This is a genomic window from Bradyrhizobium tropiciagri (assembly GCF_001189845.1).
In the GTDB taxonomy this organism is placed as follows: Bacteria; Pseudomonadota; Alphaproteobacteria; order Rhizobiales; family Xanthobacteraceae; genus Bradyrhizobium; species Bradyrhizobium tropiciagri.
Genome location: NZ_LFLZ01000062.1, coordinates 1 through 55,346, shown reverse-complemented (window position 1 = coordinate 55,346; position 55,346 = coordinate 1). Strand labels below are relative to the sequence as shown.

Annotated in this window: 46 protein-coding genes and 2 pseudogenes; 17 read left to right on the top strand and 31 right to left on the bottom strand. The window is 65.4% G+C overall.

The window, feature by feature from the left end:
* Nucleotides 1–146: 146 nt before the first annotated feature.
* The 15 genes from AKN84_RS34105 to AKN84_RS34035 all read right to left on the bottom strand — a co-directional run bounded on the left by AKN84_RS34105 (nt 147) and on the right by AKN84_RS34035 (nt 17,921).
* Nucleotides 147–1,259, bottom strand: a complete 1,113-nt coding sequence (locus AKN84_RS34105) for a branched-chain amino acid ABC transporter permease (protein ID WP_244485659.1) — start codon at nt 1,257–1,259, stop codon at nt 147–149.
* Nucleotides 1,256–2,122 carry a branched-chain amino acid ABC transporter permease gene (locus tag AKN84_RS34100; protein ID WP_050424852.1) on the bottom strand — a complete coding sequence of 289 codons (867 nt, stop codon included), beginning with the start codon at nt 2,120–2,122 and terminating at the stop codon, nt 1,256–1,258. Before AKN84_RS34100 ends, AKN84_RS34105 begins: the two co-directional genes overlap by 4 nt.
* A gap of 7 nt (nt 2,123–2,129) precedes the next feature.
* Complete coding sequence (locus AKN84_RS34095) at nt 2,130–2,834, bottom strand: ABC transporter ATP-binding protein (protein WP_050424851.1); 705 nt, start codon at nt 2,832–2,834, stop codon at nt 2,130–2,132.
* Nucleotides 2,831–3,544, bottom strand: a complete 714-nt coding sequence (locus tag AKN84_RS34090; protein WP_050424850.1) for an ABC transporter ATP-binding protein — start codon at nt 3,542–3,544, stop codon at nt 2,831–2,833. Before AKN84_RS34090 ends, AKN84_RS34095 begins: the two co-directional genes overlap by 4 nt.
* 86 nt (nt 3,545–3,630) lie before the next feature.
* Nucleotides 3,631–4,956: an ABC transporter substrate-binding protein gene (locus AKN84_RS34085; RefSeq protein ID WP_430649952.1), complete on the bottom strand. Its 1,326-nt coding sequence runs from the start codon at nt 4,954–4,956 to the stop codon at nt 3,631–3,633.
* 82 nt (nt 4,957–5,038) lie between these two features.
* A complete protein-coding gene (locus AKN84_RS34080; protein WP_050424853.1) occupies nt 5,039–6,823 on the bottom strand; it encodes an FAD-dependent oxidoreductase in 1,785 nt (594 codons plus the stop codon).
* A 35-nt stretch (nt 6,824–6,858) separates the two neighbouring features.
* Complete coding sequence (locus AKN84_RS34075) at nt 6,859–7,761, bottom strand: intradiol ring-cleavage dioxygenase (RefSeq protein ID WP_050424849.1); 903 nt, start codon at nt 7,759–7,761, stop codon at nt 6,859–6,861.
* Between the two features lie 25 nt (nt 7,762–7,786).
* Complete coding sequence (locus AKN84_RS34070) at nt 7,787–8,911, bottom strand: maleylacetate reductase (protein ID WP_128971410.1); 1,125 nt, start codon at nt 8,909–8,911, stop codon at nt 7,787–7,789.
* 170 nt (nt 8,912–9,081) lie between these two features.
* Complete coding sequence (locus AKN84_RS34065) at nt 9,082–9,969, bottom strand: helix-turn-helix domain-containing protein (protein ID WP_050424847.1); 888 nt, start codon at nt 9,967–9,969, stop codon at nt 9,082–9,084.
* A 124-nt stretch (nt 9,970–10,093) separates the two neighbouring features.
* The gene (locus AKN84_RS34060) at nt 10,094–10,768 is read right to left on the bottom strand and encodes a spermidine synthase (RefSeq protein ID WP_050424846.1); all 675 of its coding nucleotides are present in this window, start codon (nt 10,766–10,768) and stop codon (nt 10,094–10,096) included.
* A 130-nt stretch (nt 10,769–10,898) separates the two neighbouring features.
* Entirely contained in the window at nt 10,899–14,132 is a 3,234-nt protein-coding gene (locus AKN84_RS34055) for a bifunctional cytochrome P450/NADPH--P450 reductase (protein WP_050424845.1), read from the bottom strand.
* A 129-nt stretch (nt 14,133–14,261) separates the two neighbouring features.
* On the bottom strand, nt 14,262–15,257 hold the full coding sequence (locus tag AKN84_RS34050) for an alpha/beta fold hydrolase (RefSeq protein WP_050424844.1): 996 nt from the start codon (nt 15,255–15,257) through the stop codon (nt 14,262–14,264).
* 11 nt (nt 15,258–15,268) lie between these two features.
* Nucleotides 15,269–16,819, bottom strand: coding sequence for a WS/DGAT/MGAT family O-acyltransferase (locus AKN84_RS34045; RefSeq protein ID WP_050424843.1), 1,551 nt, complete (start codon nt 16,817–16,819; stop codon nt 15,269–15,271).
* Between the two features lie 53 nt (nt 16,820–16,872).
* Nucleotides 16,873–17,664, bottom strand: coding sequence for an alpha/beta hydrolase (locus AKN84_RS34040; RefSeq protein ID WP_050424842.1), 792 nt, complete (start codon nt 17,662–17,664; stop codon nt 16,873–16,875).
* Nucleotides 17,665–17,672: 8 nt separating this feature from the next.
* Nucleotides 17,673–17,921, bottom strand: coding sequence for a DUF6489 family protein (locus tag AKN84_RS34035; protein ID WP_050424841.1), 249 nt, complete (start codon nt 17,919–17,921; stop codon nt 17,673–17,675).
* Between the two features lie 390 nt (nt 17,922–18,311).
* Between AKN84_RS34035 and AKN84_RS34030 the strand changes: the two genes are divergently transcribed.
* From AKN84_RS34030 to AKN84_RS33975, 12 genes and pseudogenes are all read left to right on the top strand, one after another.
* Nucleotides 18,312–19,910: an ABC transporter substrate-binding protein gene (locus AKN84_RS34030; RefSeq protein WP_050424840.1), complete on the top strand. Its 1,599-nt coding sequence runs from the start codon at nt 18,312–18,314 to the stop codon at nt 19,908–19,910.
* 103 nt (nt 19,911–20,013) lie between these two features.
* A complete protein-coding gene (locus tag AKN84_RS34025) occupies nt 20,014–20,994 on the top strand; it encodes an ABC transporter permease (RefSeq protein WP_050424839.1) in 981 nt (326 codons plus the stop codon).
* An 11-nt stretch (nt 20,995–21,005) separates the two neighbouring features.
* Nucleotides 21,006–21,968: an ABC transporter permease gene (locus AKN84_RS34020; RefSeq protein WP_050424838.1), complete on the top strand. Its 963-nt coding sequence runs from the start codon at nt 21,006–21,008 to the stop codon at nt 21,966–21,968.
* Nucleotides 21,965–22,948, top strand: coding sequence for an ABC transporter ATP-binding protein (locus tag AKN84_RS34015; protein ID WP_050424837.1), 984 nt, complete (start codon nt 21,965–21,967; stop codon nt 22,946–22,948). Before AKN84_RS34020 ends, AKN84_RS34015 begins: the two co-directional genes overlap by 4 nt.
* A pseudogene (locus tag AKN84_RS34010) lies at nt 22,945–23,939 on the top strand (ABC transporter ATP-binding protein). The gene AKN84_RS34015 and the pseudogene AKN84_RS34010 overlap by 4 nt, the downstream one beginning before the upstream one ends.
* 107 nt (nt 23,940–24,046) lie before the next feature.
* The gene (locus AKN84_RS34005) at nt 24,047–25,852 is read left to right on the top strand and encodes a gamma-glutamyltransferase family protein (RefSeq protein ID WP_050424836.1); all 1,806 of its coding nucleotides are present in this window, start codon (nt 24,047–24,049) and stop codon (nt 25,850–25,852) included.
* A 223-nt stretch (nt 25,853–26,075) separates the two neighbouring features.
* Entirely contained in the window at nt 26,076–26,786 is a 711-nt protein-coding gene (locus AKN84_RS34000; protein ID WP_050424835.1) for a DUF1028 domain-containing protein, read from the top strand.
* Nucleotides 26,783–27,772: an ABC transporter ATP-binding protein gene (locus AKN84_RS33995; RefSeq protein ID WP_050424834.1), complete on the top strand. Its 990-nt coding sequence runs from the start codon at nt 26,783–26,785 to the stop codon at nt 27,770–27,772. The genes AKN84_RS34000 and AKN84_RS33995 overlap by 4 nt, the downstream gene beginning before the upstream one ends.
* The gene (locus AKN84_RS33990) at nt 27,769–28,875 is read left to right on the top strand and encodes an ABC transporter ATP-binding protein (protein WP_050424833.1); all 1,107 of its coding nucleotides are present in this window, start codon (nt 27,769–27,771) and stop codon (nt 28,873–28,875) included. The genes AKN84_RS33995 and AKN84_RS33990 overlap by 4 nt, the downstream gene beginning before the upstream one ends.
* Nucleotides 28,876–28,892: 17 nt before the next feature.
* Nucleotides 28,893–30,404: an ABC transporter substrate-binding protein gene (locus AKN84_RS33985; RefSeq protein WP_050424832.1), complete on the top strand. Its 1,512-nt coding sequence runs from the start codon at nt 28,893–28,895 to the stop codon at nt 30,402–30,404.
* 31 nt (nt 30,405–30,435) lie between these two features.
* Nucleotides 30,436–31,377, top strand: coding sequence for an ABC transporter permease (locus AKN84_RS33980; protein ID WP_050424831.1), 942 nt, complete (start codon nt 30,436–30,438; stop codon nt 31,375–31,377).
* Nucleotides 31,378–31,381: 4 nt separating this feature from the next.
* On the top strand, nt 31,382–32,272 hold the full coding sequence (locus AKN84_RS33975; protein ID WP_050424830.1) for an ABC transporter permease: 891 nt from the start codon (nt 31,382–31,384) through the stop codon (nt 32,270–32,272).
* Between the two features lie 279 nt (nt 32,273–32,551).
* On the opposite strand, the gene cnbZ is transcribed toward AKN84_RS33975, so the two are convergent.
* The 6 genes and pseudogenes from cnbZ to AKN84_RS33945 form a co-directional block, all read right to left on the bottom strand.
* Nucleotides 32,552–33,295: a 2-amino-5-chloromuconate deaminase CnbZ gene (cnbZ, locus tag AKN84_RS33970; RefSeq protein ID WP_050424829.1), complete on the bottom strand. Its 744-nt coding sequence runs from the start codon at nt 33,293–33,295 to the stop codon at nt 32,552–32,554.
* Between the two features lie 135 nt (nt 33,296–33,430).
* On the bottom strand, nt 33,431–36,532 hold the full coding sequence (locus AKN84_RS33965) for a multidrug efflux RND transporter permease subunit (protein ID WP_050424828.1): 3,102 nt from the start codon (nt 36,530–36,532) through the stop codon (nt 33,431–33,433).
* A gap of 83 nt (nt 36,533–36,615) precedes the next feature.
* A complete protein-coding gene (locus AKN84_RS33960) occupies nt 36,616–37,809 on the bottom strand; it encodes an efflux RND transporter periplasmic adaptor subunit (RefSeq protein WP_050424827.1) in 1,194 nt (397 codons plus the stop codon).
* Nucleotide 37,810: 1 nt separating this feature from the next.
* Nucleotides 37,811–38,512 (bottom strand): TetR/AcrR family transcriptional regulator, encoded by a 702-nt coding sequence (locus AKN84_RS33955; RefSeq protein WP_050424826.1) that lies wholly within the window; start codon nt 38,510–38,512, stop codon nt 37,811–37,813.
* 64 nt (nt 38,513–38,576) lie between these two features.
* Nucleotides 38,577–39,166: pseudogene (locus AKN84_RS33950) on the bottom strand (thiamine pyrophosphate-dependent enzyme).
* Nucleotides 39,163–39,696, bottom strand: a complete 534-nt coding sequence (locus AKN84_RS33945; protein ID WP_050424825.1) for a thiamine pyrophosphate-binding protein — start codon at nt 39,694–39,696, stop codon at nt 39,163–39,165. The pseudogene AKN84_RS33950 and the gene AKN84_RS33945 overlap by 4 nt, the downstream one beginning before the upstream one ends.
* A 206-nt stretch (nt 39,697–39,902) precedes the next feature.
* Here AKN84_RS33945 and AKN84_RS33940 point away from each other — a divergent pair, with 206 nt between their 5' ends.
* Entirely contained in the window at nt 39,903–41,138 is a 1,236-nt protein-coding gene (locus tag AKN84_RS33940; protein ID WP_050424824.1) for a cytochrome P450, read from the top strand.
* 122 nt (nt 41,139–41,260) lie between these two features.
* On the top strand, nt 41,261–42,475 hold the full coding sequence (gene rocD / locus AKN84_RS33935; RefSeq protein WP_050424823.1) for an ornithine--oxo-acid transaminase: 1,215 nt from the start codon (nt 41,261–41,263) through the stop codon (nt 42,473–42,475).
* Nucleotides 42,476–42,984: 509 nt separating this feature from the next.
* On the opposite strand, the gene AKN84_RS49470 is transcribed toward rocD, so the two are convergent.
* On the bottom strand, nt 42,985–43,269 hold the full coding sequence (locus AKN84_RS49470) for a hypothetical protein (protein WP_244485658.1): 285 nt from the start codon (nt 43,267–43,269) through the stop codon (nt 42,985–42,987).
* A 36-nt stretch (nt 43,270–43,305) separates the two neighbouring features.
* On the opposite strand from AKN84_RS49470, the gene AKN84_RS33930 reads away from it, so the two are divergent.
* Both AKN84_RS33930 and AKN84_RS33925 read left to right on the top strand, forming a co-directional pair.
* Nucleotides 43,306–44,430 carry a Spy/CpxP family protein refolding chaperone gene (locus tag AKN84_RS33930; RefSeq protein WP_244485657.1) on the top strand — a complete coding sequence of 375 codons (1,125 nt, stop codon included), beginning with the start codon at nt 43,306–43,308 and terminating at the stop codon, nt 44,428–44,430.
* Nucleotides 44,431–44,556: 126 nt separating this feature from the next.
* Nucleotides 44,557–45,249: a potassium channel family protein gene (locus AKN84_RS33925; protein WP_050424821.1), complete on the top strand. Its 693-nt coding sequence runs from the start codon at nt 44,557–44,559 to the stop codon at nt 45,247–45,249.
* A 25-nt stretch (nt 45,250–45,274) separates the two neighbouring features.
* Here AKN84_RS33925 and AKN84_RS33920 read toward each other — a convergent pair whose 3' ends face one another.
* The 9 genes from AKN84_RS33920 to AKN84_RS33880 all read right to left on the bottom strand — a co-directional run bounded on the left by AKN84_RS33920 (nt 45,275) and on the right by AKN84_RS33880 (nt 55,067).
* Complete coding sequence (locus AKN84_RS33920) at nt 45,275–46,420, bottom strand: alpha-hydroxy acid oxidase (RefSeq protein WP_050424820.1); 1,146 nt, start codon at nt 46,418–46,420, stop codon at nt 45,275–45,277.
* 116 nt (nt 46,421–46,536) lie between these two features.
* Entirely contained in the window at nt 46,537–47,400 is an 864-nt protein-coding gene (locus tag AKN84_RS33915; RefSeq protein ID WP_050424819.1) for a sugar phosphate isomerase/epimerase family protein, read from the bottom strand.
* Entirely contained in the window at nt 47,400–48,593 is a 1,194-nt protein-coding gene (locus AKN84_RS33910; protein ID WP_050424818.1) for a dihydrodipicolinate synthase family protein, read from the bottom strand. The genes AKN84_RS33915 and AKN84_RS33910 overlap by 1 nt, the downstream gene beginning before the upstream one ends.
* A 13-nt stretch (nt 48,594–48,606) precedes the next feature.
* Nucleotides 48,607–49,758 carry a Gfo/Idh/MocA family protein gene (locus AKN84_RS33905; RefSeq protein ID WP_050424817.1) on the bottom strand — a complete coding sequence of 384 codons (1,152 nt, stop codon included), beginning with the start codon at nt 49,756–49,758 and terminating at the stop codon, nt 48,607–48,609.
* Complete coding sequence (locus AKN84_RS33900) at nt 49,755–51,158, bottom strand: enolase-like domain-containing protein (RefSeq protein WP_050424816.1); 1,404 nt, start codon at nt 51,156–51,158, stop codon at nt 49,755–49,757. The genes AKN84_RS33905 and AKN84_RS33900 overlap by 4 nt, the downstream gene beginning before the upstream one ends.
* 14 nt (nt 51,159–51,172) lie before the next feature.
* Complete coding sequence (locus AKN84_RS33895; RefSeq protein ID WP_430649951.1) at nt 51,173–52,006, bottom strand: ABC transporter ATP-binding protein; 834 nt, start codon at nt 52,004–52,006, stop codon at nt 51,173–51,175.
* A 141-nt stretch (nt 52,007–52,147) separates the two neighbouring features.
* On the bottom strand, nt 52,148–53,146 hold the full coding sequence (locus tag AKN84_RS33890; RefSeq protein WP_050424814.1) for an ABC transporter substrate-binding protein: 999 nt from the start codon (nt 53,144–53,146) through the stop codon (nt 52,148–52,150).
* A 132-nt stretch (nt 53,147–53,278) separates the two neighbouring features.
* Nucleotides 53,279–54,088, bottom strand: coding sequence for an ABC transporter permease (locus AKN84_RS33885; protein WP_050424813.1), 810 nt, complete (start codon nt 54,086–54,088; stop codon nt 53,279–53,281).
* A gap of 274 nt (nt 54,089–54,362) precedes the next feature.
* Nucleotides 54,363–55,067: a TetR/AcrR family transcriptional regulator gene (locus AKN84_RS33880; RefSeq protein ID WP_193399703.1), complete on the bottom strand. Its 705-nt coding sequence runs from the start codon at nt 55,065–55,067 to the stop codon at nt 54,363–54,365.
* Nucleotides 55,068–55,136: 69 nt separating this feature from the next.
* Between AKN84_RS33880 and AKN84_RS48650 the strand changes: the two genes are divergently transcribed.
* On the top strand, nt 55,137–55,346 hold a 210-nt coding region (locus AKN84_RS48650; RefSeq protein ID WP_210168522.1), incomplete at its 3' end, for a hypothetical protein.

Genomic DNA, 55,346 nt, shown 5'->3' with positions numbered 1-55,346 from the left:
GGTCGGGAAGTTTGGCGTAAGGAGATCCGAGGTCGGTGACTCTTGCTCTCTCGATACACCGGGACCCCTCACCCGATTTGCTACGCAAATCGACCTCTCCCAAAGGGAGAGGTCAACTTTCGACGCCGTTCCGGCTCAGCCTAATCTCATCGGGCTTTCGCTCGCGCCAGAAGTTCGGCCGAGCCAGCGCTGGGTCGGGAACAGCTGCCATTGCCAGCGGCGGGCCGCGCGCCCCACACCCCTCGCGGCATGAACAGCATGATCAGGATGGCGAGCGTGCCGAGCACGACGAGATAGAGGCTGCCATACTGGGCGAGATATGTGACAAGCCCCCAGAGCAGGAGCACGCCGACCATCGGGCCTTCGATGGTGCGCACGCCGCCGATCACGACGATGAAGATCACATAGGCGGTCCAGTCGGTGACGCTGAAGGCGGCATCGGGCGAGATGCGCGCCTTCTGCAGATAGACCACCGCGCCGACCATGCCGGTGGCGAAGGCGACCGCGATCCACAGCAGATGGCGGATCCGCGCGGTGCGGACGCCGACGCTGCGCGCCGCCGCCGCATTGTCACGGCTGGCCGCCAGCGCAAGACCGTGGCGCGAGCGGATGAAAGCGTAAATGCCGAGCGTGACCAGCACGGCGAGCAGCAGCGCCAGCCAGTAGACCAGCACGTCGCGCGCCGCCGCCGGGCGCAGACCGAGCAACGCCTGCACCGCCTTCAGCCCGAACATCTGCGACAGTTCGCCGGGCGAGATCGACATCCCGGTGCCGCCGCCGAGCGACTTGAACTGCGCGCAGATCAGCCGCAGCGCTTCGGCGGCGACCCAGCTGCCGATCGCGAAATACGGCCCCTCGAGCCGGAACAGCAGCGGCCCGAGCAGCGCCGCGATCAGCGCCGCGAACAGCCCGGCCAGCGGGATCGCCGCAACGGGATCGAGCCCGGCCATCACGATGCCCGCGAACAGCGCATAGGCGCCGAGCCCGACAAACGCCTGCTGCCCGACCGACACCAGCCCGCCCCACCCGGCCAGCACGTTCCAGAGCTGCGCCAGCGTCAGCATGGTGAAGACGAAGATCAGATCCTGGATCAGGTTGCGCGACGCAATCGCGGGCAGCGCGGCAAGCACCACCACCAGCGCGATGCCGGCCACGGCCGCGATGCGCGACAGGCGCGTGCCGACCCGGATTTGCCACACCGGCACATCTGCCGGGCACTGCTCCCGGCCAGCCGGCATATCGATGCTCTCGACGCTCATGCCCGCCTCGCCGGAAAGAGACCGCGCGGCCGTACCATCAGCACGGCAAGAAAGGTGAGATGACCGGCGAGGATCTGCCACTCCGGATTGATCCGCCCGCCGATCGCCTGCGCGAGCCCGAGCACGATGCCGCCGGCCAGCGTGCCCCACAGGCTGCCGAGGCCGCCGATGATCACGGCCTCGAACGCATAGAGCAGCCGCGCCGGACCGATCGACGGATCGAAGCTGGCGCGGATGCCGAACACGATTGCGGCGATCACCGAGACCGCGAGCGAGAGCCCGACCGCGATCGCATAGACATTGCGCTCGTTGACCCCCATCAATTGCGCGATCGCGGGATTGTCGGCAGTGGCGCGGAAGGCGCGGCCGAGCGAGGTGCGATAGAAGATCAGCTGGAGCAGAGCGACGGCGACGATCGCCGTCACCAGCGCCGCCAGCGGCGCGAGGCCAACGCTGAGGCCAGGCGCCAGCGTCACCGACGAGGATTCGAACGCGCCGGCCTGCAGCCGGCGGCTGTCCGCGCCATAGCCGAGCAGCAGCCCGTTCTGGATCACGATCGACAGGCCGAAGGTGACGAGCAGCGGCGGCAGGATGTCGTCGCCGAGCACGCGCTCCAGCACCAGCCGCTGCAGCACGAAGCCGAGCGCGAACATGACAGCGACGATCAGCAGGGATGCGGCCGCGAGCGGCAGGCCGAGCGCGGTGGTGGCGCTGAGCACCAGATTGGCGGCGAGCAGGATCAGATCGCCATGCGCCAGATTGACCAGGCGCATGATGCCGAAGATCAGCGACAGGCCGAGCGCGAACAGCGCATAGACGCCGCCGAGCAGCACGCCTTCGATGATGGTGTCGAATCCGCTCATCGCTCCCTCATGCTCCGAAATAGGCCGCGCGGATCGTGTCCTGATCCACGTCCTTCGGCCGTCCACTCAGCGTCACCCGACCTTCCTGCAGGCAATAGAAGCGGTCGGCCGCCCGCAGCGCGCGGGCGATGTCCTGCTCGACCAGCACGACCGCGGTGCCGCCGGCCCGGATCTGCGGCAGCATGCGGTAGATGTCCTCCACCACGATCGGCGCGAGGCCGAGGCTGATCTCGTCGCACAGCAGCACCTGTGGGTTCGACATCAGCGCGCGGCCGATCGCCACCATCTGCTGCTGGCCGCCCGACAGCGCTGTGACGGCGCCGCGCCGGCGTTCTTTCAGCACCGGAAACATCCGGTAGACCGCGGCGAGATCCCAGGGAGCGCTGCGTTCGCCGCCATAGGCGCCGATCAGGAGGTTCTCCTCGACACTGAGCGAGGGAAACAGCTGGCGGCCCTCGGGGACCAGTGCAAGCCCGAGCCGCACAATGCTGGCAGCGGACGCATCGCCGATCGCCCGCCCGCCGAGGCGGATGGCATCGGAGCGGTTCTTCACGAGACCCGCGAGCGACTTCAGCATGGTCGACTTGCCGGCGCCATTGGCGCCGATCACCGCGACCGCCTCGCCCTTCGCCAATTCGAAATCGATGCCGAACAGCGCCTGGAAGTCGCCATAGAACGCATCGAGCGCTGTGACATTGAGCAGCGCAGTCATGCCGGCACTCCCATGTAGATGGTCTCGACCTCGCGCGAGCGCATCACCTCGGCGGGCACGCCCTGCGCGACGACCTTGCCGAAGTTCAGCACGACCAGCCGCTGCACCACGGCCAGCAGCGCATGCACCACATGCTCGATCCAGATGATGCCGACACCTTCGGCGTGGATGGTGCGGATGGTTTCGACCAATTCATGGCACTCGGCGTCGGTGAGGCCGCCTGCGATCTCGTCGAGCAGCAGCGTACGCGGCCTGGTGGCGAGCGCCCGCGCCAACTCGAGCCGCTTGCGATCGAGCAACGGCAGGCTGCCTGCAAGCCGGTTGGCCTTGGCCTCGAGGCCGGTCAGATCAAGCATGCGGCCAGAATGCTGGACCGCATCCGCCTCCGACAGTCCGCCGCCGAACATGGCGGCGACGGCTAGATTCTCGAACACCGACAGGTGATCGAACGGCTGCGGAATCTGGAATGAACGGCCGATCCCGGCACGGCAGCGTGCCTCGGGCGAGAGACCCGTGATGTCGACGCCATCGAGGACGATGCGGCCAGCGTCCGGACGCAGCAGCCCGGTGATCAGGTTGAACAGCGTCGACTTGCCGGCGCCGTTCGGACCGATCACGCCGAGCGCCTCGCCGGACGAAAGGGTCAGGTCGATGGCATCGGCAACGACAATGGCACCGAACCTTTTCGAGACGGAATGGAGTTCGAGCATGTTTCGCTCACCGGATGGATCCGCTGGGAGAAGATGCGCGGACGTTCCGCGCATCCTCGATCGACCATTTGCCTGCGACGCGCTCGCTAGCTCAACGCCTGCATGTCGCCGCCGAGCGGGATCTGCGGCGCCAGTCTGTTGTCCGTGATCACCATGTCGTATCTGTCGCCATTGAGCCGCCATTGGCCGCCGACCAGCGGCGTCTTGGCGATGTTCTTGGCGGCGAACGGCGGCACGGCGCTGGAGCCGAACGCGACCTGGCCCACGATGGTATCGAGCTTGGTGGCGCCGATCGCCTTCGCCAGCGCCGCGCCGTCGCTCGGATCGCCGGAGCGCTTGATGGCGTCGATCGCAACCTCGAACAGCGAATGCACGAAGCCGATCGGCTGGGTCCATTGCTTGCTGGAGGCCTGCTCATAGCCCTTGGCGAGATCGGCGGCGCTGACGCCGCTGAGGCTCGATTTGTAGGGATGGGTCGGCGTCCACCACACCTCGGTCGAGATGTTGTTGCCGCCCTTGCCGAGCGCCTGCACCGACGCCGGAAACAGCAGCGCCTTGGCGACCGACACGACTTTCGGCTTCAGTCCCTTCTGCCGCGACTGGTTCCAGAAGGTGGTGAAATCGGGCGGGATGATCACGCCGGTGATGATCTCGGCATCGGCGCCACGAAATGCCGCGATCTGCGAACTGAAGTCATCGGTGAGGTTCTGGAAGCGGCCGGGATCGGTGAGCTTGAAACCCTGCTTGGCCATCACGGGCGGGAAGCCGATCGTGATGTCGCCCCATGCGTTGCCGTCGGCATCGTTCGGAAACAGCGCGCCGACCGATTTGTTGGTCGCGACCTGGCTCCACATGCCGGTGAAGACGCCGATCACGTCCTCCAGGCCCCAGAAGTAGTGGAACGTGTAGTCGAACGGCTTCCAGCTCTTGGGATCGCCGGGATTGGCCTGCCGGCCGATGAAGTTGGTTTGCCACGGCGCCACGGAGGAGATGCACGGCACCTGCTCGAGTTCGCACTGCGTCGCCACCGGATTATTGGTCTCGGGCGTGGCGCCGACCACGATCAGGCTGACATTGTCGCGGGTGATCAGCTCCTTGGCGACTTCAGCGGCGCGGTTCGGATTCGACTGGCTGTCTTTCGTCACCACCTCGACCGGATAGGTCTGCGATCCGACCTTGACGCCATCCTTGATGAATTTCCGGAATTCACCGAGCACGAAGTCGTCGGCCTCGGCGAAGGCCGCGAGCGGTCCGCTCTTGGGCGAGACATAGCCGATCTTGATCGGCTTGTTGGCGGCACGCGCGGCCGGCGCGAACAACGTCGTGCTACCTGCGGCGGCGAAACCACCGGCGATGCCCTGCAGCACGCGGCGGCGATCGAAAGACATGACGTTCAATTCGTCCTTGCTCATTTTCCCCTCCTTGAGGCAAGCCGGTCGCATGCCGGCTGTCGTTCATTTCGTTCTGAAAAAGGATTGCCGGCGTCGCGCCGCATCACGCGGCGGCGACGGACTTCGCTTGCGCGCTGCGGCCGAGGATCTGGCCAAACACTTCCAGCAGCACATCGCTGGCATTGGCCGCCGCCTCCCTGGCGCGCCAGGCGACATACATGTCGGGACGCACCAGCACGCAGCCGTCCTCGTCCACCTCGCTCTGGCGATACCAGTCGGCATAGATGTCGAGCGCATCGCAGCCCTGCGGGCCGATCGTCACGACGTCGACCGGCAGGCCGTAGGCCTTCTCGACCGCGGCTGCGGCCGTCTTCCAGCCATCGCCACCGATCCCGGTGAGCAGCGTGAAGCGGCCCTTGCCGGTGAGATCGAGCGTCGACTTGCGCTCGCCCTGATGCTCGACCCAGACATGCGGCAGATGCGCGCCGGGCCAGGTGGTGGCCTGATAATACAGTTCGTGATCCCGGGTGAAGGCCGGCATCGGCGTGCCGTCGGAGACGACCGCGGTCGACCCATAGCGCTGGTTCAGCTCGACGCCATGGCAGTTGAACTCGTAGCTCTTGTTGGCGATCGCCTCATAGAGCTTCTTGCGGCGCGCTTTGCCTTCCGCAGTCGGCGCCTTGCGCGCGGCGATCGCCTTGCGCGCTTCCGCGGGATCGGTCGAGGCGACGAGCCCCACTGCCTCGAAGATCGGCGGGAAGTCGCCGATGCTCTTGTTGGCGCGGGCCACGATCTGCTTGCCGACCGGCTGGCGTTCGGCAGAATAGGTCTCGAGCAGCGACGGCGCCGCGTGGCCCTCGAGCACCAGCTTCAGCTTCCAGCAAAGATTGTAGGCATCCTGGATCGAGGTGTTGGAGCCGAGCCCGTTGGTCGGCGGATGGCGGTGCACGGCATCGCCGACGCAGAACACCCGGCCTGACGAATAGTGGCCGGCATACATCTCGTTCACGGTCCAGGTCGAGGTCGAGCGGACCTTGACCTCGAGCGTCTCGTCGCCGACCAGGTTGCGCACGATCGAGATCGCCTCGTCATTGCTGAGCTTGCGCTCGCCCTGCTCGATGTCGTAGCCCCAGATGATCAGCCATTCGTTCCACGGCCGCACCATGCGGATCAGGCCGGCGCCGATGCCGCCGATCTCGGCGCCCGGCTGCAGCACCCAGTACAGCACGCTCGGCCGGTGCGCGACGTATTTGCTCAAATCGGCCTGCACGATGATGTTCATGCTGCCGGCGCGGCCCATCTGGCCCTCCATCGGCAGCCCGATCACTTCGGCGACCCGGCTGCGGCCGCCATCGGCGCCGATCAGATATTTGGCGCGGATCTGATAGGTCTCGCCGGACAGGCGATCCTTCACCGTCGCGGTGACGCCGTCGGCATCCTGCACCAGGTCGACGAACTCGGTGTTGAAGCACAGCGAGGTGCCGCGCTGGCCGGCGGCCTCGATCAGGATCGGCTCGAGGAAATTCTGCGGCAGGTCGCAGATCCGCGCCGGACTGGCGAGGTCATAGTCCGCCTTGCGCGAGGGATGGTTGCCCCAGGAATAAAGTCGGCCGAATTCCTCGCCGGCGAGGCTTTCGCAGAACACGTTGTTGGCCATCAGATGCTGCGGCACCGCCTGCGCCACCGCCTTCTCCTCGAGGCCGAGATCGCGCAGCACCTCCATCGCACGCTGGTTGGTGATGTGGGCGCGCGGCGTATCGGCCAGCCAGCCATATTTGGTCACCAGGATGTGCTTGACGCCGTACATGCCGAGCAGCGCCGCCGCCGTCGCGCCGGCCGGGCCACTGCCGACGACAAGCACGTCGGTCTCAACAGGTTTGCTGGTCATGGTCCTCTCCTTGGTCGTGTTGTTGGTTGTGATCGTCATTCCGCGGCCATCATCGGCTGCGGCACCAGGCCTGCGCCGGGCTTCATCTGGAAGTCGTAGGTCATCAGGTGCCACGGGCTGGACACCCGCTCGCCGTTCGGCAGCATTGGCTCGCTCTTCGGCTCGACGCGTGCGATCAGCTCGTCCTTGACGCCGAACACCACGTCGCTGCGCAGATAGTCGTCGCCGTCGAGGAAGACGTGGGTGATCAGCGGCTCGTAGCCCTCGGCCTTGACCAGGAAATGCACATGCGCAGGGCGCATCGGATGGCGTTTCGTGGCGGTGATCAGATCGCCGACCGGGCCGTCGGTCGGGATCGGATAGCTGCACGGCAGGATGGTGCGGAATGAGAAGCGACCGTCGGCATCGGTGACGAAGCGCGCGCGCAGCGATGGGCCGTGCGCGGCATAGTCCGCCTTCTGCGAATCGTAGAAGCCGTCGTCATCGGCGTGCCAGACATCGATCTCGGCACCGGCGAGCGGCTTGCCGGCAAGGTCGGTGACGCGGCTCTGCACGAACATCACCTCGCCGTCGATGCCTTCGGAGATATTGGCGCCGTGCGGCGTGACGCGGTGCTCGCCAACGTAGAAGGGGCCCAGCACCGTGGTCTCGGTCGCGCCCTCGCGCTCGCGGTGATTGACGGCGTCGACCAGCATCGAGACGCCGAGCACGTCGGAGAGCAGGATGAACTCCTGGCGCAGCGGCGTGCAGGTCTGCCCGGTGCGGGTCAGGAATTCGATCGCCTGATTCCATTCCTCGAAGGTGAGCTCGGTGCGGCGCACCAGATCATGCAGCGCCTTGACTGTCTCCTCGATGAGGAATTTCAGCCGCTTGTTCGGCGTATTGGCGAAGCTGCGGATCACCTCGTCGGTGAGGTCATGCTCGTTGAAATTGGCCATCGTGTTTGTCCTTGATCTTGAGATGTCAGTGCCGCGCGGGCGCGTCGCCGCGCCAAGCCGCCGCGATCAGGTCCTGGATCGCGACGCGCTCCACAGGTCTTGGATTGGCATAGGGGCTGCGCACCGCCATCTCGGCGGCGCGCGCGATGCCGTCCTCGGGCATGCCGATGTCGGCCAGCCGGCGCGGCAGCGCGAGCCGGCGCGCGAGCTCGAATAGCCCTTGCGGCGCATCATCCGTGCGCAACGCGCGCGCAATCCGGGTCATCGCCTCGGGCGCGGCGGCGGCATTGTAGGCGGCGGCATGCGGCAGCACGATCGCGTGGGTTTCGGCGTGCGGCAGGTTGAACATGCCGCCCAGCACGTGGCAGAGCTTGTGGTGCAGCGACATCCCGACCGCGCCGAGGCAGACGCCGCACAGCCAGGCGCCGTAGAGTGCATCGCGCCGCGCACCGGGATCGGAGGGCTCAGTCATGATGCGCGGCAGCGCGCGGGCGAGCGCTGCGATGCCGTCCTCCGCCATCAGCGAGGTCAGCGGATTGGCGTCGGGCGCATACAGCGCCTCGACGGCGTGGGCGATCGCGTTGAGGCCGCTGGCGGCGGAGACATGCGGCGGCAGGCTGACGGTGAGATCGAAATCGTAGATGACGGTGTCGGGGACCAGATCCTGGGACTGCTGCGTGGTCTTGATGCCGTTCGTGGTTTCGCCCAGGATCGGCGTCATCTCCGAGCCGGCATAGGTGGTCGGCATCGCGATGTGCGGCAGCCCGGTGCGCAGCGACAGCGCCTTGCCGAGCCCGACCGTCGAGCCGCCACCGATCGCAACCAAGCCGTCGATGTCGCGGGATTCAACGATGCGAAGCGCTTCGTTGGTGACCTCGACCGGCGTATGCATGCGCGCGCCGGCAAACAACCCTGCGAGCCGGTCGCCGAGGCCGGCGCCAAGCCGGCGTCCGAGATCCTGCTGCTCGGGGGTGGTCAGCACCAGCGCCCGCTTGATGCCGAGGCGCTCCGCCTCCTCGCCAAGCCGCACCGAGGTGCCGGCGCCGAACACCACGCGATATTGCTGCGAGCAATAGGCAAAGGCGCCCTGGCCGGCATCTCCGGCCCCCACTATCGGCGGACGTACGGCATCGGACGCTGCGATGCTCATGGCATTTCTCCCAGCCGGCGGACCGGCACATTTCGCTTTGTTGGGAGAAAGCTAGCGGCAGGCGGCGGTCGCGGGCCTGCACGAAACCGGAGAGAATCTGCACAAAACCGGAAAAATCGTCAGGCGGGATGCGGCGGGCAGCGCCCTCGCCTGCCCCCGCCCGCTACGCGCTAATGGCTGCGCCGGTAGCGCCCCGGCGTTACGCCGGTGAACCGGCGGAACATCCGCGTAAAATGCTCCTGATGCGAGAAGCCGCAGGCCAACGCGATGTCGGCGAGGCTCTGCGTCTCGTCGGCAAGCAGTGCCCTGGCGCGCTCGATGCGCAGGTTGAGGACGTATTGGTAGGGCGAGACGCCGCTGGTCGCCTTGAACAGGCGCACGAAATATTCGGTGCTGCGGCCGCACAGCTCGGCCAGCTGGTCGAGCCGGATGTCGGTATCGAGATTGGCGTCGACGAATTCGCGGATCCGCGCCATCTGCCTGTTGCTGAGCAGGTTCGGATGCTTGCCCGCCTCGACGCTCGGCTTGTGGAAATTGATCGCGACAAAGCGGTTGGCGATCGCCCGGGCGATCGGATCGACGAACAGCGACGAGGCCGGCAGGCCGCCGGTGATGGTCTCGCCGATCGCCGCGGCGAGATGCTCCAGCACGGCGTCCTGATCGCCGAACATCGGCGCCAGCCCGCCGATCAGGCTGGACGCCCCGTCCTGGCCGGCGAACAGGTCCGACCGCAGATAGATGTGGGTGGATTCCAGCGCCTCACGCAAAACCACGTTGCAGGTGTGCCCGGCCGGCAGGAAGAACACGCCGCCGCGCGGAATCTGCCGGGCGACCGACTTACCGTCCATCACATAGGTGATGTCGACCGGACCGCCGCGGTGCAGCACCATCAGATTGTCTGACAGCGCGTGGAAATGCCCGTCAAACGGCCGTTCGCGCTGAACCGAGGCAAACGCAGACGACCAGCCGAGCCCTTCGCTCGAGCCGCGGAAATCGGCCTGGAAGCGGTTCAGGATCCCGTGCGTCTCCTGCACCCCAAAATTCGACGTCGCCTGCATCCGGCAGTCCAAGGGCTCGAGGCTTCACGTGCCGGTCGAGTGAAACCCAACGGCCATGGATTTTCAACACAATCGAACCGGCGGCTCTCCGCGGCGGCGTTGCTGCGTCGCAATAGCTGGGCTTCTATTCCTTGACCGCAAGCCAGATCACGTGGCGGACGCCGCGGCCACGTCCCGTGGCACGGACGGCAATCTCGTTGACGGCGAACCCGGCCCGGGACAGCGATTTCGGGAACCTGGCATTCGGACCTGACGACCAGACGGCGAGCACGCCGTCACGCCGCAACGCGGCGTTTGCGAGCTTGAGGCCGGAGACGTCGTACAGCGCGTCGTTGGCCTTGCGGGTCAGCCCCTCCGGGCCGTTATCGACATCGAGGAGAATGGCATCGAAGCTGCGCGGATGGCGCGCGATCACGTCAGCAACATCGGCCTCCTCGATGCGCACGCGCGGATCGTTCAAGCTGTCGCCGAAGATCTCGGCCATCGGGCCTCGTGCCCAGGCGACGACCGCCGGCACCAGTTCGGCCACGATGATCTGCGCATCCGCTCCGAGCACGGCGAGCGCCGCCCTTAGCGTAAAGCCCATGCCGAGGCCGCCGATGAGGAAATGCGGCTTTGCGACCTTCTCGATCTTCCTCGCCGCGAGCGTCGCCAGCGCCTCTTCCGAGCCCGACAGGCGGCTGTTCATCAGCTCGTTGGTGCCGAGCATGATCGAGAATTCGCGGCCGCGCCGCATCAGACGCAATTCACCCTCAGTGCCGGGAATCCGCGCGGTATCGATCTTTTCCCAGGGAATCATGCGGCGGCTTGTAGCATGGCAGGCAGCCTCGCCGTAGCCCGGATGGAGCGAAGCGCAATCCGGGAAACCTCCCGCCACTCGCAAGGCCCCGGATTTCGCTTCGCTCCATCCGGGCTACGAAGGCGGGAAACTAGCCGCCAGCCCAGACGTCGAGCACGTAGCGATTCCCTGTGCCCATCTCCTCGATCCAGCGCGCGGCGGCATCGGCATCAGTGCCGGTGCGCTCGCGGTAGATCGACATCAACGTCGCCTTGACGTCGGGCTCCATCTTGCCGCCGTCGCCGCAGACATAGACGATCGCGCCCTTCTGGATCAGCTCCCAGACCCTGTCCTTCTGCGCGGCGACGAGATGCTGCACATAGGTCTTCGGGCCGTCTGCGCGCGAGAACGCGGTGAAGAGCTCACTGGTGCCGTCGGCGGCGAACGCCTTCAGCTCGTCCGCATAGATGAAGTCCTGCTCCGGATGGCGGCAGCCGAAGAACAGCATCGCGGGGCCGAGCGTCGCGCCCTGCGCCCTGCGCGCGGCGCGCTCCTGCAGGAAGCCGCGGAACGGTGCGAGCCCGGTGCCCGGCCCGATCATGATGATCGGCACGGCGTTGTCGTCGGGCAGGCGGAAGCCGGCCTTGGTCTCCTTGATGGTGGCGTGGACGGTGTCGCCGGCTCTGCGGCGCGCCAGATAGTTGGAGCAGACGCCCTTGTAGATGCCGCGGCCCGAGCTTGCCGGCGCCTCGACGACGCCAACGGTGACGCTGCAGCGCTGCGCCTCGCCGGCCGGAGACGACGAGATCGAGTAATAACGCGGCGCCAGCAGCGACAGCATTTCGAGGTAAAGGTGGAACGGCAGCTCGCAGGCCGGATATTCCTCGAGCAGGTCGAACACCGATTTGCGCTTGGCCAGCACCTCGGTGCGATAGCGCCCGGCCGAGGCGTCGTCGTCGCCGACATAGGCCATCAGCTTCGGCTTGGTCACCGGGCAGCGGGTGTGCTCGGACATGATCTGGATCTGCTTGCGGGTCGCGACCTGCTGCAACTCGACGAACTCGGTGAGCAGCCGCCCGACCGACACGGCGTTGCCGACCGGCAATTGCGCGCGGCGGCCTTCCGAGACCTGCAGGCGGATCTGATCGGCCGGCAGGAAGCCGAACCGGCGCGCAACGGAATCGACCAGGGTCGGATCGTTGCGCGGCACCACGCTGAGATGATCGCCGACGCGATATTTCAGGCTGGCCGGCAGCTCGACCTCGATGTGCCGGGTCGAGCGCTCCGACGGATGGGCGCCTTCCTTGGTCTGCAGCTCGTTGTTGGCGAGCACCTTCATCGGCACCGCGCCGCCCTGCGTCACGATGGTGTTGACCGCGCCCTGCGCCACCGGCTCGATCGCATAAAGCGGCTCGTCCTCAGCGGTGCGGGTGAAATTCCAGTCGATGCCGAATTCCTTGGTCGCGACCTTCGCCGCCTCCGGGAACCATTTCTGGAACTGGCCGTCGAGATCGCTGCGCGCATCGCCCTCGCCGCGCGGATAGACCGCACGCGCACCATGTTTGGTCAGCTGCTCGTCGATCAAGCGCGGCACCGACTGGTAGGTCGCCGCCCAATCGCTGTTGCCGCAGCCGAACACGGCGTAGCGCACCTTGGCAAAGGCATCCTTCGGCAGGTCGCTCTCCAGCCATTTGACGAACTGCGTGGCATTGTCGGGCGCGGCGCCATTGTAGGAGGCGCAGATGATCAGCACGCCACCCTCCTCTGGCAGCTTGCCGACATAATCGTCTAGCGGGCCCAGCCGGGTGGCGAAGCCGTTGATCTCGGACAAGTCAGCCATGCGGGTCGCCAACTCCTCGGCCGAGCCGAGGTTGGAGCCGTAGAGCACCAGCATCGGCGTGTTGTGGCCCGGGCGCGTGGTCGGCGCGCGCGGCGGCTTCGGCGCAGCCGCAACGGCGCCCGTGCTGCCGGCAAACGCGCCGCGATCCCTGTCGTCGCGCGGCCGCACCTTGATCCTGAAGCCGTCGGGCTTGACGGTCAGCGTCTCCTTCAGATGCATCTGGTAGCGATGCACGTCGAGCAGCTTGAAGCGCTGCAGGATCATCCCGATCGCCAGCGCCGCCTCGTGCATGGCAAAGCCGCGGCCGATGCAGGCGCGCTGGCCGTTGCCGAACGGCTTCCAGGCATTGATCGGGCGTTTGGCCTCGGCCTCGCGGCTGAAATTCTCGGGATCGAACACGTCGGGGTTCGGCCCCCAGACAGCGGGATCGCGGTGCAGCGCCATCACCAGGATGGTGATGAAGGTGTTCTTCTTCAGCTTGTACTTCCCGCCGATCGTCTCATCGTTGAGCGGCGCGATGCCGTAGGCCGGCGCCGGCGGCCACAGCCGCAGCGCTTCCTTCAGGCATTGGGTGATGTAGGTGAGCTGCGTCACCTGCTGATAGGTCGGCCGCGCATCGACGTCGGGGCCAAGGACGCGGTCGACCTCCTCATAGGCCTTCTTCAGCACCTCGGGATGCTTCAGCAGTGCATAGATCGTGCACGACAACAGGCCAGAGGTGGTCTCGTGGCCGGCGATCAGGAAGGTGTTGATCTGGTAGCGGATGTTGACGTCGTCCAGCTGCTCGCCGGTGGCGCGGTCGACGCCGGTCATCATCGCGGCCAGCATGTCCTTCTTGTCGTCGGTCACGTCGGTGTTGCCGCGGCGCTCGGCGATGATCTCGTCGACCATCTTGTTCATGAAGGCGACGTCGTCGGCGAGCGTCTTGCGCCGCTTCTGCATCCACAGACCCTCGAGCGGCAGGCCGCGGGTCATCATGATGGTTTCGAGCGAGCGCACCAGCGACTCCACGAACGGGTGGTAGTCGCGGCGGTAGAACGAATTGAAGCGGTAGTCGAAGCCGCACAGCCCGATGGTGTCGAGCGTGAGCGCCGTCATATCGTGGACGACCTCGATCTCCTCGTCGGCGTTGAGCCGCTCCCATTTCTTGACCAGCTGCTCGGCGATATCGACCATGCTCGGGTGATACGACTGCATGGCGCGGTTGCCGAACGGCTGCATCAGGATGTTGTGCGCCTTGCTCCAGTTCGGCTCCCGGGTGTCGGCGGTGAACAGCCCGTCGCCGCCGACCGCGCGCACCCGGCGCAGCGAGCCGCGCACCGCCTTGTCGAAGCGCTTCTCGTCGGATAGCTCGTCGACCAGGTCGTGGCCGGACACGATCACGAGCGGCGCGCCCATCATGTCGAGCCAGAAGATCGGCCCGAGCTCCTTGGAGAGCTTGACCAGATGCTGCACCGGCGCGGTCGAATCCAGCGACAGCATGTTGCCGACCACCGGCTTCGTCGGCGGATGCGGAATCGGGCTCAGTCTGTTGCCGGACGCCATGTTGGAAGTGCCCCCTTGTGTCTGCCCCGAACTACGCCGTCATTGCGAGCGAAGCGAAGCAATCCATCGCGCCGCAAGGGGAGAGAATGGATTGCTTCGTCGCTTCGCTCCTCGCAATGACAGGAAGAATTATCCAAACCGTTTCCTGCGCCATTCGATCAGCTTTGCGCTGACCTCGTCAGGCTTTTCCTGCTGCGTCCAATGGCCGCTGTCCTTGACCAGATATTTTTCGAGATCCGGCACCAGTCTCTCCATGCCGTCGGCGGCCGAAGGCGGCAGCACCGCATCGTTCTCGGCCATGATCATCAGCGACGGCACCCGCACATTGTGGTCCAGGCCAGCGGAACGTTCCCAGTTGCGAGTGAAATTGCGATACCAGTTGATGCCGCCGGTGAAGCCGGTCTTGGTGAAGGTGTCGACAAACACCTTCTTCTCCTCGGCCGACAGGATCGGCGTGCGCGGATCATGCTTGGCGTCGTAATTCGCGATCATCTGCGGGAACGCCAGATTGAGCCGGGCCGACGCCCCGACGCCCGCGATCGGCTGTTCGGGCGGCGCATCCGCGGGACGCGGCGCCGGCTTGCGCATGAAAGCATCGAAGGTCTGCTCGACCCGGCTGCCGAAAATCCGATCCGGCTCGCGCGCCGGATCCTGGAACTGGACGATGTACATGTGCTCGCCGAAGCGCTGCCGGAACAGCGCGATCGGATCGACAGGCGCGCGGTCCCAATGCGGCGTGTTGACGCCGACAACGCCTGCGACCCGCGACGAATGCCTGAGCGGCATCTGCCAGACGACGAAACCGCCCCAGTCGTGCCCGACGAAGATCGCCTTGTCGATCTTGAGGTGATCGAGCAGGCCGACCAAATCGCCGGTCAGGTGCTCCATGTCGTAGGCCTCGACCGGCTCGGGCCGGTCGGTCGCGCCATAGCCACGCTGATCCGGTGCAATCACCCGGATGCCGGCCTCGCCCAGCGCCTTGATCTGGTGACGCCAGGAGAACGCCAGTTCGGGCCAGCCGTGGCACAGCACCACGGGCGGCGCGTCGGTCTTGGGGCCAGCTTCGTAAAACCCCATGCGGATGCCGTTCGTCTCGGCGAACTGCAGCGGTGGCATGTCGATCATTGAGGCAATTCCTATTCGGCCGCGCCCTTGATGTCGGCAGGCGGGGGAGCGAACGCCGCCTCGAGTGCATCGAACTCGAGCGGCAGCATGTCACACATCACCTGCACATGGGGAATGATGTTGGCGCCGACGATGAAGCCGAAATCGAGCTGATCGCGGTAGCTCTGAACGGTGATGTTGAGCGCGACGCCGTGGGTCGAGATCGAAACCGGGAAGATGTGCAGCAGCTCGGCGCCGGCCGCGTACAGCGTCTGCCGCGGTCCCGGCACGTTCGAGACCGTGATGTTGGTCGCCGGCGGCAGCACGTTGGAGAGGTCGGAGCGGCTGTACAGCAGCGCCAGGATCTGCACCAGGATCGGTGCCCCCAGCAGCGAGATGTTGGTGACCTGCGGCACCAGGGCGCGCAGCGGATGCGACATCTCCTTGGATTTGGTGGACTGCGCGATGATGGTTTCCAGCCGCTTCTTGGGATCCTCGATGTCGGTTGCGATCGAGCAGATCATGCCGAACACCTGGTTGTTAGATTCGGCATTGCCCTCCTCGCGCAGCGAGATCGGCACGCCGGCGGTCAGCGACTTGTTCGGCAGCGCGCCCTGGCTGATCAGATAGCGCCGCACCACGCCGGAGGCGAGCGCCAGCACGACGTCGTTGAGCTTGCCGCCGGAGGCCTTCGCCAGCGCCTTGGCGCGCGACAGCGAGATCGAGGTACCGGCAAAGCTGCGTTCCGACGAGATCGCCTTGTTGAGGATGGTCGGCGGCGAGGCCATCGCCTGCAGGTTCTCGCGCGACCGGGGATCGGCGACCTTGGCGACGACGTCGGACAGGCTCTTCATGACGGTCGGCATCGAGCCGGCGAACTTCACCGCGCTCTCGATCTGGAACATGGCGTTGTCGAACAGGATCGAGCCGAGGTCGCTCTTGCCGGAACGCGGCAGTTCGAGGCTCTTCTGCGCCGCGGCGGCCGCCTCGAACGGCTGGGTCCACAGCTGCTGATAGGCGTCGATCAAATTGGCCGCGATGTCGCGCGGCTCCTGCGCGACCTTCTTTGCGCTGGGCGGCTCGATCTCGCGCGGCACCGGCGTCAGGTCGTAGATCATGCTGGTCAGCGCCGCGCCGGCGCCGCCGTCGATGCAGGCGTGGTGCATCTTGGAATAGAGCCCGATCTCGTTGTCCTTCATGCCCTCGAAGACGTAGAACTCCCAGAGCGGACGGGCGCGGTTCAGGAGCTTGGCGTGCATCCAGCCGACGATGCGCTCCAGCGTGGCGCGGTCGCGCGGTGCCGGCAGGCTAGCGCGGAAGATGTGACGGTCGATGTCGAACTGGTCGTCCTCGACCCAGGACGGATGGTCGATGTCGAGCGGCGCCTTCTGCAGCCGCGCCTTGAGGATCGGCGCGATGTGCAGCCGCGAGGCGATCATCGCCTTGAACTCCTCGAAGAAGTCGCCCTTGTAGCCGTCGGGCAGCCGGAAGATCGCCATGCTGCCGACATGCATCGGCATTTCCGGCGTTTCCAGATATAGAAAAGATGCGTCCAGCGAGGACAGCTTCTTGGCGTCGCTCATGATCTCCTCCCGAGAGCCAACTCACGCGGGCGCCTTGGCGGCGCTTCTCGTCGTTAGGATAGTGCCTGTTCTGCCGGCCCGTAGGCAATGGCAAAGGGGCCCGACCGGTCAAAATGCCGGAACTCCCCTTCCGGCTGTGCCAGCCGGTCCGCGATCGCCCACAAAGCTGCGGGGTTGACGCCGAGGCCGATGTGGCTTGCGAGATGCACCTCGATGTTCTCGGCGCTCTCCGACGGGCGAACCCGCGAGGTCCGCCAGTTCACGATGCCGTCGGTGCGGGAATAGATCGAGGTGGTCGGCACCGGCATGTCGCCGGCAATTGCAGCGCGGATTTCGGGAATGTCGTCCACCGCCTCGCCCGACAGCAGCTCATAGAGCCGCGTCGCATTGGTGGCGCGGATGTCGTCGGCGAACGGGCAGCCCAGCGTCACGATGGAGCGCACCAGCTCGGGCATCTGCGACGCCAGGTCGCGCGCATAGACGCCGCCGAGGCTCCAGCCGATGATCGAGACCTTGCGTCCCGACGCCTCATGGACCCGCTTCAGCAGGTCGCGCAGCGCAGCGCGCCTGTTGGAGATCCCACCGAAATTGCGGCCCATGTTCCAGGCACAGGCGTCGTAGCCGAGCTCCTTCAGATAGCGCCGCATCGGCGCCATCGAAAGGTCGCTGGCGAGGAAGCCCGGCAGCGCAAGCACCGGATGACCGTCGCCCTTCGGCGCCTGCATCAGCAAAGGCGACAGCAAGAGGCTCGAATTCAGCTCGAGCACGCCGCGCGCTTCCGCCAGCATCAGGAACAGGCTGGGTGGGCGCAACCGGCGTTCGGTCCCGTCAATGCTCCTGTCCATACCGGCCACTATTTCTTCTTGCTCGTGCCGCCGAAGCCGGCCATCGCGACGAACATGTCCTGGAAGCGCTCGGCGAGCTTGGGATCGAAGGTGAACCAGCTCTGCATCAGCGATTCCGGCGAAATCTTCTCGATGTTGGACAGCATCTGCTGTTGCAGCTTGTCCATGACAGCGGTCTGCATCGGCTGCACATCGGGCAGGCCGAAGAACTGCCGCGCTTCGAGGGGCGTGCAATCTATCTCGACGTTGACTTTCATATCCGCCTCCTCAACTGCGCCTTGGCCCAGCTCTGCTTGGCCCAGCTCAGTATCGCCGGGACGGGGTCCGTTGCGCAAGCGAGCCATATCAGCCCCAATGGATAGTCGGCCTCAATCATCCGTTATGGTCAACCGAACCGTTTCGAGCGGCCGGCGCAGACGGGCTCGCCGGCGGTCATTCCGGGACCGGCAAGCGGCACTCCGAAAGTCGAATGTCACGCGCCCGCACCGACCGCCTACCCTCATATCGCATTCATTGCGCTGCACCCGCGCGAGGCGATTAACCCTTTGAGAAATCGCGCTTGCGCGGCCGGTAAACTCTGGCAACATGCATCAATAATACCAGCCGGACAAAGCAGCCGGCGGACAAAAACGGGGACGCGGGATCACATGTCGGTACGTTGGAGTTTGTTTGCGGCGACGGCCGTCGCGCTCATCGCCTTTGCCTTGCCGGCATCGGCCCAGACGCTGAAATATGCCAATCAGGGTGAGCTGAAGTCGCTGGATCCCTACACGCTGAAGGAAACCACGACGATCGCGCACCACGCGCATGTCTACGAAGGCCTCACCGCGCGCGACAAGGACCTCAAGATCATTCCGGCACTGGCGGAAAGCTGGGAGACGCTAACCCCGACCAAATGGCGCTTCCATCTGCGCAAGGGCGTGAAATTCCACAATGGCGATCCCTTCACCGCCGACGACGTGCTGTTCTCCGCCGACCGCGTCCGCGCCAAGGGCTCCAACTTCCTCAGCAACGTCCCGGCCGACGCCAAGTTCACCAAGGTCGACGACTACACGGTCGACGTGACGCTGGACTCGCCCAATCCCATCCTGACCTCGCAATGGGATAGCTGGTACATCATGGACAAGAAGTGGTGCGAGGAGAACAACTCGGTCGCACCGACGCCGGCTTCCGCAACCACACCGAGCTACGCGGCGCTGCACGAGAACGGCACCGGTCCGTTCACGATCGAGAGCCATCAGCCCGGCGTGAAGACCGTGTTCAAGGCGTTTCCGGGCTATTGGCGCAAGCCCGAACATAATCTCCAGGAGATCATCTTCACCCCGATCGGCTCCGACGCCACCCGCGTTGCCGCGCTGCTCTCGGGCGAGGTCGATGTCATCGAACCGGTTCCGCTGCAGGACATCCAGCGCGTCAATTCCAGCGGCATTGCCACCGTCATGACCGCGCCGGAGATCCGCACCATCTTCATCGGCATGGATATGGCGCGCGACGAGCTGCTGTATTCCAACGTCAAGGGCAAGAATCCCTTCAAGGACATCCGCGTCCGCGAAGCCTTCTACAAGACGATCGATGTCGACCTGATCAAGACCCGCGTGATGCGCGGCATGTCGACGCCCTCGACGCTGATGATCGCGCCCGAGCTCTATCCGCTGTCGAAGGAATTCACCCGGCCGAAACTCGATCCTGATGGTGCCAAGAAGCTGCTGGCCGATGCCGGCTACCCGAGCGGCTTCGAAGTCACGATGGATTGCCCGAACGACCGCTACGTCAACGACGCCGCGATCTGCCAGGCCGTGGTCGGCATGCTGGCCCGCATCGGCGTCAAGGTGAACCTGCTGGCGCAGCCGAAGGCGCAGTATTTCGCCAAGGTGCTGAAGCCGGGCGGCTACCAGACCTCGTTCTTCATGCTGGGCTGGACGCCGGCGACGTCAGACTCGCACAACGTGCTGCACGACATCCTCGGCTGCCGCGACGATCCGAAGGATGCAACGCGGGGCGAGGCCAATCTCGGCGGCTATTGCAACAAGGATATCGACGCGCTCACCGACAAGGTCCTGGTCGAGAGCGACACGGCCAAGCGCGACCAGTTGATCAAGCAGGCCTATGAGATCGTCATCAAGGATTACGGCTACATTCCGCTGCATCAGCAGCCGCTGGTGTGGGGTGTGTCGAAGAAGGTCAAATTGACCCAGCGCGCGGACAACCAGGTGTTGCTCTACTGGGCGACCAAGCAGGGTGAATAGTGGTTTCGGCGTATTGGGTCCCGGAAGCGCAGGCTTCCGGGACCTCGCGTTTTCGGGCCGCGCAAAGCCGCGCGCCAAATGTCAAAAGCAGTGAAAGGTAGAGATGCTCGCTTTCACTCTTCGCCGCCTCCTGCAGGCGATCGGCGTGATGCTCGCCGTAGGCGTCATTGCGTTCGCGATGTTCCGCTTCGCCGGCGATCCGGTGAACCAGATGGTCTCGATCGACACCTCGGCGGCGCAGCGCGCTGAAATCCGGCACTCGCTCGGCCTCGACGATCCCGTGCTGGTGCAGTTCGGCCGCTACTTCATCAATGCGCTGCAGTTCAAGTTCGGCGTCTCCTACCAATTCCGGCTGCCGGTCTCATCGCTGCTGGCGGAGCGCCTGCCGGCGACGCTGGAGCTCGCGATCTGCGCGACGGTGCTTGCGATGGTCGCCGGCATCCTGATGGGGGTCTATTCGGCGCTCCGCCGCGACACCATCCTCGCCAGATTATTCCAGGCGATATCGCTGATCGGCATTTCGCTGCCGACCTTCCTGATCGGCATCCTCCTGATCTATCTGTTCGCGGTGACCTTGGGCTGGCTGCCCTCCTTCGGCCGTGGCGAGGTGGTGAAGCTCGGCTGGTGGTCGACCGGGCTCCTCACCGTCTCCGGCTGGAAGGCGATCATCATGCCGGCGATCACGCTCGGACTGTTCCAGATGACCCTGATCATGCGGCTGGTGCGCGCCGAAATGCTGGAAGTGCTGCGGACCGACTATATCCGCTTCGCCCGCGCCCGCGGCCTGACCACGCGCGCGATCCATTTCGGCCATGCGCTGAAGAACACGCTGGTTCCGGTGATCACGGTGGCCGGCCTGCAGTTTGGCTCGGTTATTGCTTTCTCGATCATCACCGAAACCGTGTTCCAGTGGCCGGGCATGGGGCTTCTGTTCGTACAGGCCGTGCAAAACGTCGATATCCCGATCATGGCCGCGTATCTCCTGATGGTCTCGCTGATCTTCGTCACCATCAATCTGGTCGTCGACATCCTCTACACCGTGGTCGATCCGCGCTTGCGCTCGACCGTCAGCCGCGCGACGTGAGGGACCAACCGATGTCCGACGCCGTCGTCCCCCATCGCTCCGAGGATCACCCGCAGGCACCTGCCGGCTGGTTCAAACGCGCGCTCGACAGCGACATCTTCTATTCGTTCCGCCGATCCCGCCTGACGATGGTCGCCGCCGTGATCACGCTGTTGTTCTTCCTGCTGGCAATCTTCGCGTCATGGCTCGCGGTGCAGAACCCGTTCGATCCGGCACAGCTGCAGCTGATCAACTCGCGGATCGCACCGCTGTGGACCGCCGACGGCCAAAGCCCGTTCCTGCTCGGTACCGATGAGCAGGGCCGCGACGTCCTCTCCGCGATCCTTTTCGGGCTGCGCATCTCGCTTGCGGTCGGCGTGGCGGGCGTCGTCTTCGCCGGCGCGCTCGGCATCGCGCTTGGGCTGGTCGCCGGCTATTTCGGCGGCGCGGTGGACAGCGTGATCATGCGGATCGCCGACGTGCAGCTCACCTTCCCCGCGATCCTGATCGCGCTCCTGGTCAACGGCGTCGCCAAATCGCTGCTCGGCAACCGGCTCGACGAGATGAGCACGCTCGGCGTGCTGATCATCGCGATCGGCCTCAGTTTCTGGGTGCAATATGCCCGCACCGTGCGCGGCTCGGTGATGGTCGAGAAGAACAAGGACTATGTGGCCGCGGCACAGCTGATCGGCCTGCCGGCGCCGAAGATCCTGCTGCGGCACGTGCTGCCGAACACGATGGGCCCGATCCTCGTCATCGCCACCATTAACCTCGCGCTTGCGATCATCACCGAGGCGACGCTGTCGTTCCTCGGCGCAGGCATGCCCGACACCATGCCCTCGCTCGGCACCCTTATCCGGATCGGCAACAACTATCTGTTTGCCGGCGAATGGTGGATCGTCGCCTTCCCGGGCATCGCCCTGGCCGGCCTGATCCTCTCCATCAACCTGCTCGGCGACTGGCTGCGCGACGCACTCAACCCAAAGCTCCGATGACCCAGCCCGTTCTCTCCGTGCGCAATCTCGAGGTGGAATTCGTCACCCGCCGCGCCACCTTGCGCGCCATCAACGGCGTGTCGTTCGACATCGCCAAGGGCGAGGTGCTCGGCGTGGTCGGCGAGTCCGGCGCCGGCAAGTCGGTCACCGGCCTTGCCGTGATCGGGCTGATCGATCCGCCCGGCCGCATCGCGGCCGGCGAGATCGAGCTGTCGGGCACGCGGATCGACCACCTTCCGCTGGAGGAGATCCGCCGCGTCAGGGGCAAGCGGATCGGCATGATTTTCCAGGATCCGCTGACCAGCCTCAATCCGCTCTACCGGATCGGCGACCAGATCATCGAGACCATCCGCACCCACACCAGCCTGAGCGAAAGCGCCGCGCGCCGGCGCGCCATCGATCTACTGGCCGAGGTCGGCATCCCCGCGCCGGAAAAGCGCATCGACGGCTACCCGCACGAATTCTCCGGCGGCATGCGCCAGCGCGTCGTCATTGCGCTTGCTATCTGCGCCGAGCCGGAGCTGATCATCGCCGACGAGCCGACCACCGCGCTCGACGTCTCGGTGCAGGCGCAGATCATCGCGCTGATCAAGCGGCTCGGCCGCGACCACGGCACGGCGGTGATGCTGGTGACCCACGACATGGGCGTGATCGCGGAGACCTGCGACCGCGTCGCGGTGATGTATTCGGGCCGCATCGCCGAGATCGGCCCGGTGCAGGAGGTGGTGCGCAACCCGCTGCATCCCTACGCCAGGGGCCTGATGGGCGCGATCCCGACCCTTGCCGGCGAGGACAAGCGCCTGGTGCAGATTCCCGGCTCGATGCCGCGGCTGTCGGCGATCCCGCCGGGCTGCCCGTTCAATCCGCGCTGCGCGTTTGCGTTCGATCGCTGCCGCGTCGAACGCCCCGAGCCGATCCGGCAAGGCACGCAATCCGTCGCCTGCCACCTGTTCGAGCCCGCGAAGGAGACCGCGGCATGAGCGGGACATTGATCGAGGTCAGGAATTTGCGCCGCGTCTTCGACGTCTCGAAACCGTGGCTCAACCGCGTGATCGAGGGCGGCCATCCCGAATTCCTCAAAGCCGTCGACGCGTCAGCTTCGACATCAAGCGCGGCGAGACCTTTGCGCTGGTCGGCGAATCCGGCTCGGGCAAGACCACGGTCGCGCGGATGGTCGTCGGCCTGTTGCCACCGAGCTCGGGCGAAGTCGTCATCGACGGGGTCTCGATGACCGATCCGCGGCAGGGCCAGGCGCGCCGCCGGCTGCGCCGGCGCATCCAGATGGTGTTTCAGGACCCCTATGCCAGCCTCAACCCGCGCTACCGGGTCGCCGCCATCGTCGCCGAACCGATCCGCGCCTTCGACCTGATCCAGGGCGAGCGCGGCATCAAGGCCCGGGTCGGCGAATTGCTCTCGCTGGTCGGCCTGCACCCAGACGACGGCCAGAAATTCCCGCACGAATTTTCCGGCGGCCAGCGCCAGCGCATCGCGATCGCCCGCGCACTGGCGTCCGAGGCCGAGTTCATCGTCTGCGACGAGCCGACCTCGGCGCTCGACGTCTCGGTGCAGGCGCAGATCCTCAATCTGATGCGCGACCTGCAGGACAAGTTCGGCCTGACCTATCTCTTCATCAGCCACAATCTCGCGGTCGTCCGCCACATGGCGAGCCGGATCGGCGTGATGTATCTCGGCCGCATCGTCGAGATCGCCGAGGGCCGAAGATTGTTCGAGAACCCGCGGATGCCCTACACCAAGATGCTGCTCGGCGCGGTTCCGGATCTTGCGATGTCCGGCCGCCAGCGCGTCCCGGTCAAGGGCGAGATTCCCAACCCGATCGATCCGCCGCGGGGCTGCTCGTTCAATCCGCGCTGTCCCCTCGCCTTCGATCTGTGCCGCGAGAAGACGCCGGAACTGATCGACGGCGTCGCCTGCCACGCCGTCAACAGCCCTGCCGCCGCCGTCCCGGCATGATCACGCGGATGGGAGCGGCCATGTCCACCAAGCGGTTGGCATACCAGCCCGGCTGTGATCAAGTGCGCGCGCAAAAAGCCCAACAAGCCGCCGAACGGTGAATAGCCATGAGCAACGTCAACCCCGATCCATTCACCACCAGGCCGGAGATCGAAGGCACCTTCGGCGTCGTCACCTCGACGCACTGGATCGCCACCGCGGTCGGCATGGCGACGCTGGAGAAAGGCGGCAACGCCTTTGATGCGGGCGTTGCAGCTGCCTTCACCCTGCAAGTGGTCGAGCCGCATCTGAACGGCCCCGGCGGCGACGTCCCGATCATCGTGCACGACGTCAAGCGCGGCAAGAGCGAGGTGATCTGCGGCCAGGGCCCAGCGCCGGCGAAGGCGACGATCGCGCATTATCGCAGCGAAGGCCTCGAAATGGTGCCCGGCACCGGCCTGCTCGCCGCCTGCGTGCCCGGCACGTTCGAAACCTGGATGCTGCTGCTGCGCGACTACGGCACATTGCGGCTGCGCGACGTGCTGGAGCCCGCGATCGGCTACGCCCGTGACGGCCATCCGCTGGTCGAGCGCGCCTCCGCCACCATCAAGACCGTCGAGCAGCTGTTCCGGAAATACTGGACCACATCGGCCGACGTCTATCTGCCCAACGGCGAGGTGCCGAAGCCCGGCACACTCTTCACCAACAAGAAGCTCGCGGAAACTTACACACGCATCCTCACCGAGGCGGAGAGCGCCGGCGGTGACCGCGTGGCACAGATCGAGCGCGCCCGGCAGGCCTGGTCGAAAGGCTTCGTCGCCGAGGCGATCGACAGGTTCTGCCGCACCCAGGAGGTGATGGACGTCTCCGGCTCGCCGCACCGCGGCGTGCTGTCGGCCGACGACATGGCGCGCTGGCAGCCGACCATCGAGGCGCCGCTGACCTACGACTATGGCCGCTACACCGTGCAGAAGGCCGGCGTCTGGAGCCAGGGTCCGGTGATGCTGCAGCAGCTCGCGCTGCTCAAGGGTTTTGAGCTCGACGGGCTCGATCCCGCGGGCCCCGACTTCATCCATCTGCAGATCGAAGCCGCCAAGCTCGCCTATGCCGATCGCGAGACGTTCTACGGCGACCCGAAGTTCACCGACATCCCGATCGAGACGCTGCTGTCCGACGCCTATAACAACGAGCGGCGCAAGCTGATCTCGAAGGACAAGGCTTCGCTCGACTTCCGCCCCGGCTCGGTCGCAGGTTTCGGCGGCGTCGTGAAGCTGCGCCACGCCGAAGGGCATCGCGAAGCGGTCGGCGCCATGGGTGCGGGCGAGCCGACGGTCGGCCGGTTCGGCGAGGTGCGCGGCGACACCGTGCATTTCGACATCATCGACAAGGCCGGCAACATGATCTCGGCGACGCCGTCCGGCGGCTGGCTGCAATCCTCGCCTGTGATTCCCGAGATCGGCTTCTGCCTCGGCAGCCGCGCCCAGATGTTCTGGCTGGAAGAAAACCACCCCGCCTCGCTGGCGCCGGGCAAGCGGCCGCGCACCACGCTGTCACCGACCATGGCGCTGCGCGACGGCGAGCCGTATCTCTCCTGGGGCTCGCCGGGCGGCGACCAGCAGGACCAGTGGATCACGCAGTTCTTCCTGCGCCATGTCCATGCAAAACTGAATTTGCAGGAAGCGATCGACGCGCCGGCCTGGCACTCCGAGCATTTCCCGATCTCGTTCTGGCCGCGGACCTCGCGCCCCGGCGTGCTGGTGCTGGAAAACCGCGTGCCGAAATCGACCATCGACGAATTGAAGCGCCGCGGCCATGTGGTGGAGATTGGCCCCGACTGGTCGGAAGGCCGCCTCACCGCGGCCTCGAAGGTCGGTCCCCGTCGCCGCGCCGCCGCCAACCCGCGCGGCATGCAGGGTTACGCCGCAGGCCGCTAGAGACGAGATGATCGCCACAGCATGATGACGTCGCGTCGGATCGCAGAGCGAGCTCCAAACTCCACCTCGCCCCGCCTGCGGGGAGAGGTCGGAATTCAAGCGCAGCTTGAATTCCGGGTGAGGGGGAATCTCCGCATACTCGATTTGCACTGTCTTCGTGGATCCAGCCCCTCACCCCAACCCTCTCCTCGCAAAGAGCGGGGAGAGGGGAAAGAGACATGAGATGACCTGGTCGATCATCGCCCGCGACAGCGCCACCGGCCAGCTCGGCATCGCCGTCGCGACGCGGTTCTTTGCGGTCGGCGCGCTCGTACCGCACATCACACCCGGGATCGGCGCCATCGCGACGCAGGCGCTGGTCAATCCCTATTACGGCATCGATGGCCTCGCGCTGCTGCGCGGCGGCAACAGCCCACATGATGTGATCGCGGCGCTCATCGCGCCCGACGGCGGTCGCGAAAGCCGGCAGGTGCATGTCATGGACAGCAAGGGCCGCATCGCCGCGCATTCCGGCAGAGATTGCATCGATTGGTTCGGCCATATCGCGGGCGACGGCTTCTCGATCGCCGGCAACATGCTGACCGGGCCTGCGGTGCTCGATGAGACCGCGCGCGTCTATGCCGCGAATGAAGCGCTTCCGTTGGCGGAGCGGCTGATCAAGGCGATGTTCGCCGGCGAGGCGGCCGGCGGCGACAAGCGCGGCAAGCAGTCGGCGGCGCTGCTGATCCACGCCACCGAAGAATGGCCGATGCTCGACCTGCGGGTCGACGACCATGCCGATCCCTTGCGCGAGTTGGAGCGGCTGGAAGCGGTCAGCCGCGAGCATTGGGTGCCGTTCCGGAGCTTCATGCCGACCCGCGCCAACCCGGCCGGAACCAGCGACCGCGCCAAGATCGACGCCGGCATCGCAGCGGCATCCAAGAGCCGCGAATGACCGCCGGCCCGCTGATCGAGCTCGAGGGCCTGCGCGTCACCTTCCAGGGTGACGACGGCCGCATCACGCATGCCGTCGACAGCGTCGATCTGTCGGTCGCCAACGGCGCCACGCTCGGCCTAGTCGGCGAGTCCGGTTGCGGCAAGAGCGTGACCTCGCTCGCGATCATGGGGCTACTGCCGAAGCAGTCCGCCGCGGTCTCCGGCGCGATCCGCTTCGACGGATTCGACCTGCTCGACGTGCCGGATGCGACGCTGCGCGACCTGCGCGGCAATCGCCTCGCGATGATCTTCCAGGAGCCGATGACCTCGCTCAACCCGAGCTTCACCATCGGCGACCAGATCACCGAGACGATTCTGCGCCACCGCGGCGGCTGCCGGCGCGCGGCGCGCGAGCGCACCATCGAGCTGCTGCGCCGCGTGCATATCCCCTCGCCCGAGAAACGCATCGACGAGTTTCCGCACAAGCTGTCCGGCGGCATGCGCCAGCGCGTGATGATCGCGATGGCGCTGGCCTGTGACCCGCAGCTCTTGATCGCCGACGAGCCGACCACCGCGCTCGACGTGACGTTGCAGGCGCAGATCCTCGATCTGATGCGCGAGCTGAAGGCCGCGAGCGGCGCGGCGATCATCTTGATCACCCACGATCTCGGCGTCGTCGCCGAAGTCTGCGACGAGGTCGCGGTGATGTATGCCGGCGAGATCGTCGAGCGTGCGCCGGTCGATGAACTGTTTGCCAATCCGCAGCATCCCTACACGGTCGGCCTGCTCGGCTCGATCCCGCGGCTCGATCGCCGCACCAGCCACCTCGCCACCATCGAGGGCATGGTGCCGAACATGGCGAACCCGCCTGCGGGATGCCGCTTCGCCGCGCGCTGCCCGTTCGTCGAGAGTGGCTGCACCCAGTCGCCGCCGCCGCTGGCGATGCTGAGCGCGACCCACGCCTCGCGCTGCATCCGCGCGCCGCTGGAACGGCTGGTGTCATGACTGCGCTGCTCGAGGTCGACGGGCTGGTGAAGCATTTCGTCGCCGAACGCTCGGTGTTCGGCCGGCCGACGGCGCATGTAAAGGCGGTCGACGGCGTCAGTTTCACGGTCGAGGCCGGCAAGACGCTGGCGCTGGTCGGCGAATCCGGCTGCGGCAAATCCACCGTCAGCCGGCTGGTGCTGCGGCTGATCGAGCCGGACGCCGGCCGTATCCGCTTCGAGGGTCGCGACCTCGGCGCCTTCGATGCCGAGCAATTGCGCGCGTTCCGCCGCGACGCGCAGCTGATCTTCCAGGACCCTTACGCCTCACTCAACCCGCGCATGACGGTGAGCCAGATCCTGACGGAGCCGCTGGCGCTGCATAATCTCGTGCCCAATTCGGGCCGCCGCGAGCGGGTCGAGGAGCTGTTGCGTCTGGTCGGGCTCGAGCCGCGCTTCGCGCGCCGCTATCCGCACGAATTCTCCGGCGGCCAGCGCCAGCGCATCGCGATCGCGCGTGCGCTCGCGGTCGAGCCGAAGTTGATCATCTGCGACGAGCCGGTGTCGGCGCTCGATGTCTCGATCCGCTCGCAGATATTGAATTTGCTGCGCGACCTGCAGGATCGCCTGAAGCTCGCCTACATCTTCGTCTCGCACGATCTGGCCGTGGTGAAGCACATCGCCGACCGCGTCGCCGTGATGAATCTCGGCACCATCGTCGAGACGGCCGAGGCGCATGCGCTGTTCGCCGCCCCGCGCCATCCCTACAGCCGCGCATTGCTATCGGCGATCCCGGTGCCGAAGCCGCGCGCGAAGCGCAGCCGAATCGTACTGGAGGGTGAGCTGCCGAGCGCGCTCAATCCACCCTCCGGCTGCCGCTTCCATACCCGTTGCCCCTATGTGATCGCGCGCTGCCGCAGCGAGATTCCAGGATTGCTGGCAGACAGCACAGGCCACGCCACGGCCTGTCACCGCACCGCGGAGCTACCGCCCGGGGAAAACATCGTTCCCGCCGACGGCGGCTTCTCGCCGTCGCTGGAGAAATTGGTGGCGGCCTTCAGCGGAGCCGCGGAAGGGGCCGGCTGCGGCCGGGTTGGTAAGGTCGGGACGGGGCCGCAGGCATGATGATGGGGAGTTGCGCGATGAGGATGTTTCGTTTGGCGGCGGCTGCCGCCGCCCTGCTGCTGTCGCTGGCGGCCAGCGCGCAGGCGCAGACCACGCTGCGGATCGGCCTTGCCGAGGATCCCGACGTGCTCGATCCGACCATGGCGCGCACCTATGTCGGCCGTATCGTGTTCGCCGCGCTGTGCGACAAGCTGTTCGACATCGACGAGAAGCTGAACATCGTGCCGCAGCTCGCGCTGTCGCACGAGACCTCCGCCGACGGCAAGGAGGTCACCATCAAGCTCAGGCCGGGCGTCAAATTCCAGGACGGTGAGCCGCTCGATGCGGAAGCGGCCAAATTCTCGCTGGAGCGGCATCTGACCTTCCCCGGCTCGTTCCGCAAGCCGGAGCTTGCCAGCATCGATCACATCGACGTCGTCGATCCCCTGACCATCAAGCTCGTGCTCAAGGCGCCGTTCTCGCCGCTGATCGCGCAGCTCACCGACCGCGCCGGGATGATGGTGTCGCCCAAGGCCGCGAAGGCGGCCGGCGACAAGTTCGGCCTGCATCCGGTCTGCGCCGGTCCCTACAAATTCGTCGAGCGCGTGCAGCAGGACCGCATCGTGCTGGAGAAATTTGCCGACTACTGGAACAAGGACAACGTCTTCATCGATCGCATCGTCTATCTGCCGATCGTGGACGCCACGGTGCGGCTCGCCAATCTGAAATCCGGCGGGCTCGATTTGATCGAGCGCGTGCTCGCGACCGACCTGAAGGACGTGCGCGCCGACTCGCGCCTGAAGGTGTCGAGCGCGATCGAGCTCGGCTATCAAGGCGTCACGCTCAACATCGGCAAGGACAAGGCCAAGGGCCCCCTCAGCCAATCCGCCAAGGTCCGGCAGGCACTCGATCTGTCGATCGACCGCGAGGCGATCAACCAGGTCGTCTTCAACGGCGAGTTCAAGCCCGGAAACCAGTGGGTCAGCCCGGATCATCCGTATTACCAGAAGGAATTTCCGATCCGTCCCCGCGACGTCGAAAAGGCCAAGGCGCTGTTGAAGGAGGCTGGCGTGACGCCGCCGGTCAGCGTCGACTTCATGGTGCCGAAGGGACCGGAGACCGAGGCCACCGCGCAGGTCATGCAGTCGATGGCGGCAGAGGCCGGCTTCGACCTGAAGATCCGCGTCACCGAATTCGCAACGTCGCTGAAGCAGGCCGAGGCCGGCGAGTACCAGGCTTATATGCTGGCGTGGAGCGGCCGCATCGATCCCGACGGCAATTCCTACGTCTTCCTGCACAAGGACGCGCCGCAAAACTACAGCGCCTGGGCCAATCCCGAGGCCGACAAGGCGCTCGACGATGCCCGCCTCACCACCGACATGGCGCAGCGCAAGGCGATCTACGCCAAGCTGACGAAGCTCGAGCTCGAGGATGAAGCCATTCTCTATATCTACCACCGCCGCATCATCATCGCGCACACCACAAAGCTCGACGGCTACAAGCAGATGCCGGATGGCCTCGTGCGCGTGGTCGGATTGAAGCTGAAGTGATCGCGCCAGTGTCCGGGACACGAGCATCGCCATGCTGAACTTCCTCGCCAAGCGGCTGGTTCAGATCGTGCCGACGCTGTTCTTCGTCTCGGTGCTGATCTTCTCGCTGCAGCATCTGCTGCCGGGCGATCCGGCGCTGGTGATGGCCGGCGAGGAGCGCGACCCAGCTGTCATCGCGCAGATCCGCGCGCAGTACCATCTCGATCAGCCGATCCCGGTGCAATACGTCTACTGGATCAAGGGCGTGCTGTCGGGCGATTTCGGCGAGTCCCTGCGCAACAAGATGCCGGTGCTGGAGCTGATCGCGCAGAAGCTGCCGGTGACGCTGCAGCTTGCCGCGATGGCGATCGTGATCGCGTTCCTGATCGGGATTCCCGCCGGCATCGTCTCGGCGGTGAAGAAAGGCACCGCCTGGGATTACGGCGCCAATCTGTTCGCGCTGTGGGGGATCTCGACGCCGAACTTCTGGCTCGGCATCATGCTGATCTTCCTGTTCTCCATTGAACTGGGCTGGCTGCCGGCCTCCGGCTATGTGCCGCTGAGCGAGAACTGGCGCGCCAGCATCGCCGCCACCATCATGCCGGCCTTCGTGCTCGGCAATGCGATCGCCGCGATCCTGATGCGGCACACACGAAGCGCCATGCTGCAGGTATTGGAGAGCGACTATGTCCGCACTGCGCGCGCCAAAGGCCTGTCCGAGCGCACGGTCATCCTCAAACATGCGATGCGCAACGCGCTGACGCCGATCATCACGCTCGGCGCGCTCGAGCTCGGCACGCTGCTGTCGGGCGCTGTTCTCACCGAGCAGATCTTCTCGATCCCGGGCTTTGGCAAGCTGATCGTCGATGCCGTGTTCAACCGCGATTATGCCGTCGTGCAGGGCGTGGTGCTGACGACCGCGACGATCTACATCACGCTCAACCTGATCGCCGACATCGCCTATATCCTCGTCAACCCGCGGCTGAGGGGCTGACCGGATGACGGACACAACGCTCGGGACATCAGCTTCGCTTGCCGCGGCCGAGACGCTGGAGAGCCCGGCGCGGCGCGCCTGGCGGCGGCTGATCCGGCGCAAGGGCGCGGTGCTCGGCCTCGTCGTGACTGCGCTCTTCATCCTGCTCGCCGTGTTCGCACCGTTGATCGTGCCCTATGATCCGATCGCGACCAGCTGGTCGCTGGTGCGCAAGGCGCCGTCGCTGCAACACTGGTTCGGCACCGACGAGCTCGGCCGCGACGTGCTCGCGCGCGTCGTGTTCGGCGCCCGCGCCTCGCTGCTTGCCGGCGTCATCTCGGTCGGCATCGCGCTTGCGATCGGCGTGCCGCTCGGCCTCCTCGCCGGCTATCGCGGCGGCTTCATCGATGGGCTGATCAGCCGCATCACCGATGCGATGCTGGCCTGCCCGTTCCTGATCCTGGCGATCGCGCTCGCAGCGTTCCTCGGGCCGAGCCTCGGCAATGCGATGATCGCGATCGGCGTCTCGGCGACCCCGATCTTCATCCGCCTGACCCGCGGCCAGGTGATGAGCGTCAAGGTCGAGGACTATGTCGAGGCGGCGCGCGCCATGGGCAATCCGCGCTGGCGCATCGCGCTGGTCCACATCCTGCCCAACATCCTGCCGGCGCTGCTGGTGCAGGCGACGCTGTCGATCGCAGCCGCCATCATCGCCGAGGCCGCACTGTCCTTCCTCGGCCTCGGCCAGCAGCCGCCGGCGCCGTCCTGGGGCAGCATGCTCAACGCCGCGCAGCGCTTCCTCACCAGCGCGCCGTGGATGGCGGTCTGGCCGGGGCTTGCAATCTTCCTGGTCGTGCTGTCGTTCAATCTGGTCGGCGACGGCCTGCGCGACGCGCTCGATCCGAAGGCGCGGTGATACGTCCTCGTCCTATCACAGCGAGCACAGTGTCTGACCCGTCATCCTGAGGTGGCCGCTTCTTCAGCGGCCCTCGAAGGATCGACGGCCGCCAGCCGGGCCGTGCATCCTTCGAGGCTCGCTCCGCTCGCACCTCAGGATGACGGGGAAGAATCTGGGCGCAGTCCCAGCCGCGTCATTGCGAGCGAAGCGAAGCAATCCATCGGTCCATGTATGCGGAGCGATGGATTGCTTCGTCGCTTCGCTCCTCTCAATGACGACGGCTGGTTTCTCCGAAAGCTAGATCACCACCTCGCGCAGCACCCTGCGGCAATCCATCTCGTATTCGAGATCGACCACCGGCGGGCGGCAGAAGTGCCAGGTCAGGCCGGAGCGCGTCGCGCCGCGGCGGACCAGCTCGTCGACGATCACGGGGTGGATGTCGTGCACGGTGTAGGCCTGCACCGCCGTCGTCTCCTGCCAGCTGAAGCTGAATTCAGCGAGGCGGCGCTCCATCTCGCCAGCGGTGAAGCGGACCTTCTCCCGCCACGCGCCGGGGCTGAGATCGCGATAGCAGACGATGCGGTCGGGATAGCTGGCCGTGCCGCTGCGCGCCTCGGCGCCGCCCGCGATCACGAAGGACGGCGATGTGGTCGTGCTCGGCCGTGTGAACGAGAACGCGTAGAACGATGGCTCCGCAGGCGGATCGATCTCGGGACAGACGTTGCTGCGCGCAAGCGGATTGATAGTGCCGTCGAACAGCCCCCATTCGGCAAGCGTCTTGACGTAGTGCTGGTTGAAGGCACGGAAACCGTCCTCAGTGAAGGCGGCCGGCGAGCGCAATTCGCAGGCGCAGAACGCGGTCAGCGGCCGGCCGGCGTCCTTGATGTAGGCCGCAATCCGCGCAAAGCCTTCCGCAAGCGGCACCAGGCGATCGAAGCGGACCCGCTCGATCTCATAGCCGGCGTTCGCCTGCGCGCCGCTGGAATATTGGAACACGGCCGGAATGAACCGGTAATTGCCCGCCGCAAACTCGCTCGCCATGCCTGCTTCCTCCGGATTTCCGTAAGGCTAGTACTTTCTGCCCGCCGCTCCGGCAAAGGCTATCACGAGACAAAGAAAATGCGGCAGTGGCTTTCGCCAGTGCCGCCCTTTCCTGCGAGCATGAGCTTGGAGGGCTCAGGTCGGTTTCAGTGCACCGCCGTGCTTGTCGAGTTCGTAGTCGGCGATCTGCTTGGCGCGGTCGGAACGGGCCGCGGCCTGGTGATCGGTCGCAATCGTCATGTACACGGCCGGCAGCACGAACAGCGTGAACAGCGTGCCGATCGTCATGCCGGCCACGACCACGAGCCCGATCGAGAAGCGGCTGGCAGCGCCGGCGCCCGAGGCGGTGAGCAGCGGCAATAGGCCAGTGACCATGGCCGCCGTCGTCATCAGGATCGGACGCAGACGAATCCGGGCCGACATCTCGATCGCCGAGCGGCGGTCCAGTCCCTCGTTGAGCTGCAGCTCGTTGGCGAACTCCACCATCAGGATGCCGTGCTTGGTGATCAGTCCGACCAGCGTCAGCAGGCCCACCTGGGTGTAGATGTTCATGGTGGCGACGCCGAAGAACAGCGGGATCAGCGCGCCGACGATCGCCATCGGCACCGAGATCATGATCACGAACGGATCGCGCAGGCTCTCGAACTGCGCCGCCAGCACCAGGAAGATGATGATGATGGCGAACGCGAAGGTGACGAGCAGCTGGTTGCCCTCGTGGACGTATTGCCGGGAGTCGGCCAGGAAGTCGTAGCTGAAGCCGGACGGCAGCTTCTTGGCTTCACCCTGCAGGAACTCCACCGCCTGCCCCATCGAGACGCCGGGCATCGGCACGGCCTGGAAGGTCGACGAGTTGAGCTGGTTGTAGTGGGTCAGCGCGTTCGGATCGACGCCGGTCTCGACCGAGACCACCGTCGACAGCCGCACCAGTTGCCCGGTCGCGGTCGGGACGTAGTAGTTGTCGAACGACTCAGGCGCGAGCCGGCTGGCGCGCGGCACCTGCGGGATCACCTGATAGGAGCGACCTTCGAGGTTGAAGCGGTTGACATAGTTGCCGCCGAGCAGCGTCGCCAGCGCGCCACCGATCTGCTGCATGGTGATGCCGAGGTCGCTCGCCTTGGAGCGATCAACCTTCACCCGGACCACCGGCTGGTTGAAGTCGAGGTCGCTGTCGGTGACGATGAACAGGCCGCTCTTGCGCGCAGCATCCTTCAGCTTGTTCATCTGGTCGAACACCTGCTGGAAGCCGGCGGTCGAAGAGATCACCATCTGCACCGGCAGACCGCCGGGGCCGCCGGGCAACGGCGGCAGGCTGAACGCGAACGCGCTGACGCCTTCGATCTTCGACAGCTCGGCCTGCACCAGCGGCTGCAGCGTCTGGGCCGAACGCTTGCGCTCATCCCACGGCTTGAGCAGCATGCCGGCGAAGCCGCCCTGCGGACCAGTGATGCCGTTCAGGATGAACCGCAGGTCGGTCTCGGGAAACTTCTGGAACTCCTTGTCCATCTTGTCGCCGTAGAAATCGATGTAGTCGATGTTGGCGTATTTCGGCGCCTTGGTCACCGCGAACACGATGCCCTGGTCTTCCTGCGGCGCCAGCTCCTTCTGGATGTGCATATAGAGGAAGCCGACCAGTCCGAGGATGGTCACGGCGAACAGCGCCGTGATCGGACGGTAGTCGAGCGAACGGTCGAGCTGGCGGCCATAGGCGCGCGTCAGCGCGCCGAACACGCGATTGACCAGCCTGGAGAAACGTCCCTCTTCCGCGCTCTTGAGGAACACCGAGCACATCATCGGCGACAGCGTCAGCGCGATCACGCCCGACACGATCACCGAGCCGGCCAGCGTGAAGGCGAATTCGCGGAACAGCGTGCCGGTCACGCCGCCGAGGAAGCCGATCGGCGCGTACACCGCGGCCAGCGTGATCGTCATCGAGACGACGGGGCCGACGATTTCGCGCGCGCCTTTCAGTGATGCCTGCACCGGTGGCAGGCCCTCCTCGAGATGTCGATGGATGTTCTCCACCACCACGATGGCGTCGTCGACGACGAGGCCGATCGCGAGCACCATCGCCAGCAGCGTCAGCAGGTTGAAGCTGAAGCCTGCCGCCAGCATCAGGATGCAGACGCCGACCAGCGACAGCGGGATCGTGACGACGGGGATGATCACCGACCGCAGCGAGGCCAGGAACAGGAAGATGACGACGACGACGATCAGCACCGCTTCGGTCAGCGTCTTCTCGACCTCATCGATCGACGATTGAATGAACTTGGTGGAGTCGTAGGCCACCTTCATCTTCATCGACGGCGGCAGGTTGCGCTCGAGGTCGGGGAACAGCGCGCGCACGCCCTTCACCAGGGTCAGCGGGTTGCCTTGCGGCGTCGCCTTGATGCCGATGAAGATCGCATGCTCGCCGTTGAAGGCGACGCTGGCGTCGGTCGACTGCGCCGCGAGCTCCACCGTCGCGATGTCCTCGATCCGCACGAAGCCGCCGTCCTTCGCCTTCACGATCATGCGCTTGAACTGATCGATGTTCTGAAGGTCGGTGTTGGCCGAGACGTTGGAGACGATGAAGAAGCCCTTGGTCTGGCCGGCGGCCGCCTGGAAGTTGTTGGCGGCGATCGCAGCGGCGACGTCGTTGGGCGACACGCCGCGTCCGGCCATCCGGGTCGGATCGAGCCAGACGCGCATCGCGAAGGTCTGGCCGCCCAGGATGTCGGCCGATGCGACGCCGTCGACCGTCGAGAGCACCGGCTGCACGACGCGGGTCAGATAGTCCGAGATCGCCGATCCGGTCAGCTCTTCGCTGGAGAAGCCGAGATACATCACGGCGATGGTGTCACCGGTCGCCTTGGTCACGACCGGGTCGAAGGCTTCCTTCGGGATCAGGTATTTGACCGAGTTGACCTTGGCGAGCACCTCGGTGAGCGCCTGGTTCGGATCGTGATTGAGCTTGACGTAGACCTGGATCGTCGAGGTGCCGAGCACCGAGTTCGACGTCATGTAGTCGACGCCTTCAGCCGAAGCGACGGCCTGCTCGATCGGCGTGGTGATGAAGCCGTTGATCAGCTCCGGCGACGCGCCGGGATATGACGTCGTGATCGTCACGACGGTATTCGAGAGATTCGGATATTGCCGGATCGGCAGCACCATCGCAGCGCGCAAGCCGATCAAGAGGATCAGCAGGCTGACGACGACCGACAGCACCGGGCGCTTGATGAAAATATCAGTGAAGGCCATCGCCAACTCGATTCGTGTTGTCTGCCGGTTGCGGCAACATGTGGCGGAGGGCCATCAGGCCCTCCGGGTTTGGATAGTGGAGATCAGTAACGCGGCGGCTCGGCCGGAATCGGCGGCGCCGGGTCGGTCGAGATCGCAACCGCCATGCCCGACTGCAGCTTGATCTGGCCGACGGCCACGACCTTGTCCCCGGCCTTCAGGCCCTTGAGGATCTCGACGCGACCCTCGAGGCGGTTGCCCGTCTTCACGAAGGTACGCTCGGCGGTCAAGGTGGTCTTGCCGTCCTCGCCCTTCTTCTCGGTGATCAGGAACACGGAGTCGCCGTACAGCGTGTAGTCGACCGCGGTTTCCGGAACCGTGACGACCGGCGGCTTGTCCGGCAGCACGATCGTGGTGGTCGCGAACATGCCGGGCTTGAGGATGCTGTCCGGATTCTGGATCGTGGCCTGGACCTTGATGTTGCGGGTGTCGGTCGCAATCTGCGGCTCGATGGTCGTGATCTTGCCTTCGAAGGTACGGCCCGGATAGGCGTCGACCTTGATCCGCACGGTCTGGCCGACCTTGATCTGCGAGCTCTGCTTCTCGGTCACGGTCATGTTGGCATACAGCACCGACAGGTCGGTCAGCGACACGATCTGCGTGCCGGCCGTCAGATACTGGCCGACTTCGACCTGGCGAACGCCGAGATCGCCTTCGAACGGTGCGCGCACCAGCTTCTGCGAGATCAGCGCTTCGGTCTTGGCGATGCCAGCCTTGGCCTGGTCGTAGGTCGCCTGCGCCGTATCGACGGTCGACTGCGGCCCGAACTGGCGCGACGCGAGCTGCTTGGCGCGGTCGAGCTGCTGCTCGCCCACGGTCGCCTGCGCCTTGAAGCTGGCGAGGTCGCCCTGCTCCGGCGCGTCGAACAGCTGCACCAGCGGCGTGCCCGCCTTCACATGGCTGCCCGCGGTGAACAGGATCTCGGTGATGCGGCCCGGCACGTCGGTCGTGACGTTGACCTGGTGCACCGCGACGAGATCGCCGACGGCGCTCAAGAGGTTCGGAATCACTTCCGTCTTCGCCTCGGCGGCCGAGACGTTCGACGGCGGCGGCTTATTGTTGGCGAAGAACTGCGCGATCATGTGGCTGCGGAAGGCGTTGAAGCCGACCAGCGCGCCGACCAGCAGGGCCAGCAACAGGCCTACGATGATGAACCAACGCACCAAACGGACGGGACGCTTGGCTTGCTTCTCCTTGATCGGTTGCCCCGAGATGTGGCTTTCGGTCTGAATATTCATGTCATGCACTTTCTGCAGTTACCGACGGTCCTGCGCTCGGCGACGGCTGGCGGCCCAAATGAGTTGAAATTGCGGCTTCGGTAAGTCCGATGCCGCGAAGAATGAACTGGCAAAGCTGCTGCTCTGCCGCGGCGGCATCGCCATAGGGGAGACATGGTGTCGCAGGCAGCTGCGTCAGCGCGCCCATAAGCACGGTATGATGCGCAAACCAGAATAGGTTGAGCGGCTCGTCGCCGATCCGCGTCGCTTCGCCGGCAGCGATCGCCCGCTCGAGCGAAGCTGCGAAGGTCGGACCGATCAGCTTGCCGACCTTGTCGTAGAGCAGGCGCGCGAACTCGCCGTCGTCGAGATGGCTCGTCACCATCAGCCGCATCCGCTGCGCCTCTTCCTGGTCCGGCGCATCGCGCAGCTGCATGAAATGGCCGACCATGCCCTGCACCAGCTCGACCAGCGTCGCGGTCGACGGCTCCTGGCCGAGCAGATGGGCGAGATCGGGATCGGCCTCGCACTCCTCGGCAAGGATCTCGGCGTAGAGCGCGGCCTTCGACGGGAAGTGCTTGAACAGCAGCCCTTCCGAAATGGCAGCCGCGGCCGCCACGCTCTTTGTCGTGGTGCCGGCAAAGCCGTTGCGGGCGAAACACCGCTTTGCGGCGCTCAGGATCAACTGACGCCGCAAGTCACTCGTCATGCGTAAGGTAGACATTTGGGTCGTGAGTAATCACTCACTTTACCAAAAGTCAAGGTTCTATTGCACCGCGAAAGTCACTTTATATCGGAGTGTGTCCGATCGATCCGCGGATGCGGTTGACGATGTAGGTGCCGTCGCGGCTCGACAGCACGCGTTCCAGATTGGCCCCGTCGATCTTCGCGCTGGCGAACCGCGGCCCTGCCGTAACGTCTTGCAAAGACGAAGCAAAAGCCTCGACCTCGATCATCGTGCTGATCGCGCGGCTATCGGCGATTCCGCAGCCTTGGCAACACCCACGAGGTCGGCGGTTCCACCGGTATGGCTGGCCTGGCCACCGGTCTCGCCGTAGGCCTCGTTGTCCAGCACGATGATCGAGAGGTTTTTCGGCTGCTGCAGCGCGACAGTCGCGAGACTTCCCATCCCCATCAGCATCTCGCCGTCACCGGTGATCACGACGACAGGCAGGGTCGGCTGGGCAAGTGCGAGGCCGAGCCCGATCATCACGGCGCCGCCCATGCCGCCCCAGAGATAGAAGTTGCGGTCGTGGTCGCCGGCGGCGGCGATGTCATAGGTCGAGGCGCCGAGGCCGCCGACGGCGAAGGCACCCTTGCGATCCCGCAGCAGCTCGGCAACCACGGCGCGGCGGTCGAGGAGATTGGCTTTGCTCATTTGGTGAAGACCTTTGCCCCGATCAGGCGCTGCGACAGCAGGACGGCGGTTGGCGTGCAGGCGTTGTAGGCTTGCGCCGCGCCGGCTTCGACGACTTCCCGCACTTCGTCCGGATGCGAAGCGCGCAACACCTTGATCCCCGACAATTCGAGAATCCCTTGCGTGTTCGAGCCCATCGGCACCTGCCAGGGGTTGAACTCGCCCCATTCGCCGCGCATCGTCACCAGCGTCAGGAACGGCAGGCGGAAGATCTGCACCAGGGACAGCATGTTGATGCAATTGCCGACGCCGCTCGACTGCATCAGCAGCACGCCGCGCTGGCCGCCGGCCCAAGCGCCCGCGAGCAGCGCCACGCCCTCCTCCTCGGTCGTCAGCGCTATACCGCGCATCGAGGACGAACCCAGCACGCGCTCGATCAGCTCGGAATGCCCGGCGTCCGGCACGTAGGGCACCTGGCGCACCTCGAAGCGCTGCAATATCGAGAAGATCTCCTCGGGCCAGGAGGCCGCGGTGTCGGCACGGGCATGCATTGGCGTTTCCGGCTCTCTGTTGTTTGGCCGCGACTGTAGTGGGGCGCGCGCGCTTCATCAAAGCGCAATACCGCATATGGCTCTGCGATTTACTCGCACCGCGCGGCGCGGCGGCACCGGGTCCCAACTCCCCGCAAATTGTGTTGCGCGACCGCCGCTCGCGGCCTACGATAGTTGCAAATGAAACTAATTGGGTTGGAATCGCCATGGACGGGCACGCGCGAGAGCTGGCTGACGGCTTCGACCTGGAGAAGCTGACGCCTGAGTTCTACGCCAACCCCTACCCGACCTATCGCGCGCTGCGCGAGCATGCGCCGGTCAAGCGGCTGCCGAACGGCTGCTATTTTCTCACCCGCTACGACGACCTGATCGCCGCCTACAAGAACACCAAGGCATTCTCCTCCGACAAGAAGAAGGAGTTCCTGCCGAAATACGGCAACTCCCTGCTCTACGAGCACCACACCACCAGCCTCGTCTTCAACGATCCGCCGGCGCACACCCGCGTGCGTCGCCTGATCATGGGCGCCTTGTCGCCGCGCGCGATCGCCGGCATAGAGCCGGACCTGATCGCGCTGGTCGACAGCCTGCTCGACCGCATCGAGACCAAGGAGCAGTTCGAGCTGATCGGCGACTTTGCTTCTGCGATCCCTGTCGAGGTGATCGGCAATCTGCTCGACGTGCCGCATGACGAGCGCGAGCCGCTGCGCGACTGGTCGCTGGCGATTCTCGGCGCGCTGGAGCCCGTGATCGGCAAGGATGCGTTCGACTGCGGCAACAACGCGGTGAAGGATTTCCTCGCCTATCTCGAAACCCTCGTCGAACGCCGCCGCGCCAAGCCGGGCAACCCCGAGCGCGATGTGCTGACGCGATTGATCCGAGGAGAAGGTAATTGCGAGGACAATGGCGAGCGGCTGACCGCGAAGGAATTGCTGCATAACTGCATCTTCCTGCTCAACGCCGGCCACGAAACCACGACCAACCTGATCGGCAACGGGCTGGTGACGCTCACCCAATATCCCGATCAGAAGCAGCGGCTGCTCGCGCAGCCCGAGCTGATCAAGACCGCGGTCGAGGAGATGCTGCGCTACGAAAGCTCCAACCAGCTCGGCAACCGCATGATCGTGGAAGAGACCGAGCTCGGCGGCATCAAGCTGCCTGCCGGCACGCTGGTCACGCTGTGCATCGGCGCGGCCAACCGCGACCCCGGGCAATTCCCCGAGCCCGAGAGCTTCGACGTCGCACGCACGCCGAACCGCCACCTCGCCTTCGGCACCGGCGCGCATCAATGCGCAGGGACGGCGCTGGCGCGCCTCGAGGGCGCGATCGCGATCTCGCGCTTCCTCAAGCGTTTCCCGAACTATGCGCTCGACGGCGAGCCGGTGCGCGGCGGCCGGGTGCGCTTCCGCGGCTTCCTCAGCGTGCCCTGCAGCATCAACGCATAGAGCGCATTGTCCCCCCGCGAATTTGGCCGGTGACCCCACTTCCCTGTGGAGGAACCGATGACCAAATCAGTTGCAGGCGCGCATTGATGTAATCTAGTGCGCGACAGCGGGAGTGACACAGGATGAGTCCATCGGTCACTGATCTCCTCGCAACCGAAGCGCAGTTCGGCACCTACAATTACGAGCCGATCGGGGTCGTGCTGTCCCGCGGCGAAGGCGTCTGGGTTTGGGACACCGATGGCAACCGGTATCTCGACTGCCTCTCCGCCTATTCGGCGGTGAGCCAGGGCCACTGTCATCCGAAGATCCTGGCAGCAATGATCGAGCAGGCGCATCGGCTGACGCTGACCTCGCGCGCCTTCCACAACGACCAGCTCGCGCCGTTCTACCGCGAGCTCGCGGAGCTGACCGGCTCGCACAAGGTGCTGCCGATGAACAGCGGCGCTGAGGCGGTGGAGAGCGCGATCAAGTCGGTGCGCAAATGGGCCTATGAGGTCAAGGGCGTGCCGGACGGCAAGGCGGAGATCATTGTCTGCGCCAACAATTTCCATGGACGCACGCTCGGCATCGTCGGGTTCTCGACCGACGCCGGGTCACGCGACCATTTCGGCCCGTTCGCGCCGGGCTTCAAGATCATCCCGTTCGGCGATGCCACAGCGCTCGAGCAGGCGATCACGCCTGATACCGCGGCCTTCCTGGTCGAGCCGGTGCAGGGCGAAGCCGGCGTCATCATTCCCCCGGCGGGCTATTTCGCGCGCGTGCGCGAGCTGTGCACCGCGCGCAACGTGATGCTCGTGCTCGACGAGATCCAGACCGGGCTCGGCCGCACCGGAAAGCTGCTCGCCGAGCAGCACGAGGGCATCGAGGCCGACGTGACGCTGCTCGGCAAGGCGCTATCGGGCGGCTTCTATCCGGTGTCGGCGGTGCTCTCCAACAACGCTGTGCTCGGCACGCTGCGGCCGGGCCAGCACGGCTCGACCTTCGGCGGCAACCCGCTGGCTTGTGCGGTGGCACGCGCGGCGCTCCGCGTGCTGGTCGAGGAAGGAATGATCGAGAACGCCGCGCAACAGGGGGCGCGCTTTCTCGCCGGATTGCAGGACATCCGCGCCAACGTGATCCGCGAGGTGCGCGGGCGCGGGCTGATGCTGGCGATCGAACTGCACCCGGAAGCCGGCGGCGCCCGCCGCTATTGCTTGGCGCTGCAAGCGCGTGGCATCCTCGCCAAGGACACTCACGAGCACACCATCCGCATCGCCCCGCCGCTGGTGATCACGGCCGACCAGGTCGACTGGGCGCTGGAGCGGATCGCGGCTGCCCTGACCCAGGATGTCTCCTGACGGTTCCCTGCGTCGGAAGACCGCGCGGCCGGCTACAGCGAACGAGAACGAATTCGACATCCGCGCGTTGAAGCTCTGCGGGCAGGAATGGACGGAGAGCTACGCTCATGCCTTCCCGTCGTGCTGGGCTTATTGTCTCATTGATTAGTGCCTCAATGCTCGTGGCGAGCGGCGGTGCATCCGCCCAGCCGCACGTAAAGGGTGGTCCGGCGGCACGTCCAGCCGCGCCACCGGCGATGGCGCGTCCTGCCGCGCCGATGGTCCACGCCGCCCCGCCCGCGATGGCGCGACCGCCTGCAATGGCCCGGCCACCCGCGATGGCTCGGCCGGCCGCACCTGCGTTCCATGCCCCGCAGCGACCCGCGATGGCACCGCGCCCGGCACCGCATTTCGCCGCCCCGTCAGTGCGCCAGGCTCCCCATATCGCCGCACCGCGCGTCGCAACGCATCGACCCGAATTCCGTCGTGGCGCAGCGCCGCAGCGCCCGGCTCCTCATGTGGCCGCGCCATCACGCCCGAGCCCGCCGTCGCGCTTGAGCGCACGACCGTCGCCGACCGAGCGAATTCAACAGCGCGCGCAGCAGCATCAGCAGCTCATCCAGCAACGCCAGCAGACCGCGCAGCAGCGGCAGCGCGACACGCTCTCGCGCCAGACCGCGGAGCGGCAAGGCCGGATCGATCGCCTGCAGCAACGCGTGCAGCAATTGCAGTCGCAGAACGTTCAAGGCGCACGCGCGCAACGCGTCCATGACCGCGCGCTTCAGGCGCAGAACCGCCTGCTGCAGCGCGAGCAACGCTCACAGCAAGCCGACCTTGCCCGGCAGCAGCGATTGGCGCCGGCCGCGACGGTCGGGGCCGCCGCCGCGACCACCGCCGCGACGCAGGCCGCGGCACGAGCGGCCCAACGCGAGCGATTTGCCGCGCGCTTCCGCGAGCAAGCAGGTTCGCAAAGCCAGACGGCGCTTGCGATGCGCCAAGGCGGTTGGGCGCCCCGCAATGCCTGGCGGCGCGGCCATCGCGCGGCATTCGTGGCGTGGCTTGGCCCGGTGTTCCTGCCTTACGCCTATTCGGACATCTTCGATTACACGTTCTGGTCCTATGCCTACGAGCCCGGCTATTGGGCCTATGCCTATGACGACTTCGTCGACACCGTGTTCTGGGACACCAACAGTCCGTACTCCGCCTATGCCAGCGTCGAGCCTGGCGATTATCCGTCGACCGCAGGCCGCACGCGATCCCGTCAACGCGCCGATACGAGCCCGCAGGCCATCAAGCAGCTGTGCGGTGAACCCGACAAGGGCGTCACGGCCTGGCCGCTCGCCGACATCGCGCGGGTGGTGCGGCCGAACCAGCAGCAGCGCGCCTTACTGGACGATCTGAAGACTGCCGCAACGGAGGCCGCCAATGTCTTCAAGGACACTTGCAGCGACAGCTATGCCATGACGCCGACCGGCCGCTTGCGGTCGATGTTGAACCGCATCAGCGCGACGCTCGAGGCGATCAAGATCGTGCGGCCCGCGCTGGAGAATTTCTACAGCTCGCTCAGCGACGAGCAGCAGGCTCGCTTCAATGCGCTCGGTCCGCATATCGGCGGGCGTTCGGCGCAACAGCAGGACGCGATCGCGCAATCCGGCAATTGCGGCGATTCGAAATCCGACCTGGCGCAACTGCCGATCAGCCGGATCGAGGCCTCGCTTCATCCGGCGGGCAAGCAGAAGGAAGCGCTCGACCGCCTGAGCGATGCGACCGCAAAGGCCATCGCCGACCTGCAGGCCGCCTGCCCGAATGACGTCCCGTTGACGCCGGTCGGCCGGCTGGAGGCGATGCAGCACCGGCTCGAGGCCATGCAGAAGGCCGCGAAGCTGATCGAGCCTGCGCTGGACAAGTTCTATGCCTTGCTGAGCAGCGAGCAGAAGGCGCGCTTCAACACGCTGCAGCAGGTCGCAAGCCCCTGAGGCCTCCGGCCGGCGATCTTCACCGCCCGGTGAGCGCGACGCCGGTCCCCCGTCTTGCCTTTGCGGCCGCCGCACAGCAATGTTCGGCACCGGCATCCTGATGCCGTGTCGAATGACGGGGCGGGAATGAAACGCAGTTGGACTGATATCAGTGAGCTGCGCAAGCGCTGGGGCGATTCCCTGCTGACCGTGCTCACGGCCCTGATCATGATCATGATGTTCGTGATAGCGCCGCTCCAGGCCCTCGGCCTGTTCGAATTCCAGATCTTCGAACTGCTGCTCGCGCTGTTCCTGGTCGGCGGCGTGTTCCTGATGTCGGGGAGCGCAATCGCGGTCGCCGCGATGCTGGTTGCGCTTGCCATGATCGTCACCGGCGGAGTCCTGAGGCTGCGTTCGCCCTCGATCATCGACCTCAATCTGTTCGCCGGCTCGTGGCTGATCGTCGGCATCACCCTGGCCGTGACGGTGGCTCGGGCGACGTTTGCGCCGGGCCGTGTCACCTATCACCGCGTGATCGGCGCCGTCCTGCTCTATCTATCCGTTGCCGTGATCTTCTCGGCACTCTACACCTTCATCGGCACGCTGCTGCCGAACGCCTTTTCCGGGATGAAGATGGAGGACAGTCCGGCGCTGGCGAACCAGATGATCTATTTCAGCTTCATGACGCTGACGACCACCGGCTATGGCGACGTCGCCCCGCTGCATCCGATCGCGCGCAGCCTGTGCAATCTCGAGGCGATCTTCGGCCAGCTCTATCCCGCGACGCTGCTGGCGCGGCTCGTGACGCTCGAGATCACGCACAGCGATCAGGATTCGTGAGCACGATGCGGGACCAGGCGGGCGGCTATCTGAACCGCAGGTTTGCGCGAGAAAGCTGGCCGATCGAGGAATACCCCATCAACCGCATGTCCCGCACCAGCTCGGTCTGCAGCAGACCAAGCGCCCGCTCGACTCCAGCCTGGCCGGCCGCCGCCAGCGGATAGAGATAGAAGCGTCCGAGACCGACGGCCTTGGCGCCCAGCGACAGCGCCTTCAGCACATGGGTGCCGCGCTTGATGCCGCCGTCCATCATCACATCGATCCGGTCGCCCACGGCATCGACGATCTCGGCCAGCTGATCGAACGCCGCCCGCGAGCCATCGAGCTGCCGGCCGCCGTGATTGGACAGAATGATGCCGGTGCAGCCGATCTCGACCGCACGCTTGGCATCATCGACCGACATGACGCCCTTCAGGCAGAACTGGCCGTTCCACTGCCGGACCATTTGCGCGACGTCGTCCCATGTCATGGCCGGATCGAGCATCTCGGTGAAATAGCGCCCGATCGACATCGCGCCGCCGCTCATGTCGACATGCTCATCGAGTTGCGGCAGCTTGAAGCTCTCATGCGTGACATAGTTGATGGCCCATGCCGGCTTGATGGCGAATTGCAGCATGCCGCCGAGCGTGAGCCTGAACGGGATCGAGAATCCGGTGCGCAGGTCGCGCTCGCGGTTGCCGCCGGTGATGCTGTCGACCGTCAACATCATCACGTCGACGCCGGCCTGCTCGGCGCGCTGCATCATCGCCGTGTTCAGGCCGCGGTCCCGGTGAAAATAGAACTGATAGACCTGCGGCGTCGCGTAGGCCTTGCGCAATTCCTCCAGGCTCACGGTGCCGAGCGAGGACACGCCAAACATCGTGCCATATTTTGCCGCGGCGGCAGCGACGGCCCGCTCGCCCTCATGATGAAACAGACGCTGTAGCGCGGTCGGCGAACAATAGAACGGCGTCGCCAGCTTCTGGCCCATCACGGTGACGGAGAGATCGACGTTCTCGACGCCGCGCAAGATATTCGGCACCAGATCGCACCGCTCAAAGCTCGCGGTGTTCTGCCGAAGCGTCGCCTCGTCGTCCGCCCCGCCGTCGATATAGTCGAAGATCGGCCTCGGAAGCCGCCGCCGCGCCAGTTCGCGGAAGTCATGGAAATTGTGGCAATCGCTCAAGCGCATGTCGTGCTCCGAAGGTCCGGACCGCGGCGGGCAGCGGCTTTCCTGTACCGTGCACACTCACCACGAACCGGAATAACGGGCACGCCTCGCCTTGTCCACCGGACGAGGTTGGCGGGTCAAACCACCGTCCGGTGGCGCTCGATGCAGGTCCGCAGCACCTCGTCCAGCGGCCGGCTCCACCAATCATTCGAGAAAATCTCGATCTCCGAATAGCCGGCAAAGCCCTGCGCTTCGACCATTGCGCGCACCGATTTGATGTCGATGACGCCGTCGCCCATCATGCCGCGGTCGTTGAGGATGTCCTTGGTCGGCACAAGCCAGTCGCAGACATGGAACGCGAGCAGGCGATCCCTGCCGGCGCGCGCGATCTGGCCCGTCAGCTCCGGGTCCCACCAGATATGATAGACATCGAGCGCGACGCCGATCGCGCCGCTGCGGCCGGGATCGAGCGCGTCGCAGATGTCGAGCGCCTGCTTTGTCGTGTTCACACAGGCGCGGTCGGCGGCATAGGCCGGATGCAGCGGCTCGATCGCGAGCGGCAGTTTTGCTTGCCTTGCATAGTCAAGCATCTCGGCGATGCCGTCATGGACCTGATTGCGCGCCGCGGCGATGTCCTTCGAGGTTGCGCTGCCCGGCCGCGAATATTGCGGCAGGCCGCCGACCACGAGCACGATGCAGGGGGCGCCGAGCGCGGCGGCCTCGTCGACCGCCCGGCGGTTGTCGTCACGCGCCTCGCCGTGATGCGCGCCATCGGCCGTGAACATGCCGCCGCGGCAATAGCCCGAGAGATCGAGCCCGGCATCCTTCAATGCGCGCACCGCACGGTCGAGGCCGACGGCTGCGACCTGGTCGCGCCAGGGATCGATGGCGCGGATGCCATGGCGCGCGCTGGCGTCGATGATGGCGAGGAGATCGCCCTGCTTCCGGACGGTCGCCGTGTTCAGCGACAGCCAGCGGTGGTCATTGGAAAAATCGCGCATCAGGCGTCGATACCGCGTGTTGTCAGGACGGCCTGCATCCGGCGTGTCGCAAGCTCCGGATTGGCAAGCAGCCCCGCCTGGTCGGCGAGCCGGAACAACTCGGCGAGATGCAGGGTCGAGCGCGCGCTTTCCTGTCCGCCGACCATTGTGAAATGATCCTGGTGACCGTTCAGATAAGCCATGAACACGATGCCGGTCTTGTAGAAGCGGGTCGGCGCTTTGAAGATGTGGCGCGACAGCGGCACCGTCGGTCCCAGCACATCATGGAAGCCGGCCGCATCGCCGGCCGCGAGCCGCGACAGCGCATAGGAGGCGGCGGGCGCGATCGCGTCGAAAATGCCGAGCAGCGCGTGGGAGAAGCCCTTGTCGTCGCCGGCGATCAGCTCCGCATAATTGAAGTCGTCGCCGGTGTACATTTTCACGCGCGGATCGAGCCGACGCCGCATGTCGATCTCGCGCTGCTTGTCGAGCAGCGAAACCTTGACGCCATCGACCTTGGCCGCATTGGCGTTGATGATCGCAACCGCCGTGTCCATCGCGCTGTCGAGATCGGCCGTGCCCCAATAGCCTGACAGCGCCGGATCGAACATGTCGCCGAGCCAGTGGATGATCACGGGTTCGCGGACCTGCGACAGCACGCGGTCGTAAACTCTAGCGTAATCCTCCGCATTCCTTCCGAGCTTTGCCAGCGCGCGCGAGGCCATCAGGATGATGCGGCCGCCGGCCTTCTCCACCGCCGCGATCTGCTCCTCATAGGCGCGGATCACGTCGTCGATCGACTTGGCATCTTCCACTGCGAGGTGATCGGTGCCGGCACCGGAGAACACCAGCGCGTTGCCCCTGGCCTTCGCCGCCTTCACGGAGCGCTGGATCAACTCCAGCGAGGTCGCCCAGTCCAGCCCCATGCCGCGCTGCGCGGTGTCCATCGCCTCGGCGACACCGAGGCCGAGGTCCCAGACGTGCTCGCGGAATGCGATCGTCTTGTCCCAGTCGATCGCGGCCGTCAGCCAGGGATCGACATCGGCGCGGGGATCGGCGACCACATGGGCGGCCGAGAACGCCACGCGATTGAGCGTGCCCTCGAGCTTCGCCGGAAAGGTCCGCGACGCCGCCAGGCGGTAGGTCTCCAGGCCTCCATTTGCGGCCGGCAGCTTCAGCGACAGCGACGACGTCGGCGGGACTGGCTTGTTCATGACGAGTCCTCTCTCAGACCACGATCGGGGCGACGTCGATCCAGCGCCGCTCCTTCCAGCTCTGCAGCGCGCATTCCGCGAGCTGCACGCCCTTGGCGCCTTCGAGCAAGGTGTATTTGTAGGGCGCATCCTCGCAGACATGGCGGATGAACATCTCCCACTGCTCCTTGAAGCCGTTGTCGTAGACGACGTTCTCCGGCAGCTTCTGCCAGTCGGCATAGAAATCGTGCATGCGTTTCTCGTCCGGATTCCACACCGGCCGCGGCGTCGCCTGGCGTGCCTGGATCACGCAGTCGGTCAGGCCCGCCACCGCGGAGCCATGAGTGCCGTCGACCTGGAAGGTGACGAGGTCGTCGCGGTAGACGCGCGTCACCCAGCTCATGTTGATATGCGCGATCACGCCACCCTTCAGCTTGAACGTGGCGTAAGCGGAATCGTCGGCGGTCGCCTGGTACTTCCCGCCCTTCTCGTCATAGCGTTCCGGGATATCTGTCGTGCCGATACAGACCACGCTCTCGACCTCTCCGAACAGATTGTCGAGCACGTAGCGCCAGTGGCAGACCATATCCAGGATGATGCCGCCGCCATCCTCGGCGCGGTAGTTCCACGACGGCCGCTGCGCCTCCTGCCAGCCGCCTTCGAACACCCAATAGCCGAACTCGCCTCGCACCGAGAGCATGCGGCCGAAGAAGCCGGAGTCGCGCAGGAAGGCGAGCTTCTTCAGGCCCGGCAGGAACAGCTTGTCCTGCACCGTGCCGTGCTTCACCCCCTTGGCATTGGCGAGCTTCACGACCGCGACGGCCTCTTCCAGATTGGTCGCGATCGGCTTCTCGCAATAGACATGCTTGCCGGCGTTGATCGCCTTGGTCAGCAGCGAGGGCCTCGCCTGCGTGGTGGCAGCATCGAAGAACACGGTGTCGCCCTTGTCGGCCAATGCGCGGTCGAGATCGGTGGTGTGACGCTCGATGTTGTAGCGTTTTGCCAATGCGCCGACCTTCTCGGCGTCGCGGCCGACCAGGATCGGATCCGGCATGACGCGGTCGCCATTCGAAAGCAGCACGCCGCCCTGCTCGCGGATCGCGACGATCGAGCGGATCAGATGCTGGTTGAGCCCCATCCGGCCGGTGACGCCGTTCATGATCAGGCCGAGGCGTTTGGTCGTCATACTGTCTGCTCCTGCGAAACGCGTGGTGTGGGCCGCTTGAGCGGCTGCATGGTGGACCAGTCCGGATGGATCGAACTGGCGAAACCCGGGACGACGAGCGATCCGGTCAGCAGATCGCCGTCATGAATCGCAAGGCGGACCTTGCCGCCGCCGCGCGTGTAGAGATCGGGATGCGCGGTGAGAAACGCATCAGCTTCATCAGCCGGGGTGTCGGCAAAGCCGTCGACATAATGGTGCCCGTTGCGCTCGGCATGGGTGACGCCGATCAACGCCCCGAGCGCGAGGTCCTGCTGCACGCCGAGCCCGGCCTGGCAGGTCAGATCCTCGCCGCTGATGAAATACCGACCGCCATCGGAACTCCACGCCGCTGCGCGCGTCGCATTGATGATCGACTTGTAGATGCCCTTGCACGATTTCGAGGAGATGCCGCGATAGCCGAGCGCCCGCGCCTGCGGGAAGGCATCGTAGGAATCGTCGGCCTCGTCGATGATGAAGTTCCGCGCGGCCAGCGTGCCAAGCGGCGAAGCCTTGGTGATATCGCGCGGCATCGGCTGCTCGATGTAGAGCAGGTTTGCCGCAATCGGCTCAAGCGCAGCGTCATGGTCGAGCCGGTCGACCAGTTCGTTCAGCGCGGCAAGATCGGCATATTGCTCGTTGGCATCGAGCGTAACCTTTGCCGCGTAGGGCAGCTTGGCGAGCTCTTGGCCGATCCGCGCAAGACGGGCCGCGTCATGGACGGGATCGCCGTTCAGCTTGAGCTTGAAATAGCGCGCGCCCGCGTTCTCGTTGCGGTCGGCGACGCCGCCCTCGCCTTCAACCTTGTCGTCCATCCCGACGGTATGCCTGACGGCGACACGGTCGAGCCGCTGGCTCCTCGACAGGAATTGGTCGATGGCGGCCACGTCGATATCCGGTGTCAGCCGCGCGTCGATGCCGGCGATATTGCCGGCCATGCCGTCGAAAAAATTCGCGCCGGCCGCGCGCAGCAGCGCATCGAGGATTGCCTTGTCGATCTCGGCCGAGCCGAAGCCGGCGGCGAGCGGCGGAATGTCTTCCGCGGCGCAGGCCGCGACCTGCGAACCGATACACAAGGCGTGCAGGCCGAACGCGGTCTCAAAATCCCGGTTCGCCAGATAAAGCTCGCGTGCGGTCGCAAGCGAGCGGCGCAGGCCGTCGAGCGACTGCGCTTCCGTCAGATGCGGCCGCTTGTCGAACCATTTCGGCGCCAGCATCTCGGCGCTGGCGCCGGTGGCGCGGCCCTTGCCCTCCACCTCGATCGCGACCCGCACGAACAGCTGCGTCGATGCGGTGATCGTCACCGCGCCGAAGCGGAACGGCCGGGCGAACACCAGCGGCCGTTCAAAGAAGGCGATATCGTTGACCTTGAGGCGAAGCGACATTGAAGGCTCGGGTGTTAGTCCAGCGATCCCTGCGTGAAGAAATGCTTGCGGATCCGCTGCACCAGCTCGGTGAAGACCGGATCGGACATCGTCTCGAGCGAACGCGGCCGCGGCATCGGCACGTCATAGATCGCGGCGATCGCGCCGGGACGCTCGGTCATGACAAGCACCCGGTCGGCGAGGAACACGGCTTCGGGAATCGAGTGCGTGATCAACAGCACCGTCTTGCCGGTCTCGCGCTGGATCCGCATCAGCTCGACATTCATCCGCTCCCGCGTCATGGCGTCGAGCGCGCCGAACGGCTCGTCCATCAGCATGATCTTGGGATCGTGCACCAGCGCGCGGCAGATCGAGGCGCGCTGCTGCATGCCGCCGGACAATTGCCAGGGCAGCTTCTTCTCGAAACCCTCGAGCCCGACCAGCTTCAGCAGCGCCTTGGCGCGGGCGAGATATTTGTCGCGGGCGAGCCGCTTCATGTCGATCGGCAGCATCACGTTGGAGAGGATGTTGCGCCAGGGCAGCAGCAGCGCGTTCTGGAACACGATGCCGACATTGCCGTGCGGCTTGGTCACCACCTCGCCGTCGACCAGCACCTCGCCCGTCGTCGGCGGCAGCAGGCCCGAGATCATCTTCAGCAGCGTGGACTTGCCGCAGCCGGAGGGTCCGACCACGACAAAGAACTCGCCGTCATTGATGGTGAAGTCGAGCGGCCGCAGCGACGGCACGTCACCATCGCGCGAGCGGTAGGTCTTCGACACGCCGGATAGTTTGATGCCCGGCGTTGCGCCGCCCGCGCGGTCCGACACCAGCCGCAGATACGCGGCGGGTTGCTCGGCAACTGTCTTCATCGCTGATTTCATGCGGCCTGGTCCAATCGAACGTAGTTTGCTGTGATCGTCATTGCGAGCGAAGCGAAGCAATCCATAGCGCCGCAAGCGTGGAGATGGATTGCTTCGTCGCTATCGCTCCTCGCAATGACGGAAAGGCAATCACGAGTCACCCTTCGGCAGATAGTCGTTGGTGTAGAACGCCTTCGGATTGGCCTTCGCCTTGGCGTCGAGGCCGCCATACTCGACCATCAGGTTGACCGACTCGGTCATGTTCTGGTCAGTGACCTGGAACGGCCGCCTGGTCTTGGTCTCCGGCGTGCGGTAGAGCGGGATGGTCAGCTCAAAACCCTGGGTCAGCGTGTCGATCTTGCCGCCTTTCGGGTTGGCGTCGAGGATCGACTGCGCGGCCGCCTTCGGGTCCTTCTCCGCAGCTTCCACCGCCTTGGTCGTCGCCGACATGAAGCGGCGGACCAGGTCAGCGTTGGCCTTCACATAGTCGGAGTTCGCGATGATGCCCGACGACACCATGTTGATGCCGTAGTCGGCGAACTTGATCGGATAGACGTCCTTGCCGGTGGCGTCCTTGATCTTCATCGACTGGTCCATGACGTAGCCGAGCAAGAGATCGGCCTGGCCGTTGATCACGGCGTTCAGCTTGGTCTGGCCGTCGCCGGCGACGGTGTTGAAGTCGCTTTCCTTGAGCCCGGTCTTCTTCAGGAACAGCGGCCAGATCTGCGTCATCGAATCCGCCGGCGTGATCGCAACCGTCTTGCCCTTGATGTCCTCCGGCTTCCTGATGTTCTTGTCGACGAAGCCCATCGCCGACATCGGGCTGGTCTGCAACAGCACACCCGTGGCGATCACGGGCGCGCCCTTCACCGCCGCGCGCATCATCGTCGGCACGTCGACATAGCCGAAATCGGCGGTCTTGGCCGCCACCGCCTGCGTGGTCGCGGCCGAGCCGCGGCCTTCCTGGATCTCGAGGTCGATGCCCTCGGCGGCATAGATGCCCTTGGCCTTGCCGTAGTAGAACGGCGCGTGCTCGCCATAGACGTACCAGTTCAGCATCAGCACGACCTTGTCGGCAGCGGATGCCGGTGCCACCGCGAGCGCGGTCCAGGCCAATGCGGCCATAACAGCAGTGATCAATCGCATCAGATTATCCTCCCGTTTTCTTTTTCGTCATTGCGAGCGAAGCGAAGCAATCCATCGTGCAGCAAGCGGGGAAATGGATTGCTTCGTCGCTATCGCTCCTCGCAATGACGTTGCTGTTGTTTCTGTGCACACATCCTAGGAAGCGAAACTGATGTCGTCGCGCTGGCTGACGTGCCAGGGGATCACCAGCCGCTCGATGCGGTCGACGATCCAGAACAGGATGACGCCGAGCAGCGCCAGGATCACCAGCGCCGCGAACATCGTCGGCAGGTCGAAGGTTCCGATCGAGCGCTGCATCACATAGCCGATGCCGGAATTGGAGCCGACGAACTCGCCGACCACCGCGCCGACGACGGCGAGCGTCACGGACACCTTCAGGCCCGAGAAGATCGCGGGCATCGCATGCGGCAGGTTGACCGCACAGAACACCTTGAAGCGGCTGCCCTGCATCGCGCGCGCGAGGTCAACCATGTCGGGATCGACCGACTTGAAGCCCTGCACCGCCGAGACCACCACGGGGAAGAAGCCGAGCAGGAACGCAGAAATCACCTTGGGAATGATGCCGAAGCCGAACCACACCACGAACAGCGGCGCGATCGCGATCTTCGGCACGGATTGCGAGAACACCAGCAGCGGATAGACGTAGCTCTCGACCGTCTTCGAGCCCGCGATCAGCATCGCGACGGGAATGCCGAACAGCGCCGAGAGCAGGAAGCCGCAGATTGTTGCGTAGGTGGTCGGCCAGGACTGCCGCAACAGTTCCGGCCAGTCGCTGATCAGCACCGAAACGACGTCGCCGGGCGACGGGATCTGATAGGCCGGGATGTGAAACAGGCGGATCGAGAGGTCCCAAGCCACCACGATGACCACCAGGAACAGGAACGGGCGGACCCACGCCGCATTCAGCACCTTCGATAGGCCCGAAGGGCTCTTTGCCTCCGCCACGTCGCGCTCCCTTGCAGTTTCTCTGTTCGGCTAGAAATTAACCTGTTGGATAAATACTGTCCAGCCCCTCGGACGCGGCAAAATCGCGCTGAAATCCCCCTACTTTCGTCAGGCAAGATTTTTGGTTCGACGGCTTTGTAGTGCTGTAGCCCGGATGAGCGAAGCGATATCCGGGGAAATCTGTCCGCGGATGGTCTAGTCCCGGATGTCGCTTCGCTCATCCGGGCTACGAGCTATCGCGCCTAGCGATGACTCCAGACGAACCGCGAAGCGCTCACACCACCCGGTGTTCGCTGGTGCGCAGCAGCGGCATCGCGCTGCCGACTTCGGCCGTGGACTTGCCGGTCAGCGCCGCCAGCACCAGCGCGGTCATGTGCTCGAGGCGCTCGTCGCGAGCGTCCTTCTTGAGCAGGTCGCGGCCGAAGATCACGCTCAAGGTGGCGCTGTTGGAGAGATAGAAGAACGCGAGCCCCGCGATCGAGATGTAGAGCTGCACCGGATCGACCGTGACACGGAAGTCGCCGCTTTCGACCCCGCGGGTCACCACGGTGCGGATCATTTCGACAAAGGGCGAGTGCATCGACTTGACCTTGGTCGAGCGCTTCAGGTGCTTCGCCTTGGCGAGGTTTTCCGTGTTCAGGAGCGCCAGGAACTCGGGGTTGCGCAGAAAATAGTTCCATGTGAAGTCGATCAGGCGCCCGATCGCATCGGGCGGATCGAGATGCTCGAGATCGAGCGTGCGCTCCTCGGCGCGGATCTTCTCATAGGCGCCTTCCAGCACCTCGAGATAGAGATCCTCCTTGTTGCCGACATGGTAGTACAGCATGCGCTTGTTGGCGCCGGCATTGGCCGCGATGCGGTCGACCCGCGCGCCGGCGAGGCCATGGGCGGCGAATTCCTGCTTGGCTGCCTCGAGAATCCGCAGCCGCATCCCCTGCGGGTCGCGCTGCCATCTCTGTATCCGCTTTGCCTTCGCCAATTCGATCGCCCGGTGATGCTGAATAGATCAATGTAACATGACGCGCGCCGTTTGAGAACGAATGTTGTCGTGACGGCGCTGCGGGAATATTTCTCACGGTGCCCCGACGTCATTCCGGGGCTCGCCTGTGGCGCGAGCGCGGAAGGCATCATGCGGATGTACAGGCCAAGCCCAGGCAACATATTCGGCGTCGTCCTGGCGAACGCCAGGACTCATTACCCCAAACGCTTATCGTTGCGCGGCGCTGGGGCCACGATCCCTTTCATCATCAAATGCGGT

Coding starts and splice junctions, on each gene's coding strand:
- rocD (WP_050424823.1), top strand. CDS start 41,261: ATGAGTCCATCGGTCACTGATCTCCTCGCAACCGAAGCGCAGTTCGGC.
- AKN84_RS33900 (WP_050424816.1), bottom strand. CDS start 51,158: ATGTCGCTTCGCCTCAAGGTCAACGATATCGCCTTCTTTGAACGGCCG.
- AKN84_RS33975 (WP_050424830.1), top strand. CDS start 31,382: ATGACGGACACAACGCTCGGGACATCAGCTTCGCTTGCCGCGGCCGAG.
- AKN84_RS34095 (WP_050424851.1), bottom strand. CDS start 2,834: ATGACTGCGCTGCTCAATGTCACAGCGCTCGATGCGTTCTATGGCGAC.
- AKN84_RS33955 (WP_050424826.1), bottom strand. CDS start 38,512: ATGTCTACCTTACGCATGACGAGTGACTTGCGGCGTCAGTTGATCCTG.
- AKN84_RS34055 (WP_050424845.1), bottom strand. CDS start 14,132: ATGGCGTCCGGCAACAGACTGAGCCCGATTCCGCATCCGCCGACGAAG.
- AKN84_RS34025 (WP_050424839.1), top strand. CDS start 20,014: ATGCTCGCTTTCACTCTTCGCCGCCTCCTGCAGGCGATCGGCGTGATG.
- AKN84_RS33895 (WP_430649951.1), bottom strand. CDS start 52,006: ATGAAGACAGTTGCCGAGCAACCCGCCGCGTATCTGCGGCTGGTGTCG.
- AKN84_RS33960 (WP_050424827.1), bottom strand. CDS start 37,809: ATGAATATTCAGACCGAAAGCCACATCTCGGGGCAACCGATCAAGGAG.
- AKN84_RS33940 (WP_050424824.1), top strand. CDS start 39,903: ATGGACGGGCACGCGCGAGAGCTGGCTGACGGCTTCGACCTGGAGAAG.
- AKN84_RS33980 (WP_050424831.1), top strand. CDS start 30,436: ATGCTGAACTTCCTCGCCAAGCGGCTGGTTCAGATCGTGCCGACGCTG.
- AKN84_RS34090 (WP_050424850.1), bottom strand. CDS start 3,544: ATGCTCGAACTCCATTCCGTCTCGAAAAGGTTCGGTGCCATTGTCGTT.
- AKN84_RS34015 (WP_050424837.1), top strand. CDS start 21,965: ATGACCCAGCCCGTTCTCTCCGTGCGCAATCTCGAGGTGGAATTCGTC.
- AKN84_RS34075 (WP_050424849.1), bottom strand. CDS start 7,761: ATGGCCAATTTCAACGAGCATGACCTCACCGACGAGGTGATCCGCAGC.
- AKN84_RS34105 (WP_244485659.1), bottom strand. CDS start 1,259: ATGAGCGTCGAGAGCATCGATATGCCGGCTGGCCGGGAGCAGTGCCCG.
- AKN84_RS33905 (WP_050424817.1), bottom strand. CDS start 49,758: ATGACGACCAAACGCCTCGGCCTGATCATGAACGGCGTCACCGGCCGG.
- AKN84_RS34085 (WP_430649952.1), bottom strand. CDS start 4,956: ATGAGCAAGGACGAATTGAACGTCATGTCTTTCGATCGCCGCCGCGTG.
- AKN84_RS34020 (WP_050424838.1), top strand. CDS start 21,006: ATGTCCGACGCCGTCGTCCCCCATCGCTCCGAGGATCACCCGCAGGCA.
- AKN84_RS34005 (WP_050424836.1), top strand. CDS start 24,047: ATGAGCAACGTCAACCCCGATCCATTCACCACCAGGCCGGAGATCGAA.
- AKN84_RS34000 (WP_050424835.1), top strand. CDS start 26,076: ATGACCTGGTCGATCATCGCCCGCGACAGCGCCACCGGCCAGCTCGGC.
- AKN84_RS33915 (WP_050424819.1), bottom strand. CDS start 47,400: ATGCGCGATTTTTCCAATGACCACCGCTGGCTGTCGCTGAACACGGCG.
- AKN84_RS33965 (WP_050424828.1), bottom strand. CDS start 36,532: ATGGCCTTCACTGATATTTTCATCAAGCGCCCGGTGCTGTCGGTCGTC.
- AKN84_RS33920 (WP_050424820.1), bottom strand. CDS start 46,420: ATGCGCTTGAGCGATTGCCACAATTTCCATGACTTCCGCGAACTGGCG.
- AKN84_RS34070 (WP_128971410.1), bottom strand. CDS start 8,911: ATGAGCATCGCAGCGTCCGATGCCGTACGTCCGCCGATAGTGGGGGCC.
- AKN84_RS33925 (WP_050424821.1), top strand. CDS start 44,557: ATGAAACGCAGTTGGACTGATATCAGTGAGCTGCGCAAGCGCTGGGGC.
- AKN84_RS34030 (WP_050424840.1), top strand. CDS start 18,312: ATGTCGGTACGTTGGAGTTTGTTTGCGGCGACGGCCGTCGCGCTCATC.
- AKN84_RS33910 (WP_050424818.1), bottom strand. CDS start 48,593: ATGAACAAGCCAGTCCCGCCGACGTCGTCGCTGTCGCTGAAGCTGCCG.
- AKN84_RS34050 (WP_050424844.1), bottom strand. CDS start 15,257: ATGATCGACATGCCACCGCTGCAGTTCGCCGAGACGAACGGCATCCGC.
- AKN84_RS34040 (WP_050424842.1), bottom strand. CDS start 17,664: ATGGACAGGAGCATTGACGGGACCGAACGCCGGTTGCGCCCACCCAGC.
- AKN84_RS34100 (WP_050424852.1), bottom strand. CDS start 2,122: ATGAGCGGATTCGACACCATCATCGAAGGCGTGCTGCTCGGCGGCGTC.
- cnbZ (WP_050424829.1), bottom strand. CDS start 33,295: ATGGCGAGCGAGTTTGCGGCGGGCAATTACCGGTTCATTCCGGCCGTG.
- AKN84_RS33945 (WP_050424825.1), bottom strand. CDS start 39,696: ATGCATGCCCGTGCCGACACCGCGGCCTCCTGGCCCGAGGAGATCTTC.
- AKN84_RS33990 (WP_050424833.1), top strand. CDS start 27,769: ATGACTGCGCTGCTCGAGGTCGACGGGCTGGTGAAGCATTTCGTCGCC.
- AKN84_RS33995 (WP_050424834.1), top strand. CDS start 26,783: ATGACCGCCGGCCCGCTGATCGAGCTCGAGGGCCTGCGCGTCACCTTC.
- AKN84_RS34045 (WP_050424843.1), bottom strand. CDS start 16,819: ATGAGCGACGCCAAGAAGCTGTCCTCGCTGGACGCATCTTTTCTATAT.
- AKN84_RS34060 (WP_050424846.1), bottom strand. CDS start 10,768: ATGATTCCCTGGGAAAAGATCGATACCGCGCGGATTCCCGGCACTGAG.
- AKN84_RS34065 (WP_050424847.1), bottom strand. CDS start 9,969: ATGCAGGCGACGTCGAATTTTGGGGTGCAGGAGACGCACGGGATCCTG.
- AKN84_RS33985 (WP_050424832.1), top strand. CDS start 28,893: ATGAGGATGTTTCGTTTGGCGGCGGCTGCCGCCGCCCTGCTGCTGTCG.
- AKN84_RS34035 (WP_050424841.1), bottom strand. CDS start 17,921: ATGAAAGTCAACGTCGAGATAGATTGCACGCCCCTCGAAGCGCGGCAG.
- AKN84_RS34080 (WP_050424853.1), bottom strand. CDS start 6,823: ATGACCAGCAAACCTGTTGAGACCGACGTGCTTGTCGTCGGCAGTGGC.